The organism is Acinetobacter sp. YH12155, assembly GCF_013418255.1.
GTDB classification, from domain to species: Bacteria; Pseudomonadota; Gammaproteobacteria; order Pseudomonadales; family Moraxellaceae; genus Acinetobacter; species Acinetobacter indicus.
On record NZ_VPCK01000019.1, the window covers coordinates 1 to 48,585 of the forward strand.

Sequence of the window (48,585 nt, forward strand, 5' to 3'; positions counted from 1 at the left end):
ATGGAGAAATCTAATCGGTATGTTATACCTGAGAGAAGAGTGAGGAGTTATCCAAGGGTTGTAAAAGGAAAACCTCAAAAATACCCAAGAAAAAGCCAGTCAATCTCTTAACTGACTGGCATTACTCCATCGGGCGCTTTTTTAATACTCAAACACAAGAGCTGAGTCAAATTCTATTTAAGGTGCATCTGCCTGTGCATCTTCTTCATCTTTGGCGGGTTGCATCGACTCAATCATGTCGTGCTTGTTAAATTTCTTGTACTCTGGTTTTGCTTCATACCCCTTCCAGGCCTCTTTAACCTTGTCGGCGCTAATTTCATCTAAACTAATGCCTTCGCTTGGGGTTGGAGTCGCATCAAACTTTAACGTTGTCATATGTGTGCTCCTATATACTGGTTGATTCTGTTCCTTCACATCAACATAGCACTTTCTAGCAGACTTGCAAGGGCAAAATCACGTCAAATAGTTGAGTTTAATTTTTCTTTTAAGCTGTTCTCATCTAAAATATCGGACAAAGCTTTTTTGATCATGCCCGATCGATTCTTATTCGGAGTTTTCCTATTATGTCTTATCGCACCCTGTCCCAATTTCTACAACAACAAAGCGGAAATTTAACCCCTGAACTTGCACAGGTGATTGAGACCATTGCCAATACCTGCAAAACTATTGATCAGGCTTTACAAAAAGGCGCCTTGGCTGGGGTTCTGGGCAGTGCACAAAATGAGAACGTGCAAGGCGAAGAGCAAAAGAAACTCGATGTCATTTCCAATGATTACCTGATTGATGCTTTACAGAAACATCCTAATGTCGGCGGTTTAGCCTCAGAAGAACTGGATGAATTCACTCCGGCACAGGAAAATGGCCAATATTTAGTGCTGTTCGATCCGCTAGATGGTTCAAGCAACATCGACATCAATATGTGTGTCGGCACCATTTTCTCGATTCTTCCGGCAAAAAATGCAGTGACCCAAGCAGCTGATTTCATGCAGGCCGGTGTTCACCAAGTTGCTGCCGGTTATGTACTGTATGGCCCATCAACCATGATGGCCTTAACCGTCGGTGCAGGTGTAGTATTCTTTACCTTCGACCCGGAAGCTCAGGAATTCCTGCTGACTTCGGAAAATATCCAGGTGGCAGCGGATACCAAAGAATATGCAATTAATGCCTCTAACCAGCGTCATTGGGAAGCACCCGTTCAACGTTATATTGATGAACTGCTAGCAGGTAAAACCGGTCCGCGTGAAAAAGACTTTAACATGCGCTGGGTAGCCTGTATGGTGGGTGATATCCACCGTATTCTATGCCGTAGCGGGATTTTCATGTATCCATATGACCTGAAAGACCCGAAAAAAGCTGGCCGTTTACGTTTAATGTATGAAGCCAACCCGATGAGTATGCTCATGGAACAAGCCGGTGGTGCGTCGACAACAGGTCGTGTACGTATTCTGGAAATTGAACCGACCGATCTGCATCAACGTGTACCAGTGATCATTGGTTCTAAAAACGAAGTTGATCTTGTTACTGGCTACCACGCTTAATTTTTTCTGATTAACACCTGTGGGTCTGTGCTCACAGGTGTGGATGTTCTCCATGCCTATCTTATTTCTCGAATCGAAAGATAATCCTAAAATTAAGCACCTACGTGGCTTGATTGAACAAAACAGCTACCGTAAAAAACAAGGTCAGACTGTGCTTGAAGGTTCGCACCTTTGTCTGGCATGGTTAGAACAAAACCGGAAAATTAACGCGATTTTCACCACCGAAAATGCCCTGAAACATCCTGATCTGAACGATATTCTGGACCAGTATCAGGGTACGGTGTTTGTAATTGGCGAGTCTTTATATAAAGATTTAAGTACCTTGGGCACCACCCTTGCCTGTCTGGCTATTGTCGATTTGCCAAGTTCCAGTCAGGCGCTTGACTATCAGGCCGATACCTTAATCCTGGAAAATGTCCAAGACCCGGGCAATGTCGGCACCCTGCTACGCTCGGCTGCTGCAGCCGGCATCCAGCAAATTGTCTGCACCAAAGGCTCCGCCTCGTTATGGTCACCACGGGTATTACGTGCCGGGATGGGGGCGCATTTTTCTTTGCAGACCTTTGAAAATATCCAGCTCGAGGAGATTCTGGAACAGTTTAAAATTCCGGTCTATGTCACCAGCTCACACCGTTCCACCAGCCTGTATGTCAAAGACTTAAGCCAGCCATGCGTATGGATTCTCGGTAATGAAGGTCAAGGTGTATCGGATTACGCACTAGCACATGCCGAAGCCGTTACCATTCCCCAACCGGGCGGACAGGAATCCTTAAATGTCGCGATTGCCGGTTCAGTCTGTTTTTTTGAAATGGTACGTCAACGACTCTAATACGTTAATTTATATTAAATAGGCTGGCCCTATTAAAAAAATAGATTACACTAGAAAAATAATAACTTGTAATGTCAACCGAACCATTATTTTTAACGTTAATAGTGCCATGAAGTTAAAAATAATGGTGGGTATCCAATGACAGGATTTTCCATCTCTATGGATTTAGCACCCAAAAAGTCTCAACCTGAAAGTTTGAGTACTCTGAAGAGTACGGCTGAACAACGCCTGAAAACTTTTATGCACGAGGTCACCGGGCGCGCCTTAGTGATGATGGAAAGTGCCACTCAGGGACAGCATGGCATCGCGATGGATCTGGTTCAGGAAGCCTTTATTTCCCTGCACAAATCCTATGCCGATAAAAGCACAGATGAGTGGTATCCGCTGTTCTACACCATTTTAAATAACAAATTACAGGACTGGCGACGTAAAGAAGCCCGTCGTGCACAACCCTTTTCATTTTTCCGCAAAGTCAGCCTGGATGACGATGATGTCGAACAAAATGATCTGGTCGATGAACGTGCACTCAATCCTGCTGAGTTTTTGGACCAAGCCATGACTGCTGAAGAAATTCAGGAGGCAATCGCCAAACTTCCAGTGCGTCAGCAACAAGCGTTTATGCTGCGGGCCTGGGAAGGGTTCGATACTCAGACTACTGCCCAGATTATGAATTGTTCTGAAGGCAGTGTAAAAACCCATTATCATCGTGCTATTCAGGCTTTACGCCAGACTCTGGCACATATGAATCCATATCTGGGAGGATCATCCGAATGAAACAAGATGATTTCTTAAAACAAGTGACTTCCAAACTTGATGGACTCGCCCACCACCACAAAGACAAAGCTGTGGTGATGAATCATGTTCTGGATCAGATTCAGGATAAGCAGACATCACGCTATGGCCTGTGGAAAATGTCCGGTTTTGCACTTGCGGCTGCCATTGCAGGATTCGTCATTTTACCAAATTCGGTAGAAATGACCGCGCAACCGCAAAATCAGGTGGTGGCTACGCCAAAACTTTCACCACAAATGATGGAAGATCTAGAAATGTTATTGGTGCTGGGTGAGGATAAAGTTCAACATGGCAGCTAAACGTTTAGCATTCGCCTTCTGTGCGCTGGGCTTTTTGCAAACCAGCTTTGCAGGCTTTGAGCGTTTCTGGATTTTCTCCAAAGATGCAGACACAAAAATTGTTGAAAGCTGGGAAACCCTCTCAGATGAAGAACAATTGGCCTTAATCAAACGTTATCAGAATTTAAAAGAACTGCCGTCCGATAAAAGTGCTTCTTTGCAACAGCGTATGGACTGGTTTATTCAGCTACCCGATGCAGAAAAGCAGAAAATGCGTGAAACCTGGCAAAAAATGAGTACCCAGGAACGCAAGGAACTGGGCCAAAGAATGCAGAAGGCCACGCCTGAAGAACGCGTGCTGATTCGTGAAGAATATATCAATAAATATATCACGCCGACGGAATACTAAGCGGTTAAGCCAAGCATCAACCCAATGCTGGTCCATAAAAAAGCCTCTTGAAAGAGGCTTTTTTACACTCACTGAATTCATGATTTAGGACTTAAACTGACGGCGTACACGATATACCGCCATACCCAATAAACCAAATAATCCAGCAAGCCCTAAACTTCCACCACCGCTTCCTTCAGTATTGCTGTTTTTCGCGGTATTGATCAGGCTGATGGTCGCCTCATTGGACAGCTCCTGTTCAGCATCAAATACCTTGTATTTCAGCTCATAATCAAACGGGCTATAGCTGTTACGCACCTGAATCTGCAGGTTTCCACCATAACAGGTTTCACTCACATAATCCCCTGGACATTGACCACTCCGGTCTGCCGTGACCAGTACACTTTCAGGTACATTGGTTAAAAGGATTGGCAATTCAAGTCCATTGCTATCGGTATAAAAGGCCGGTTTATTTTGTCCAGACAGCAGTGTATTGACAGGTCCATCGCCATCATCACTGTCATTTTCCAGCGGATTGACATTAATTTTCAAATCCGAACCATATTCAATGGTGTAGCGGTCGGCTTTGGCAATCGGTTTGATGTTCATGAATTTTGCCTCAAGCAAACCACTCGACTGAACAGTTGGATCCGTCACCGACGTAATGGTATAGGCACAATAGGCAGAATCAATATTCTGGGTCACCTGATCATCGACCCGATAGAACAGAATCCGTTTTACATCGGCATCCCATTCGCATTTCAGGTTTGGATCATGCAGCAGTTTACTGCGGTCAAAGGCCACATCTTCTAAACCACCGCCAATACCATAGACTTCTGTACTGATATTAAAGTGTTCCGGTTTTAGTTCCAGCAATTGTGCCACGCTACCATCGGCATTTGGTTCATCATGCTTGAGGGCTAGTGCAAATGGATCGATATAAATAGTCCGATACTTCTGTTTTTGCTTGGAAAATTTAAGTAAATTTTCATAGTTTTGCAGATCTGCCTGATGTTGGGCCAACAGCTCTTTATTTTTCTCTGGTGCCTGAACCAGCGCTTTTAAACGGTCAATCTCCTGCTGATAGCTGTCAAACAAGGTCACATGCGACACGTTTTTCAGATTGACAATATCTGCTGCGGTCATACGCATGAGTTCAACCGAACCAATTTCACAGCTGTTTTTCTGTTCTGGATCTAAAATCAGGGTGCCATCAGTCACACGCTGTAAACCACGCTGATCTGACACTTCACAGCCAAATCCTTCGACATTGACCAGGTCCGCATCATTGTCCAGATTTTTTGGATAATATAACGGCAGGAATAAGTTATAGGCTGAAGCCGGCTGCATTGGATAGAGCACATCACTTAACTGCTTGCCACTCAGATTCACCGAGCTCATTGAGTTTTCTTCTGTGCTCGCGAGCGTTTCCGGCAGGTCACATACCCCCTGCTCTACACTTTGTGCATTCGGGAAAATTAGCGCATTGCGTGATGAGCTGATATTCGGTTGCCGCTCGGTTAAATTGCCATTATTCAACGCATAACGGCATGATTTTCCGGTATTAAATGCCAGCACATTAAATCTTAATACTTTGATGCCTGAATCATCATAATAGAAGGTGCTGGCAGCCTCATTTTCGACAATGGTATTGTTATTTAAACTGAAGACCGATTGCGTACTGAGGCGGTGTTCCGGGCCATTGGCCAGGTTAAAAATATGCCCCTGCGTTAAGTTCGCTTTATTTTTAGCCACTGTGGTATTGGTTAAAGTCAGACGCGGCTTGCCACAAAAATCAAAGCTACTCAGGCTGTTGCTGTTGCCATTCTGAATGACACTGCTTTGCTGAATGGTAATATTGGCTTGGGTATCTGCCAGATTTGCCGTACAGTCCATCGCCAGCACACTGCCGACACTGGCGCTGTTCCCCTGAATCAGGCTATTCACCACCGTAATTGGCTGTTCCTGATTATGGGCAGCAATATACAGTGCACCACCCCGCGCTGCCTGCGAGTCCAGAATTGCGGTATTGGTTAAGGTCAACGGTCCGGCAACCAGTAAAGCCCCACCCAGCCCATCGCTATAGCCATTTTTAAGGGTCAGATCGTCAAACATAACATTGGCCTGACTGTCGAGCGTATTAACAATACGATGCAACCCCTGGCCGTTAATAATGGTCTGATGTGGTATCAGCGCCGGATAACGGTGGGTAATAGGATCTTTCTTGCTGTAATCAAGCGGTGTCGCCCCCATAATCCGCACATTGGATTGCGGGCGTAATTCAGCATTTAACTTGTATTCACCCGCTTGCAGACGGATATAGTCCACTGCAATATAGTTGGTATTGCCGACACTACAGCCCCCAAAGGCTTTGTTCTGTTTGGCCGCCACCAAGGCTTCACGTAGCGAACATTTATCCGGGTTTTCACCATTTTCATCGGCAAATGTAGTGACATAAATAGTACGGTCTTCTGCGGCCATTAATGACATGGCACTGACAATCATGACTCCCAAGAGTGCTTTTTTATAATTTTTCATTCCCTTTCCCTGTTTTTATTTTTTACGGCGCCAAGCTGCCAGTAACATCAACATGAGCACGCCATAGCCAGCCACTGCTCCGCCAGATGTTTTAATTTTGTCACTGTCCATGTGGTTTTCAGGTGCCTGAATCACTTGTACACGAATTTCCACATACGGTTTGGTGGTGTTAAAACGTGTACTGCTGGTCACCAGTTTAATTTTAAAAACATCTGCGCCATGCCAAGCAGAATCCGGGGTATAAATAATCTTGCCCTGCTCATCAATTGTCAGTTGGCCTTTGGAACTGGTCTGGGTCTGCTCAATCTGCACACAGCCGGCTTGCCAGGCTTTCCCGGTCGGATTGCTGCTAAACAGGCTATCACAGAACTCGGCTGGTACCAGATCACTATCACCAATTAAATCGCTGACCGACATTTCCGCAATTTCACCGGCCAGAATATCCCGACCAATGAGACCTGAGGCATCAGGTACGGTAATTTCAATTGCACCACGGTCACACAAGGTATTATCCGAAGCTCGGTTCACCCCGCGCTGATCTGCCGAGGCACAAGTAACCTGCTCAGTGGTGCCCACTTGTGCATAGCCTTTGTTGACGATTGGAGAGTCAGCCAGGGTCTGGTAATTCAGTAAAATACGTGGGCGAATATAGCCCAGGAACTGTTCTTCTTTAACCTGATACGGGCAGAATAATGCGTCCTCATCTTCACTCAGCACCTTACAGGCGCCTTCCAGGATATTCCCGCTAAAAATATGGCTACCCTGCCAGATCTGGTTCGGGTAATTGGCATCGCCCGTTCCACATTCTTCAGAGACCAGATTGTTTTGCAGCACGCTTTGATCGGCTGCCTCTTTGCTACAGTTAGCAGACTGCGCCGTCACAGGATGTGGATTGGCCAGCAGAATACTGTTGGCAATATAGCCTTTTCCTGCCGGGGCTTCTAAACGTACCCCAGCGCTATTGCCCATTAAGGTGACATTATTGACCCCGATATTGTCTCTCAGGTTCAGCACATAGCCTTCATTGCGGTTAAAGGTCGTACTGCTGATGGTATTGGCAGCGGCCAGCAGCTTGAGATTTTCGACATCTTCTGTAGGTAACTGGGTGTAGAGGTTGGCAGATGCCAGATCGCTGGTTTTGTTGTCGCTAAACACCGCTGCATAAATCCGGAAGCTTGGCAGTCGGCTATAGATGGCGCCACCCTCGGTGGCATGGTTGTGCTGGATTAAACTGTTTTTAATTTCAATAAAGGCTGGCGCGATATTCTCTCCCTCTTCAGCCAGATTATAGATGGCGCCGCCCTGGTTGGCTCGACCCTGACTCAGCTTGACATAATCCAGCACCAGGTATTCATGGTTCAGAATCAGGCCGCCCTGATTGGGACGGCAACTGTCGCTGCCACAGCCTTGCAGGCTGACTTCGCTCAGGTTGACCTGAATACGTTTATCATCACTACTTTCAATATGAAAAATACGTTCATTACCGGCCATTTCGATAATGGCATTGTTCAGGCCTTTGATATTGTTTTCTTTCAGGCCGGTGTCATAGGTGGTTTTAATGCTTAAGGGTTGGGTGATTTTTAACTGCTGATTAAGTTTATAAACGGCGTGTTTTTCTAACAGAATGACATTGGAGGAATTTTCGCCACCGCAGCCATTATGACCTTCTTCCGGCAACCCCAAATTAATATACTCGACTGCTTCGCGCAGTGAACATTCTTTATCATTGGCTTGAATATCTTCAGTGATGGTGACAACAATATTGCTACTATAAGCATGTCCCGCAATAAACAGCATACCAATGCCGATGCTCCGCTTGAGCATAAGCTTACTCCTTAACCTATTTATTCATTTTTATTTTTAAGTTGCAGCTTCCTTGCAACTAAGACTTATTTTGAGTGTAATTTGTCATAGCTAGAGTAATTACTCAAGTTTTTTTGTATTTTACCGATATTCGTCAATTAATGCGTAGATCTGACGCAAATTCGCACCGCTCAGTTTGGTTTTTTCGCCTTTTAGCAGCTGAATCAGTTGTTGCAGGCTTTGTAACAGCATTGAAGTCTGCTGCGGACCATGTAACAGCAAGTAATCAATAATCTGCTGATCAATCTGAATACCTTTACGTTGCAGCACCGAAGTCACCAACGCCTGACGGTCGGCAAACAGGCTGCCGGTCGGCACTTTCACACTCACAGCCTGAGTTAAACGGGACTGTAAATCGGGCAATTCCAGTTTCAGTTCAATCGGGGCAAAACGTGATGAAAACACCAATTGCCCGCCCATTTCATTGCTGTAATTGATTAAATGAAATACCGCGCGCTGCCAATGCGGCACGCCGCTAATCGCTTCAATATCATCCAGACAGACCAGATCAAAATGATCTAAAGAGGTAATGGCTTCGGTCGGGGCATCCAGAAGTTCCAGCAAAGAGACTTTAATCGCGGATTTGCCAATTTCCAGATAAGAATCGCAAATCGCCGAAAGCAGATGGCTTTTGCCGGTACCCGCACCGCCATAAACATAAAAACGGTTGACCAGCCCCGCATGCAACTGTCGCACTGCGTCAATTACATGGCCCCAGCCCGGACCAGAAAAATCACTGATTCGGGCATCGAGTTGAGGTTCTATATCAAGCTGCAGTTGACGCATATACAGAATAGGCCTTCGTTAAACATCTTTAGGATCAAGAGGATTCATCTTACTCGATTTTTCAGTCTGTTGCAGTGGCTTTGTCTGATCTTTCTCAAGATCAATATCGACATCCACCTGATCAGTTTCTATGCTGAGACTACCTGTTTGCTGGTCATGATGAATGATGGCCGTCGACTGTCCATACCACTGACTGCGTTCATAGCAATCCCGGGCATGACGTAGCAAGACCACAATTACCGCGGCAACCGGCAAGGCAATTAGCATCCCGAGGAAACCGGCCAGTTGCGCACCGGCCAGTACGGCAAACACCACTGCTACCGGTGACAGTCCGATTTTATCGCCCAGTAAAAATGGTTGCAGTACATAGCCTTCTACCGCCTGACCAATCATAAACACCACCAGCACCAAGAACAGTTGCATCCAGTCGATACCAAACTGCAATAAGGTGGCAATGACCGCAGCAATAATCCCGACCGCAAAACCTAAATATGGGATGATACTGGCCAGACCTGCCACCATCCCGATAATCAGGCCAACGTCCAGACCAATCAGTTGCAGACCGGTGGCATAGACCACACCTAGGAGGATCATCACCAGGAACTGACCTTTGACAAACGCGCCTAATACATTATGGCATTCATTCACAATATGCAGGGTGCTGCGCTCATACGGACGTGGAATTAAACGGCGCAGACTGTCCAGCATACGGTCCCAGTCGAGCAGAAAATAGAAGGCAATAATTGGAATTAAAACAATGGTCCCGCCAATCTGGATAAAGTTCAGACCGGACTGCGCCACCCGTAAAATCATGGCCTGAATGCTGTCGGCGCTGTAATTGGTCTGCACATAGTCCATGATAATGGTTGACATATGCGTGGTATCAATTTCCATCTCATCGACATTAAAAGTTTCAGAAATCCAGGGCAAAAAGGTGGTATTGATCCAGTTAATTCCGACCGGAATACTGTCGCGGGCAATCATCAGCTGTTTCCAGACCAGCGGAATGATGTACCAGACTGCCACGGTCAGTAGAATCCCGATTCCGACAAAAACGATGCTGATGGATAACCAGCGCGGCACCCCAACCCGATATAAAGTATCAACCAGTGGACTGAACAGATAAGCCACAAGAAAGGCGACAATAAATGGAATAACGACCGGCTTGAGTAAATATAAAATCCAAAAAATTAAAGCTATCCCGGCAAGGATAAAAATGCGACGTAAAGTACGATCTGCCATAGAATCTCGCCTTTTTGCAGTGTAATCGTTATATAAAGTAAAATATTTTAATAAAGATAGCATTTTAGCGCATAAATAACATAAGAGTTTCGTATATTCGGGTTATAATCCCCCGCGCGAATGCGGAGACTTCATTATGAGCAACTCAACTTCTAACCCTACCCCTGGTTTAAGCTATAAAGATGCTGGTGTCGACATCGAAGCCGGTGACGCGTTAGTCGATCGAATTAAATCTGTTGCGAAACGCACCACTCGTCCTGAAGTGATGGGCGGATTAGGCGGCTTTGGCGCACTTTGTAAAATTCCTAAAGGTTATGAAGAACCTGTTCTCGTATCAGGCACAGACGGTGTTGGTACAAAATTACGTTTAGCCCTTAATTTAAACCGTCATGACACTATTGGTCAGGATCTGGTGGCCATGTGTGTGAACGACCTGCTGGTTTGTGGCGCAGAACCACTGTTCTTCCTCGACTACTATGCAACGGGTCACTTAAACGTTGATGTTGCAGCCAATGTAGTTACCGGGATCGGTCAAGGTTGTGAGCTTGCGGGCTGTGCACTGGTTGGCGGTGAAACTGCTGAAATGCCTGGCATGTATGAAGGCGAAGATTATGACCTTGCAGGTTTCTGCGTAGGCGTGGTTGAGCAAAGCAAAATTATTGATGGCTCTAAAGTCAAAGCGGGTGACGTTCTGATTGGTGTTGCGTCTTCAGGTGCACACTCAAACGGCTATTCTCTGCTTCGTAAAATTCTGGACGTGAAAAACGTTGACCTGACTCAAATCGTAGATGGCCGTCCGCTGGCAGATGCAGCGATGGAACCAACCCGTATTTATGTCAAACCGATTCTTGAATTACTTAAATCTGTTGATGTTCACGCAATGGCGCACATCACCGGTGGCGGTTTACCTGGTAACTTACCACGCGTACTTCCAAATGGCGCGCAAGCGGTGATTAACGAATCATCTTGGGAATGGCCAGAACTGTTCAAACTGCTGCAAAAAGAAGGTGGTGTTGAACAATTCGAAATGTACCGTACCTTTAACTGTGGCGTTGGTATGGTATTGGCAGTGGATGCAGCGGATGCTGACAAAACTGTTGAATTGCTGAACCAGTTGGGCGAAAAAGCTTGGGCAATGGGTCACATTGTTGACAATGCAGAATCTGTTGAAGGTGCTGACGAAAAAATCCGTGTGATTTTTGCGTAATTGTCTATGTTGAAAATTGCTGTACTTGTTTCAGGCAGTGGATCGAACTTACAGGCCCTGATTGATGCCCGTCTTTCGGGACAAATTGTCGGGGTCATTTCCAACAAACCTGGAGCCTATGCGCTGGAACGTGCCCAAAAAGCCGGTATTGCCACTGCGGTAATTGAACACAAGCAATACCCAGACCGTGAAAGTTTTGATGATGTGATGCATCAACAGCTTTTAGACTGGGAGGTTGATCTGGTGGTACTGGCAGGCTTTATGCGCATTTTAAGCGCCAAGTTTGTTAAAGCCTGGGAAGGGAAAATGCTGAACATTCACCCTTCTCTGCTGCCGCATTACAAAGGCATGCATACTCATCAACGGGTGTTAAACACGGGTGATGTCTATCATGGCTGTACGGTACATTATGTGACTGCCGAGCTGGATGCCGGTCAGGCGCTGGCCCAAGGGGTACTTACAGTATCGCATCAGGACAGCGTGGAAAGCTTGGCCAATCGTGTGCATGTGCTGGAACATCTGATTTATCCGCAAGTGGTGGAATGGATTTGTAGTGGTACGCTGCAGCACACACCAAACGCGGTGCTGTATCGTGGTCAGGTGTTAGCGCAACCGCTACAGTTCTGTCAGCGCTAAAATAAAAAGTAATATCTATAAAAAAACGCATCCTCGGATGCGTTTTTTTATGACCTGATTTTTCCCAAAAGTAATCTTAAGGTGCCTGATCCTGTAATAAGGATTTAATCATCTGTGCCACTTGCTCAGGCTGTTCCAGTGGGAACATATGACCGCCCGGCGCAACATGAAAAGGAATCCCGAATTTCTTCTCAATTTGCTGTGGAAACTTTCGGGCCAGAAACGGACCTTTCTCGGCCACCACCAGTTGTGCCGGTACTTTCAATTTGGCCTGTGGCAACCACCATAAAGATGGATTGGTACGGAAAATCTGTACTTCATCCATTTTAGGAATGGTAAGCGTCACCCCACCACGTACAGGATCTTCTGTCAGTGCATGGTCGATATAAGCCTGAAAACAGTCCGGATCAAAATCTTGATAAAAGCCTTTGGGTCTGAGCAGCTCGGCCGCCTGCTGACGTGACTCCCAATGATCACGGCGGCGTTTAGACAATCCCGCCGGTGACATTTTATCGAGGGCTTTCAGCTTCAACAGTTTCGCTACATGCATCACTAGCGCTTCTTTGCCCATGATCATTGGCGGATCCAGCATGATCAGCTGTGAAAACAGTTCCGGGCGTTGCTGCGCAGCCTGAAAGCTTAGCACCGAACCAAGCGAATGACCCAGTGCAATCACCTTGCGGCCTTGTGCCTGCCGCACAATACTGTCAATCACCTGCTGGGTCAGACTGTTCCAGTGATTGTCGATTGGATAGCGTTTATCTGGCCCGAGCAAAGGCACATCAATCACGTCATAATCATCTTGCAGATGCTGAAATAGTTTTTGATAGACCCGTGACGGTACGCCATTGGCGTGAGCAAAATGGATTAATGGTTTCATTGTAATTTGGTACTTTGTTCAGATTGAATCTGCTGCGATACAGCGCTGGCCATCCCCTGACCTACCGCAGTGCCCATACGACCCAGCATCGAATCTAGCGGATTATATTCAATGGTATAGTTGACGGTTTTGTCGACTTTTAATTCACGTTTTAAAGTATTCATACTGCCCAGACGGTCAATAATCCCCAGTTTCAACGCCTGATCGCCGGTCCAGAATAAGCCGGAGAACAAGGTCGGATCATTGGCTTTTAACTTGTTGCCACGGCCCTGTTTGACTGCAGTAATGAAATGCGCATGCACATTATCTAGTACACCCTGAACATGGGCTTTTTGCGCTGGATCCACCGGTTGTGTCATCGACAGCAATGCCTTATTTTCACCGGAGGTCATGGTGCGATCTTCAACACCCAGCTTTTGCATTAAGCCACTGACGCCATAATTCGGCATAATCACTCCAATCGAACCAACCAGACTGGATGGATTGGCAATAATTTCATCGGCAGCTGAAGCAATATAATAAGCGCCTGAAGCACCGGTATCGCCAATCACCGCATACAGTTTTTTATCCTGATGCTGCTGTTTTAAATACTGGATTTCCTGCCAGATTTCATCGGACTGAACCGGTGATCCGCCCGGTGAATTAATATTTAACACCACCGCCTTACTGCCGGTTGCTTCATAGGCTTTACGCAGTGATTTAATGGTATTTTCACTATTGACGCTCTGTTTATCGGCTGCGATGGTACCCACAATATCGACCACGGCAATATGCGAACTGCTGGTCACGGCCGTAGCAGAATTATTGCTACAGCTTTTACCCATAATCACCAGCAGAATAAAAATATAGGCAAAGGTCAGGAACTTAAAGAAAATTCCCCAGCGTCTGGCGCGGCGCTGTTCTTCAACAGAGGCTAAAACCGCTTTTTCCAGTAACTTCCATTCGTTTCCTGTCGGTTGTTGTGCTGTGGGTGGATGGCTATTCTTGATTTCATTTTCTGGTTTAGGCGGCCAATCGGACATAAAAACAATCCAAAACTCGAGTTAATTTTCCTCCATTATATACGCCGAAAAACTGATTGCTGTCTAAATTGAATGTTTTCCCCTATAATATTTTCATTTTTAACCTTTTCTTTAGATTTCACTATACTGAATGACTGATAAACTCGCCCCAACGACTATCTCTCGTTTACTTCATTTTGTCAGTCGACAGCCCCTCAGCCTTTCACGCTGGGCGGCCCGCCTGTTGGCGGCATTTTTGAATGTCTTTCAGCTCAGCAAGACCTCTCAGGTCATTCGCCTCAATTTAAATATTGCCATGCCGCATTTAGATGCGACCCAGCGTGAACAGCTGGCGCGTCAGGCCATTCGCAATGAACTCACCTCTTATTTTGAGTTTTTTAATATCTGGGGTGCAGAAAACCACAAGAATATTTCCCGCATTCATCAGGTGCATGGCGAACAGCTGTTACATGAGGCACTGGCTGCGCAAAAAGGCGTGGTACTGATTGTGCCGCATTTTGGCACCTGGGAAATCATGAATGCCTGGGTGGCGCAGCACACCGAAATGACCATCATGTATAAACCGGTGAAAAATCCATCGGCTGATGAGTTTGTCCGTAACGCACGCAGCCGCGAACAGGCCAATCTGGTGCCGACCAATGACAGTGGTATTCGTCAGATTTTTAAGGCACTGAAACAAGGTGGAACCACAGTAATTCTGCCGGACCACACCCCGCATTTGGGGGGTGAAATGATTCACTATTTTGGCCTGCCACTTGAATCCAGTAACCTGAGCGCCAAGCTGATTCAAAAAACCAAAGCCGCCGCCCTGTTCTTATATGCACTGCGCAATGAACAGCAAGGTTTTGATATTTTCATTGAGGCCATGGACGCACAGCTCTACGACTGTTCTGCCAATGAAGGCACCGCAATGATTCACCAGAAGATTGAACAGCTGATTGCCCAGCATCCGGAACATTATCACTGGAGTTATAAACGCTTTAAGGCACATCCAGCCTTAAGACGGATTTATGATATTCCTACGGATGAAGCCTTGGCGTTAATTCAAAATACCAAAGCTAATTCCGCTTAATCACGCCGCAGCCAAACCCGCATATGCCGATACGGTAGCACCTCATTCTCAGTGGGATAAAACTGGATGCTACCCTGCTGCGCGGTCTGCCATAAGGGAATTTTTAAGGCGTTCAGTCGGGCTTTTACCTGCGTGCTCGGATGGCCATAACGGTTATTCAGCCCCGCCGATGCAATTGCCAGTTTAGGCTCCAGCTGTTTTAAAAACTGGTAAGATGAACTGTGCCGGCTACCATGATGGCCGAGCACCAGCACATCCACTTTTAAATCCGGATAATCCTGTAATAACTGATATTCAGTCGGCCAGCCTGCATCACCCATCAATAAAAAGCGAGAATAAGGCTGAGCCTGTGCAAACTCGACCAGCAGCACACAGGAACTTTCATTTTTCTGCTGTTCTACAGGATTTAACTGCTCCGGTTTCGGAGAGAGTACCTGTATCTGGATGCCCGGCTGCCACTGCCATTGCTGTCCTTGCTGGCAATAGTCAAAATGGCTATGAGGATTTACTTCAAGCTGAGCATTGGCATAGACCTGTTGCACCTGTAACTGTGGCTTTAAGGTCTGATAAGCGCCGCTATGATCCTGATCCAGATGGGTCAACCATAAATAATCTAACTGCTGCACGCCTTTGACACTTAAAAAGGGCTGGATAATCTGCCGGCCGATACTCCATTTCTGTTCATCATAATGACCGCCCATATCAATCATCATGCTGTGTTCATGATAGCGTAAAAAGATTGCCTGCCCCTGCCCGACATCCAGCACAGTAAGTTCCACCTGCCGAGAAAACTGATCCTGAAAAAGTAAAGGCAACAAGCACAGCGCTGACCAGGCTTTAGGCACTAGACCTGCGGGAAGAAATAAAATCATCAGTCCCAGCACCAGACTCAGCAGCATCGGTGGGCTCAGCGCAACCGGAATCAGTTGCGGCACAAACAGCAAATCCAGCAACTGCAAACAACCCAATAACAGACTTAGCGCCAAGTCATTGAGCTGAAACAGCAACTGGCTCAGCGGTTCCGCCAGATAAAAACTTAAACCGGCCAGAATATCCAGCGGTACAGTCACCAGACCGATCCAGGGAATGGCCAATAGATTACTCAGCGGCGCAATCCAGGCAATCTGCTTGAAGAAGATGATCATCAGCGGAAACAGCGCAATAAAAATTTTCCATTGCGATTCAAATAACAGCCGGAAGCCCTGCCACAATTTCTGCATCAACGTCTGCTGCGGATGCACCGGTTGTTGCCGGAGGGTCTGGTAAATCCTTAACAGCACAAAGCAGGCGCCATAAGACAGCCAGAATGCCGCCGACAGCACACTCAACGGATCAAGCAGCAGCAATAACGAAGCACTACCAATCAGCAAAGACAGCGGCTGTATCGGCTGCTTTAGCAACAGGCAGGCGCCTGCCACCAGACAAATCAGTAAAGTCCTGAGCGCAGGAATTTCAAACCCAACATAGGCACAATATACAAATACACAGCCCATAAACGGCAGCAACAGCAGATAACTTCGGGGCAATTGCGCATATAATTCGGGCCAATAGCGAGTGACCAGGCGCTGCAGCACAAAACACAGCATGGCGGCAAAAATCAGCACATGCGGCCCGGAAATCGCCAGCAAATGACTCATCCCGAAACGCTGAAACTGCTGCTCGGTGGCTTCATCGAGTAAACTTTTATCGCCAGTCAGCAGTGCCAGTATTAAGCCGGGATGCTGTAATGCCTGCTGCTGGATAAAGTCACGAATCTGTAAACGCTGTGTTTCGATCCACAATTTAAATTGCGGCCAGAGTTGCTGATGCTGTCTTAAATGTGCCCCAAATCCCAGCCGATACAGTTCCGATTCAGTCAGTTCCACAATCGACTGGACCTGAAAGCCGCTCATGATATTTTGCTGGAGATACCACTGCTCTACATCAAACGCACCCGGAACGGCAAAACTGTGCGCCGGCAAGGTCTGCCCCTGTAAACGATAATAACGCCCCAGCTGTAGTTCCTGTTCAGCCGGCAGCAAGGCCAGCCATTGCACCGGCTGGCTATGCCGGTTCAGCACCTGAACCGGTTGCCGGAGCTGGCTGCTACCCAGCTGATTGATTTGCTGGACATAGACCACCACCTCTGCCGGCTGGCGGGTCAGTTCACGAAATATCAACCGCTCTTGCAACTGGTTTTGGGCAAAATTCAGCCCCAACAAAAATGTAATGACAAATGCCACACAGGTATTAATCAATTGGATGCCCAGATGGGACCAATGTAAAGCAGCTATTTGCTGTAAAAGCAGGATAATCAGTAACAGGCCTGACAACCAGAGCGGGAAATCCAGCATCGGCCATAGCGTTTTGCCCATACAGGCAATACCTACAATCCAGCCGGCACCCATGATTTTGAACATGTCGTTTTCTGTCTTATTTTTATTTTGAGCAAGCATAAAGCCCACCGGAGTGGGCTTCAAGGGTCATTGATCTGATAATCGGGTTTTAGTCGGGTACCCAGATGCCATCCTGCATATGCAAAATGGTATCGGCCGATTTGGCCAGCTCTTCATCATGGGTCACAATTAGCATGGCCATATTAAACTCACGGCGCAGCTCGCGTAACAGCTCAAAAATCTTGATGGCGGTTTTACGGTCCAGGTTCCCGGTCGGTTCATCGGCCAGCATGACTGCCGGCTTGGTGACAATGGCACGCGCCAAGGCCACACGCTGACGTTCACCACCCGACAGTTCACCCGGTTTATGGGTCAATCGATGCGATAAGCCCACCCGATCCAGCAGATATTCGGCCTGCTGTTTGACTTCTTTAAAGTTACTTTCCTTACGCAGCATCAAGGGCATTGCCACATTTTCCAGCGCACTAAATTCAGGTAGCAAATGGTGGAACTGATAAACAAAGCCCAGATATTGGTTACGCAAATAACCACGCTCAGCTTCGCCTAAATTGTCAAAGCGCTGGCCATTTAAATAAACCTCGCCCTGACTTGGACGATCAAGCCCGCCAAGGACGTGCAGCAAGGTACTTTTACCTGAACCACTGGCGCCGACAATCGACACAAATTGTCCCTGTTCGATTTTTAAATCGAGGCCGCGCAGTACATCTACTGTGGTTTTGCCGTCAGTAAAATGTTTAGTGACCTGTTTGGCTTCTAGTACAGTTTTATTCATAACGAAGCGCCTCTGCAGGTTGAATTTTCGCCGCGCGTAACGCCGGATAAATTGTGGCCAGGAAACTTAAAATTAAAGACAGGCTGACAATGACCACGACATCTTGCCATCTTAAATGCGATGGTAAGTAGTTAATGAAATAGGCATCAAACAGATTCAAGCCCAAAACATTGTTCAGCCAGGCAATAAAACCACTGATGCTGGAGGCAAAAATAATTCCAAGAATCGCGCCGGAGACTGTCCCGATCACGCCAATCACGGTCCCTTGCACCATAAAGATTCGGGTAATCGTGCCCGGAGATGCACCTAAGGTCCGTAAAATTGCGATATCGGCTTTTTTGTCAGTCACCACCATCACCAGAGATGAGACAATATTAAAGGCTGCGACCAGAACGATTAAGAACAGTAACAGGCTGACCATGGCCTTTTCCATCTGAATCGCACTGAACAGGTTACCATGAGTATAGGTCCAGTCTGAAGCATAGAAATTGGCTGGCAGTTCACTCACAATGTCGTTGGCAACGGTAGGTGCGGCAAAAATATCGTCCAGCTTCATGCGTACGCCTTGTGCGCCATCCGGCAGACGTAACAGGGTCGAAGCATCATTCAGGGCGATATAGCCCATCATCGAATCAACTTCGGCACCAATGCTGAAAATCCCCACAATGGTAAAACGTTTAAAACGTGGCACCACACCGGCCGGTGATGGCGTTGCTTCAGGCAAGACCAAAGTAATACTGTCATTTAAACTGAGGCCCAAGGCATCGGTCATTTGCTTGCCCAGCACAATCCCAAACTCGCCTTTTTTCAGGTTATCAATGCTGCCTTCCACCATATGCTGATGAATAATCGAAACTTTCTTCTCATATTCCGGTTCGATACCGGTCACCATAATACCGGAAACCTGGCCATGTGCAGTCAACATCCCCTGTAATTGGGTAAACGGTGCAGCACCTGTAACGTGCTCATGTTGCTCAACTTTTTTTGCAAGTTCAGGCCAATCTGTTAAAATCTGGGTAGATGAAACAGTCGCTTGCGGAATCATCCCCAAGACCCGGTTCTTCAATTCACGGTCAAATCCGTTCATCACAGATAACACTGTAATCAGAACAGCAACACCTAAAGTGAGACCGATCATTGAAACCAGAGCAATAAAAGAAATAAAGTGATTACTGCGCCGAGCGCGCGTATATCTCAACCCTATATATATCGAGATTGGTTTAAACATACCATCTAGTCCGAGGTAATACATTATGGAAAATTTACAGCATCAAAACGCTCAAAATGAACGTCGCGTGATGTCACGTATCGATGCTGCGTTGAGAATCAACTATCAGCTTATTTCTGATCAAGTTGCTCTTAATGATCCTTACGATCCTAATTTTATGTTGCCGCGTTATTTTCTACTACTCGCTGAATTAGATCAATTTGATCATGCGCTTAACTACGAATTAGAACAATTATCTGAAAAAGATCAACAAATTGCTCGAATCTTATCCTTATTCAACCAAAAATTAAACCTGATTACCGGTTCTTTATACGATGCAATTGTACAAAGCATGTTACCTGTACCAGAACAGGTCAACTTTTCCGAAAGCGGTTTAAGCTTCTACAGCGAGCGTGAAATTGCCGATGGCAGCTATATTCACGTGACCTTAAGTCATCCGGAAAATTTCTTTCATATTGCTGCAACTGCCCAGGTGGTCTATAGCAATGCCGAAGATAATGGCCGCTATCGTACCGGGGCCTATTTTATTACTTTACACCCGCAAGACCGCAGCAAACTGACCGAAGTCATCCAGCAGTGTCAATCTAAATAAGTTTCAGGATGTGCCTGTTTACGTGCCAACGCCCGGCTTGCACGTAAATCATGGAAGAAATATAAGAACAAGCCAAACAATAAGACCAAAGCTCCGATCAGCACTGTCAAGCTCAGGGCTTCCTGATTCAGAAATGCACCAATTAGCAGGGCCAGCATTGGGGTCATGACAGTGATCAGTGACAATGTGGTCGCCTGAATATTCTGTACCAGCTTAAAATAACAGAACATGGCAATCAGTGAAGCCATCACCACCGTATACAGTAAAGAGAATAAAGCCTTGGTTTCCGGAATTTCAGTCGGTGCATAAGGCCAGATTATTGGCAACATCAAAATTGCCATCAAGGTTGAAATCAGGATTGAACCAGTGGCCTGTGCCACAGGTTCCACCTTGGCATTCACTTTTTTGACCCAGAAAATGGACATGGCATAAATCAGCACGCTCAGCAGCATCAGACCAATCCCGACCGGCTGTACATGCTGGTTTTCTCCGCCCAGACAGATAATACCCAGTCCCAGCACTGCAACCAGCATCCCGAACCATTGCAGTTTTTTCAGACGCTGCTGAAAGGCAAAACGCCCAATCAGGCCGGCAATAATCGGCGCCAGACCAAACATCAGTGCAATCATGCCCGAACTTAAATAGCTGGTGGCCAGATAGGTAAAAATCTGGGAACCAAACAGGCTGCAGGAACCGGCCACATAACTGTGCAATGCCGTCTGATCAACCGGAAAACGCACTTTGAGTAGCAATAAAAAGACAAAGGCCAGCGGCAAGGCAATAAAAAAACGTAAAGCCAGCGCCCACAGCATATGCAAATCCGACACACTCCAGACAATCGCCAGCGGTGTCGAGGCCCAGATAAACACCAGCAGCATATAAGTCAGGGCAATATTATTTTTTGAAGGCATGTAATTCAGCCGGTTTTACGTTTTTGTTTTTGAATGGTCTGATCCAGACTGCTGGAAAATTCACGTTTATCGCGCTCAGAAATTGGCGGTGGCCCACCGGTCTGCACGCCAGCGCCGCGTAGAGTATCCATAAAATCACGTAAATGCAGCCGCGCTTTAACATTGGCAGTGGTATAGATTTCACCACGTGGATGAATCGCAATACCGCCCTTTTCAATCACCTGCGCTGCCAGTGGAATATCTTGGGTCACCACAATATCGTTGGCCTGCATCCGCTCAACAATTTCCTGATCGGCCGCATCTGCGCCGCTCATGACCTGCAGGGATTTAATCCGCACCGATGGAGTAATGCCCACATTCTGATTGGCTACAAAAATTACTTCGAGCTGATAGCGGTCAGAAGCCCGGATAATCACATCTTTTAAAATTCTTGGTAAGGCATCGGCATCCACCCACAGCTTAAATGGCAGCACTTTCAATTCCGGCAATTTTGATGTCCCTAGTGTAGCAAAATTCACTCAACGCCGCGGCGGGAAATACAGGCTTTTTCACCAAGATGCTGCTAGAGTAATAACACGCTGGATCAGCTGATTGTGCTTAAGCAGCTTAAGCTCATCTTTTGACTTTTCTCATCATTTCGGGCATTTTCAAAGGAGAAATCGGTGCCCAGACTTGAAAAATTTAAAACACCCTCGATTAAATAGATTAAGGCCACTCGACATTCTCTTAACGTGCTTATGAAAAATCAGAACAGACCAGACATCATTACCATTGAAGATCAAAGTTTTGGCAGCCATGTAGAGCATTGGACGCTGCTCACCGATCAGCCGAATGTTGATGTTCCCAAATGGTTAGGTCAGGCACTGGATGCACCCATCATGCCAATGGGGCTATGCGCACAAGAATGTGATATGGATGACAGCACCTGGCTGATTCAGGGTCCGGTCAAACAGCCGATTCAACTGGCGCAGGTCATTGCCGTAGAGGCCAATCAGCCGAAAGCGGTTAAAACGGCCTTTCCATGTTTTGAAAGCCCGTATAAAACCCCGGTGACCATTGAACGGATTATTAGCTGCCCTTCCAATACCCAGGCGGTTTTGGGATTAAATCTGGGTGAAAACACCACGGTCTATGCCTTTGACAGTCTGTATAGCGTCAATCACCACCAGTACCAAAAAGACCAGACTTATATCGCGCATCTGAATGGTTGGGCTTACGAGCTGGAAGCCGTGGCAGAAGATGAGCAACTGATTGTTGATGATCCTGCCTCGATTAAACATCACCGTGCCTTAAATGATATTCTGGCGGCCAATAATGGTGTTGCCCCGGCCAATTTGCAGGAACAGATTGACGCCTGGGAGCCAAAATCTGAAGAAGATAAAGCCCCGGTGACCGTGAATTTCTCCAAAATGGTGGCCTATTTATATGGTGAAGTCTTAGGACAGGAAGATGAAGCCTGGTTCCAGGGCAATGTGGTCGGTAAAACCCAAGCACAGTTTATGAATCAGGATTACACCCTGTATGATGTCTGCCTGATTCATGAAGACAACCAGCCAGCCACTTTAATCCGTATTGCGACCAAAGAACCCAAGTTTGCTGATTTTGAAATTGGCCAGTTCATTCGCGGCAATATCTGGATTCAGGTCAGTATTTACGCGAAAAAACAATAATTTATATTTAAAGAAAGACCTGCTTCAATATGAGCTTTCAGCTTGAAGCAGGTCTTTTTTGTATCTTTTGAATTTATTTGATTATATTTTATCCACAGTTTTATTCTAAATAGCACTATTTTAAATTCAAAAATCACTTATTTATCCACAGTTTTAAATTTTAAAGCTTATTATTTAATCTCTATTGATTTTCATAGACTTAGATTAAATCTGTTTAAAAATTGAATATTGAATAAATCCGGTCAACAGAATGAAGAGATGATGTTCTGATTTTAAATCGGCTGAAAAGTTTATTAAGGAAAATGTATTTAGTACTTTATTTAACCAATTTTTTATGTTAATAATATGTGACAAATCGAAAGTATCAACGATAAATAGATCACTGGAATATAATATCTATGAAAATCGTGCAAGAAGAAAACTTACAATCTGTTGAACATCAAATGGGTCAGCGTTATCGTCTGGATAAAATGTCCTGCCTGTTTTTTGTTCTGGGCATGATGATTTCTGCCTACCTGCTGCATCAATTTATTTTTTAATCCGTATTCCATATCCCATAAAAAAAGCCCATCCTGATGATGGGCTTTTTCGTATACGCTGGATTAGCCGTTGCGTTTGGCAAAGTCATCCATAAAGTTAACCAGTGCCTGAACACCTTCAAGTGGCACGGCATTATAAATGCTGGCACGCATACCACCAACTGAACGGTGACCAGCCAGATTCAACAGATGATTGGCTTCCGCTTCTTGCAGGAACTGTTTTTCCAGATCGGCATTGGCCAACGTAAATGGTACGTTCATGATCGAACGGTTGGCTTCAACAATCGGGTTGGCGTAGAAATCGCTTGAATCGATATAACCATAAAGCAGTTTGGCTTTTTCAAGGTTGGTCTGATGCATGGCATCAACCCCACCATTTTCCAGTAACCATTCAAAAACCAGACCAGATAAATACCAGGCATAGGTCGATGGCGTATTCACCATTGAACCATTTTTTGCCTGATCTGAATATTTCAGGATGCTTGGAATTTCCGGCTTGGCCTGATCCAGTAAATCTTCACGGATAATCACCAGGGTTAAACCTGCCGGGCCAATATTTTTCTGTGCACCCGCATAAATTAAACCAAACTTGCTAACATCTAGCGGTGCAGACAGAATGCTAGATGAATAGTCACACACCAACGGCTTGTCGGTTTCAGGAATGCTGGCAAATTGCAGACCACCAATGGTTTCATTGTCGGCATAATGCACATAAGCTGCATCTGCAGATAAATCCCACTCGCTTTGCGCGCTAATCGCATGTTTACCATCAATCTGAATACCTGCGTTCACGACATGAATATCGCCATAACGCTGTGCTTCTTTTAATGCTTTTTCAGACCAGATACCGGTATGGATATAATCGGCCTTGTTATTTTTACCGAGCAGGTTTAATGGAATTGCCGAGAATTGTAAGGATGCCCCACCCTGTAAGAACAATACTTTGTAGTTCTCAGGAATATTCATTAAAGTGCGTAAATCTGCTTCAGCCTTTTCTGCAACAGCCACATAGTCTTTGCTACGATGGCTCATTTCCATAATGGAAAGTCCCTTGCCATGCCAATCCAGCATTTCAGCTTGGGCTTTTTCTAAAACGGCTGTAGGTAATGCAGCAGGACCAGCACAGAAGTTGTACGCGCGCATGATTTTTCCTTGTCAAGGTGAAACACAATAAAATGATGGCATTTAACCATATCTGGACGCCGCTTGCACAAAATTATTTCTATCCAAGAATGAAGATAGAGTCAAAAAACCAATCTAGATTCGAGGGATAATTTGAATATCTTTGATTTTTTTGTTCTAACTCGGTGATTTCATTTATGAGAAATTGTACAGCTAAAAATATTCAATCTCATCCAATGCTTAGAAGATGTTGAATCGGCCGCTAATATAAAATAATTGAAAAATGAATTTAAACTCGGCTCAAGTTTTAGAGTGACATAGAACTATCAGCTTGAAACTTGAGAAGTGAATTGTTTCAAATTACAACAATACTACAACTTAACCCATTCCTGCACTGCAAGCACTTGATTTATAATGCAGCTTAGACTGAATTAATGTGACTTTTACATTACCACTTTATGAATATGAAGAAAAATAAACAATGTGTCTGCTGGGGTCTGACTGTGCTTGCATCTATGATGTATGGCAGTTTTGCTTATGCACAAAGCATCAGCTTTAAGGATGCAGAACAACAATTGTTGCAACGTTCCTATAGTAGCCAGGCTTTTCAAAGTCTGGAGCAAGCGTCAAAACTTGAAGCAGAAGCTGTCAAAGGTATTGGCCTACCTCGTGTTGACCTGAATGTTCGTGCCTATGCCTTTCATAGTGAAGTCGATATTCCATTAAAGCAGTTTAAAAATAATCTAGAAAATTCACTCTCTCAAGGCGTGAATGGCCGGCTTAATGAGTGGGAAGCCAGTAATGGTGTGGATCTACCTGCAGGTATTACTGATCCACTGCGTGAAGGACTTAACAATACTATTCATAGCGGAGTTGGTCTGATTCCGGATACGTCTAATGTAGTCCTTGAAGATCAGGTGATTCGTCCCACTGTTTCCGTGATGATGCCACTATATACCGGAGGCCTCACCCGTAGCGCCAAAGAAATTGCCAATATTCAGTCAGGACGTAGCGAACTTAGCAATCAGCAGCAACAGGACACGCAGCGTTTTGAACTGATTCAGTCTTACTTTAATGTTCAACTACAAAAACAGTTACTGGATGCAGCACTCTTTAATTCAAATGCCATGCAACAACATTATCGTAATGCTCTGAAGCTGGAACAGCAGGGTTTTATCAGTAAAGGTCAACGCATGCAGTTCGAAGTGGCACGCAACAATGCTGAACGCGCACAACAAAATGCCCAAGCCAATCTGAATACTGCCCTATTTCAGCTAAATAATCTGTTGCTGGATAGCAATATCACCGAGCTAAGCACACCTTTATTTGTGAATCGTGCTGAACCACAAAATGTGAATATTCTGCTCAGCAGTTTTAGTCAGAACTCTCCTCTGATCAAAAAAATGCAGATGGATACCGAGCTGGCCAAAGCCAATGTCAAAGCCCAGCAGGCCGCTAAAAAGCCAAATGTTTTTGCGTTTGGTGAATATAGCCTGGATCAACATCAAAACTGGATTGTGGGTGTAGCTGCACGCTATAACCTGTTCTCAGGCATTGATAAAAATAAAAATATTCAGGCTGCTGAGCTGAAACGCTATGCCGCTGAACTCATGACGGCGCGTACCCAGCAGGAGATTGAAAACCTGATTTATAAATCATTTAGTGAAGCAGTCAGCGCCCAGCAAAGTGATGCTCTACTTCAGCAGAATCTGAAAGCAGCTCAGGAAAATCTGCGTATTCAGGAGTTATCCTTTAAGGAAGATGTCGGGACAGCCACTCAGGTCATCGATGCCCAAAACATGCTCAGCAGTTTAAAAGCAGAAATGGCATTAAATGCTTTTAAATATGTGATGTCTCTTGCGACCTTATTACAGAGCCATGGCTCAATTGTTGAATTTCCAAATTACATGCAACATGCCAATACCCACTATATTCGTTAATGGAGCCAGACATGACAGATGAGCAAAAGCCAGAACATCCTGTTGATGAACCGGCTTCAGAAATCAATTACAGTGAATCAGAGCCAGATAATCCTGAAAGCACAGAAAAAAAATCGCGCAAAAAATATCTGCTTTTAGCTTTAATTCCAGTGATTCTTGCTTTGATTGGGTTTGGTCTATGGAAAACCTATCAAACCACAGAAATCGAGCTACAAGGCCGGGTTGAGGCAGAAACCGTTCAAGTGGCCACTAAAGTTCCAAGCCGGATTGAAAAGATTTATGTGCAGGAAGGCGATAACGTCAAGAAAGGTCAGGCGCTGGTAAAATTGCATAGTCCTGAAATTGAGGCGAAAAAGCAGCAGGCTTTAGCTACTTTACAGTCTGCATTAGCACTTCAGTCCACCGCAGAACGTGGTTCTCAGGAAGAAAATATCGCTTCTCTGTATGCCAACTGGCAGTCACTAAAAGCACAGGAGCAACTCGCTAAAACTTCCTATCAACGTGGAGCTAACCTGTTTAAGGAAGGCGTCATTTCCCGCCAGCGCCGAGATGAACTGTTTGCAGCTTCACAATCTGCATCCCAAATGACCGAAGCTGCTTATCAGCAATATGCCCGGGCTAAACGCGGCAGTACACCAGAACAGAAAAGTTCAGCAGATGCTCAGGTCGATATAGCCCGTGCAGCAGTCGCTGAAGCCAATGCACTAGAAGCAGAAACTGAATTATTGGCACCGATTGATGGTACCGTCTCCAAAACCTATGGAAATGCCACTGAGCTGGTGGCAACCGCAGTGCCAGTGGTCAGCCTGATCTCGGCAGAACGCTGGATCAGCCTGAATATTCGTGAAGACCAATATGCCGCTTTAGGTAAACAGCAACAGCTTGAAGGTTTTATTCCGGCACTGAATCAATCAGCCACTTTTAAAGTAAAAAATATTAGTGCTGAAGGTGAATTTGCCACCATTAAAACCACGCGCCAAACCGGTGGTTATGATGTCCGCAGTTTTAAAGTTCATCTTGTGCCAGTCACTGAAATGCCTGAGCTAAAAGTCGGCATGAGCGTGCTGTTTAAATTGAAAGAGCCAAAATAAATGGCTTCTGGATTCTGGGCGGGTATTCAGCGTGAAATACGCTATTTATGCAGAGAGAAATGTGATCTGACTCTGGTTCTGCTCGCCCCAGCCTGTATTCTGATTTTACTTGGCAGCATGTTTGCCAAAGGCAAACCGGATCATCTACCAGTCGCCATTATTGATCAGGATCAAAGTAGCCTGAGCAGCAAGATTTATGATCATTTATCTTTGAATCATACCCTACAAGTGCATACCATTTCTGATCAAACGGTCGAAATCGAAAAGCTATTAAACGAAAATAAAATCTGGGGCTATATTCATATTCCTGCCGGAGCCGAGCAACGACTGGTCAAAGCTCAGGATGCTGAAATTAGTATTGCTTTTAATCAGAGTTATTTTAGTATCGGGAATACCATTTCTTCGGCTATGCTACTTAGCACCTTGCAGGCTCTGGCTGAATTTACCGGCAAGCAGTATCTGGGCAACACGCTCCCCTATCTGGAAGCACCTACACCGAATATTAAAATTTCCCCACTGTATAATCCGCAGCTGAATTATGAATTTTATCTGGAACCTTACATGGTGCCGGCAATTTTGCACTTGCTGTTATGTTGCTGTGTGGCTTTTGCTGTGGGTCAGGAAATTAAACGACATACTGTTAGTCATTGGATTGCCCAACAAAACTTGTGGTCGGCACTGCTGTCTAAAAATCTGGTTTATGTAGCAATATTTTGTTGCTGGACCTGGGCTTGGATGTTTTGGCTGGTCGAAATTCGCGGCTGGTTTATTACCGGGTCATTATGGCCAATTCTTCTGGCGCAAATACTGTTCTATAGTGCCTATGCCTTTATCAGTAGTGCGGTGGTTCTGGCCACTCAAGACCTGACCAAATCTTTTGGTCTACTAGCAGTTTATGGTGGTTCATCGCTCAGTTTTGCTGGGGTGACTTTGCCCCTTAATAATGCCCCACTATTCACCCAGTTCTGGGCCAATATTATTCCCTATACACCCTATGCCAAATTACAGACGGAGCAATGGGTGATTGGCAGTCCGCTCTCTCTTTCACTGCAACCGATGTTCGTGCTCGTCATTTATGTCGTGCTTTATGCTGTGCTGGCCTATGTCTTTCTCAAAAAAACAGCCAAAGGAGTGTCACCATGAAATCACTCTGGAAAGCTTATTGCCAAACTTTTAAAGACATTATTAGCAATACCAGTATTTTTACCACGCTGATTTTATCGGTTCTGTTTTACAGTTTTTTTTATCCGACCGCATATAAGGCAGAACAGGCAGAAGCCTTGCCGATTATTATTGTCGATGAAGAGCAAAGTGCTTTAACCAATACTATTATCAGTCATGTCAGCCAAAGCCCGAATATAGAGATTAAGGCGGTGACTGGAAATTTTGCTGAAGCTAAATATTGGGTGGAAACTCAAAAAGCTGACGGGATTTTATTATTACCAGATAATCTTTCTCAATCTATCCGGCATGGTGAAAATGGCGGGATTGGACTGTACTTAAGTGCTGCTAACTTTTTAATTACCAAACAGATTGGTTTAGGCTTGGTCTCTTCAGTAGAAAATACCTTAAGTGAATATGCTGAACGCTTTAGCGAGATTTCACACTTCTCTCCTGCCCTATCCATTCACCAGATTCCACTATTTAATACGCTTTCTGGCTATGGCAGCTATGTGTTTCCGGCTGTTGCGCCATTGATTATTCATCAGACTATTTTTCTAGGCCTGAGTATGTTAATTGCGTTGTATCGAGAAAGTAGACAGGTGATTAATCTGACCACCTTAAGTGGTATCAGTTTGGCGATTCTGACCATTGGTTGTCTGGGCTGTTATTACCTGTTTGGTTTTACTTTCTGGTATTTTGATTATCCCCGTGGTGGAAATTTCTGGGGCATGCTGCTGGCTGTACCCATCTTTGTATTCTGCATGATTGGTATTACCACACTATTCGCCAGTTTTCTGGACATGCCAGAACGCGCCGGTCATATCATTGTTTTTACTTCGATTCCGCTCTTTATGCTTTCAGGAGTCGCCTGGCCGCATGCTGCCATGCCAGTCTGGGTCCAACTTATTGGGCAAGCCTTACCTTCGACCCAAATCGTGCAGATGTTTATTCAACTCAATCAGATGGGTGTGCCCACTTATATGATTCTAGGAAAGCTTGCTTATCTATTGGTGATCGGCATCATCTGTATGGTCTTAGGCTATTATCGGCTACGCCCACGTTCTTAAATCTGGATTTACTCAGGCTATTCGCATTGAAAATTATTCACCAAATACCTGAATATTAAAGTTGCGGATTTTAGTACTGCCATTCGGCTGGTCAAAACTCACATCATACTGAACCAGATTTTTTGGATAGGCAATTTCATAACTCACTTTGTATTCACTTGGTTTGCCATTATTTTCTTCGAAGTTCTTCCTCATGATAGTCTTGGACTTATATTCACCTTGCGGAATTGAACGTGAAAAACGCTTCATGATTTTTTCGTTATTTTGAAATTCTGCTTGCAACTTCGGTTCAAGCTGAGCTATAAACTCGTCATATTTTCCATCACGCAAATCTTCATAAGCTACTTGCGCAGCCTTTTCCTGCTCAGGGCTTAGATCGGGCATACTGTCCATTGCATTATTACAGCCACTAAGTGCAATAGCTGCGGTCAAAAGCATCAATCTGGTTTTCATTATTTATCTCTCATTTAGCCGATGTGTAAAAAAGGACGCCGAAGCGCCCTTTTTCATCAGTAGCAGAACTTATTCCTCTACTGTATTGTCATCATCTTTTTCAGCTTCTTGTGTATCAGTTACATCATCAGCTGCAGATTCAGTATTTTCAATATCTTCCAATATTTCCAACTCATCTTCCACGGCTTCAATCGCTTCTACACCCACCAGCGTTTCGTTTTCACCTAAACGGATTAAACGTACACCTTGCGCATTACGACCGGTTTCCGCCACTTCCGAAGCACGGGTACGTACCAGCGTACCGCCATCCGAAATCAGCATCAATTCTTTCGAGGCATCAATGGCCACCGCACCGACCAGTTCACCGTTACGTTCAGAGGTCTTGATCGCAATTACACCCTTACCGCCACGTTTTTTGGTCGGGAAGTCATCGACCGGAGTACGTTTACCATAACCATTGGCGGATGCACACAGCACTTCACCGGTTTCTGGCACCACGACCAGCGACACAATCCGGCTAACAAAATTGCTATCGGTTGCATCATCTTCGCTATCGGCTGTATCGTCTTCGGCCTCTTCCGCTTGAGCTGCACCAATGGTGACACGCATACCACGCACACCTTTGGCTGAACGGCCCATGGCACGAACATCAGTTTCAGCAAAACGGATTGCCTTACCTTCATTCGAGAACAGCATGATTTGCTGTTCGCCATCGGTAATCGCCACGCCAATCAGAGTGTCTTCTTCGTTCAGTTCAATGGCACGTAAACCATTAGAACGCACATTGCTGAACTGCTCCAGCTCGACACGTTTAACCGTACCAGACGCTGTTGCCATAAACACATAGAAGTTTTTGCGCAGATTTTCAGCCTGCTCGGCAAATTCTGCAACAATTTCATCATCCAGGTCTGTCGCTGACAGCTCTAGGCCCAACTGTTTTAACTGAACACGCAAGGCATCCGACAGATCATCACCATCTGCCAGTTCTGCAAACGCGGCTTCAAGCTTTGCATAATGGCTGGCAATTACTTGATTTTGCTGTAATTGCGCCGAGTTAGCTTTCACGAAACTACGGAAATCGGCCAGACGCTCTTTGAATTTCTTCGGTGCATCAATCACCGGCAGAATCGCAGTAATGGTTTCATTGGCATCTAATGGCAACAGGTTGACCATTGGACGGCCTTTCGAACCACGTGAAGCTTGCGGCACTTCAAATACTTTCAGGCGATAGACCTTACCGACATCGGTAAAGCACAGTACGGTCGCGTGGTTCGAGGTGACAATCAGATGCTGGATATAATCATCTTCTTTCATGCTTGTGGCAGACTTACCACGACCACCACGGCGCTGAGCCTGATAATCGGACAATGGCTGAGTCTTGGCATAACCGGATTGTGAAACGGTTAACACCACCTGCTCTTCAGGAATTAAATCTTCACGCGAGAAGTCGATGCGGGATTCAACAATTTCAGTGCGACGTGCATCGCCATATTGCTGCAATACCAGCGCCAGCTCTTCACGAATCACCGCCATCAATAAATTAAAGTCATTTAAAATAGCGGTGTATTCAGCGATTTGCGCCAGAATTTCAGAATATTCTGCATGTAACTTGTCTTGTTCCAGACCGGTTAAGCGGTGTAAACGCAGTTCCAGAATCGCACCGACCTGCGCTGGAGAAAGACGATAAACATCTCCATCCAAACCAAATGGACGGCTTAAATCTTCACCTTCAATTTCATCTGGGCGAATAGACACGGAACCGGCTTTTTCCAGCAATGCCACCACACCACCAGCGGCCCATTCGCCAGCCTGTAAACGCTCACGCGCTTCGGCCGGGTTGGCAGAAGTTTTAATGGTTTCGATGATGGCATCAATATTCGCCAAAGCAACGGTCAGACCTTCCAAGATATGACCGCGTTCACGTGCTTTGCGCAGTTCATACATGGTACGGCGAGTCACCACTTCCTGGCGGTGACGGATAAACGCAGCAATGATGTCTTTCAGGTTCATCAGTTTTGGCTGGCCGTTGTCGAGGCAGACCATGTTGATGCTGAACGAGTTTTCCAGCTGCGTATTCAGGAACAGGTTATTGACGATGACTTCGGCATTCTCACCACGTTTCAAGTCAATCGCAATTCGCATACCGTCTTTATCGGACTCGTCACGTAGCTCTGAAATTCCTTCCAGTTTTTTCTCTTTAACCAGTTCAGCAATACGCTCAATGGTTTTGGCCTTGTTAACCTGATACGGAATTTCAGTAAAGACAATGGTGGTACGACCGGATTTCTGGTCTTCTTCAAAATGATATTTACCACGGATATGCAAACGGCCTTTACCGGTACGGTAAGCATCAACAATGCCCGATTTACCGTAAATGATGCCGCCTGTCGGGAAGTCTGGACCACTGATATGTTCCATCAGGCCTTCAATACTGATATTCGGATTATCGGCATAGGCCAGGCAGGCATTAATCACTTCGGTAAGGTTATGCGGTGCCATGTTGGTCGCCATACCGACGGCAATACCGGCAGAACCATTCACCAGCAGGTTTGGAATACGGGTTGGCAGAACGTCAGGAATACGCTCCGAGCCATCGTAGTTATCGACCCAATCTACGGTATCTTTTTCCAGATCGGCCAGGAGTTCATGGGCCAGCTTGGTCATACGTACTTCGGTATAACGCATTGCGGCCGCACTATCGCCATCAATCGAACCAAAGTTACCCTGACCATCCACCAGTTGATAGCGCAGACTGAAGTCTTGCGCCATACGAACGATGGTTTCATAGACTGCGAAATCGCCGTGTGGATGGTATTTACCGATCACATCACCCACAACACGGGCAGACTTTTTGTAGGCTTTGTTGTAGTCATTGCCCAATTCGTGCATTGCATAAAGCACACGACGATGAACAGGTTTTAAACCATCTCGTACATCTGGCAATGCCCGTGACACAATCACGCTCATTGCATAATCGAGATATGAATGCTTGAGTTCATCCTCAATGGCAATCGGTCTAATTTCCGATACGCTCATGCATACTCCTTGTTATACAAGCAGATTTCTGCCCGCATTTTATATCGTAAATTTGGCAAAAAATTTAACTCAAAACTTGAGTTAAAAAACGAAAATTTAGCTGGGAATTATAGCATAAATAGTCCTATTTTTGTGTCATCCTGTTCATCTTAATCTCGTTAATTTTCTAATGTTTAATGATTAAATTTTAACTCATTTTCAAAAAACCGAATTTGTAGAACTTGATTCACTTTTTATCAGAATAAGCCAGCCCCGGATTTTGCATTTCCCATTAAAAAAGCACGTCAATCTGCCCCAGATTGACGTGCTTGATCCCAGCAAAGCGATGTTTTAATTGGGCTGGTGAGTACTTTCCGGTAAGTCATGACCGCAACCACCAGCAAAATAGGCAATAGCATCTCTACGCCTTCTTCAATGGTCATAATAATGACCTCGGTATGCTGCATCAGCTTGATATTAAAGTCTTCATTTAAAGTCGAGCTGGTACGGTCCAACAGCTTGCTCAAACCACCACACAATACCGTCAAGGCAATAAACAGGTAGGCAATATTCGGATTCGACTTAAATTGACGAATGGCCTGCACAAAAATCTTGGCCAGATTGAAAAATACGAAAATAATCGCCAACAGCAAGATAAAACCTAACAGCTTGTCCATAAAAGGAATTTCTGCACTGCGATAAAAATTGGTTTTAATAAAGCTGTCATCGAACAGACGTTTATGAAAATCCATTTCCCTTAAGCCCAACAGCGCAGCGCCCAAAGCAGTAAAAATACGTGTCTTTAACTTCAGCTCCGTATTCAGCACACACAGTACAGCCAGCAAATACCAGAGCCAGGCACTAAAGCTCTCAAACGGTCCCGACTCGCTAAACAGGAATTGAGTCACTTGAACAGGTGCAAATAAGGCGGTATGAACACAGACACCAATATAAATGCCGATCAGCAGAAAACTGATGAATAAGATGTGAGCAGTTTTGGACAGGGACATTACAACGCGGGACAAAAAATGAAAGGCGAATTCTATCACTTTTCATTCAAATGAAACACAAATCTTTTATAAGGCACAGTCATCCTTATTTTCAGGCCTAAAAAACGCCCCTGAACAAAACAGCAAAGTAAAAACTTTTACTGCTTGCGCAAGAGCGTCTTTTTAACCGAAGTTCAGGAATTAGATTTTAGAAACCAATTCTGGAACTACAGTGTTCAAGTCACCTACTAACCAGTAGTCAGCTACTGCATTAATTGGTGCTTCTTCATCTTTGTTGATCGCAACGATCACTTTAGAATCTTTCATACCGGCCAAGTGCTGGATCGCACCTGAGATACCCACAGCGATGTACAGATCAGGGGCAACGATTTTACCTGTTTGACCAACCTGCATATCGTTTGGAACGAAGCCCGCATCAACCGCTGCACGAGATGCACCTTGTGCTGCACCTAGCTTGTCTGCCAGTGGATCAAGTACTTTGTGATAGTTCTCACCTGAACCTACACCACGACCACCTGATACTACAATACGTGCAGCTGTTAATTCAGGACGTTCAGATTTCACGATTTCTTCGTTCACAAACTTAGAAATACCTGCATCGCCTGTAGATGCCGCAGCTTCAACCGCAGCTGAACCACCTTCCGCAGCAACCGCATCAAATGCTGTGCCACGTACAGTACCGACAACAATTGCTTCTGAAGATTCAACAGTTGCAATCGCGTTACCGGCATAAATTGGACGCTTGAATGTATTTGGACTATCTACTGCAATAATGTCAGTAATCATGCTGACATCCAACAATGCTGCAGCGCGAGGTAAAATGTTTTTACCTGTTGTTGTAGATGCTGCAAGGATATGGCTATAGCCTTTACCCAATTCAGCAACCAGTTTTGCGACATTTTCAGCCAGCTGATTTGCATAGGCAGCATCATCAGCCAGTAATACTTTGCTCACGCCCGCAACTTTAGCTGCCTGATCAGCAACTGCTTGCGCGCCAGAACCAGCAACCAATACAGTGATATCACCACCGATTTTTTGAGCTGCAGCCACAACGTTTAACGTTGCACCATTTAGTGCTTTGTTGTCGTGCTCAGCGATAACTAAAATACTCATGATTTATATCCTTCTGTATTAGATCACTTTCGCTTCATTTTTTAATTTTTCAACAAGCTCATCTACAGACTTCACTTGTACGCCCGCTTTACGTTCAGCTGGTGACTCAACTTTTACAGTTTTCAGTTTAGTCCCGGCTGATACACCGTAATCTGCAGGAGACTTGGTATCCAGCGGTTTTTTACGCGCTTTCATAATGTTTGGAAGTGCCGCATAACGTGGCTCATTCAAACGCAAGTCAGTCGTGATGATTGCTGGCAGTGATAATTCAACAGTTTGTAAACCGCCATCGATTTCACGTGTCACTTGTACTTTGTCGCCGTCTACTTTCACTTCAGAAGCGAATGTACCTTGACCTGCGCCCAGTAAAGCACCCAACATCTGACCCACCTGGTTTGAGTCATCATCGATTGCCTGTTTACCTAAAAGGATCAGTTGTGGCTGCTCTTGCTCAACAACACCTTTTAAAATTTTAGCCACTTCAAGTGCGCCAATTTCATCTGCAGTTTCAACTAAAATACCGCGGTCAGCACCAAGCGCCATAGCAGAACGGATTTGTTCCTGCGCTTCTTTAGGACCGATAGAAACAACAACGATTTCTGAAACTGTTCCTTTTTCTTTTAGACGAACCGCTTCTTCCACGGCGATTTCACAGAATGGGTTAATTGACATTTTAACGTTAGTAAGGTCAACTCCACTATTGTCCGGTTTAACGCGAACTTTAACGTTGGCATCAACCACACGTTTTACAGCAACAAGAGCCTTCATGTAATCCTCGGCTGTTTTAGTAAATGTAAAAGATGAGAAAAGTTAAGATAACTCTTCACTTAAATTTTTGTAGGTGTCTTATCTTGCAATGGGTTTGGCATTTCGGTCAAGTCACAATTGCCCAAGAAGCTGTAAAAATGCGTAAAAATAGCTGAACGTTGCGTTCATACTTTTTTCATCCAGCTTAACCCAGCTATATGTCAGCCAGATTAAGCCATATTTTAACCATTGATTTATATTATCTTTTTATCTTATGTATCACATCAGTTGTTCTGATTAACTAGCCAACACAATAAAATGAATTATTATTCATTTTTTAACATAGCAGACCGAAACCTGGCTATTTTGATGTCATTTAGGATAGCAGTTTGTATCCCCTGCCAGACTTTGGTCTAAGATGACCATCGGTTCATTTCTGTTTTTGTAACAATTCTCTTTTTCACGCTCTCCATATAAAAAAGCATGTCGACCTAGGACATGCTTTTTCTAAATTTCACAGCTTAATTGACCATTAACCAGCTGGCCGCCAGCGCCAGTAAACCACCAGATGTACCATCAATCCACTTCTGTTTACGTTCATCCAGCTGGGTTTTCTGGGTGATTTTGGCAAAGATCAGACTTAACGCGCAGTACACAATAAAAATTAGCCCAATAAAAATGCAGGACAATAACAAGCCTTGAGTAACGGTATTTCCAGTTTTATCAATAAACTGCGGCAAAATCGCAAAGTAAATCAGCATGCCTTTCGGATTCAACAGTGCCGTAAAAAATCCTTTGCGCACCGGATGACTGCTGCTGCGACTTTCAATCGCCAGCTTTTTCTTGCTCAATACCGACTTGAATAAACCCACCGCCAAATACAGCAAATATGCAATCCCTAACCAGCGAATCGCTTCAAATAATAGCGGAAAGGACACAATAATCGCGGCAATTCCCAACGCCACCAGAATCGAATGCACCAGATAACCACTACACACGCCGACTGTTGCCATCATGCCTGCTTTTGCATCTTTACCCATCACTTGCGACAAAATGAATAACATATCCGGCCCCGGCGTAAAAATCAGCGGCAACACAGTCAATGCAAAAAGTACCCATACAGACATTTCCTTTTTCCCGTCGTACTTGAGAAAGTGAAAATTAGTATCTGCGAAACGCTATAAAATAGGATTTCAAATATTCTATAATTTAAATAATTTTTCAAATTATCTTCTAATTTATGAAGCAATATCCAAAGTCTGTTCGAATAAAGCTGGATCGCATCGACAAAAATATCATTCGAGCTTTACAGAACAATGGCCGCATTCAGAATAACGATTTGGCCCGTGAAATTGGCCTGTCGCCGTCCTCCTGCTTAAGACGGGTGAAAATTTTAGAAGAAGCCGGAGTAATCCAGAATTACACTACGGTGGTGGACCCGCATAAGATTGGGTTTCAACTGATTTTATTTTCCCGGATCTGGCTGGTCGGGCAGGATGCCGAAACTATTGATACCTTCATTGAGGCGATGAAAGAATTACCGCAGGTGATGGAGTGCTATATTATTTTGGGGGAATGCGATGCGATGCTGAAAGTGGTGGTGCCCGATTTAGAAAGTTATCGTAAATTTCAGTCCACCCATTTAACCAAAAAAAATGGCATCACCAGTGTCAAAACCGATTTGCCAAGTCAAATTATTAAACAGAGTTTTCAGCTGCCGCTGGAAGATTTATAAGCCTAGTTGGCGATTTTGAAGATTGTTAAGTTGCAGCACGCAAGATAACCTTCTCTTGCTATGCTGCACGCAGTACTTATATTTAAGCCTGCTGACCATCCAAAAAGTCGCGGTGCACGTGGCTTAAATCAATCAGGTCATATTCAGCCAGATTAAACACTTTCCAGACCTGCATAAAATCTTCAGTTGCATCGACGGTTTGGGTCAATTGCTGGCTTTCCTGCCACTGACGATCGGAAATCCATAAATAGCCTTGACCTGTTTCCGTATGAACTGCCTGCACCTTACCTTGTGCGTTAATGCCTTGAATCACGGCCTGTTCAGGTAAAATGGCCTGCATGGCTGGCAGGTTAATTTCCACAAAGTGTTTCACCTGTCTTAAACCATAACCGGCAAAAATTTCTTTTTGCGCCGGACTCAGCTGTTCATATTTTTGTTGAATATCCGAAATCATATCTATGCCTTTACATTTTTCCCAAATCATCAATCAGGTTGGGTCCTCGGAATTTTTGTGCTCGTTCTGAATATTACTCGAGTCAAAAATTAACCCTCTTTATACGCCATCTCCACCTTTATTTTTATTCTACAATGGTGGCACATGCTCATGCCTGACACCTCTATTCTAGTCTTTCACCCGTGAATTGAAAGTCCTTTTCACTTGCCTCAATTCAGCCCTGCTCTTTGCGCTGCGCCCTTGGATGAGCCTGATCATAAACCTGCGCCAAATGATCAAAATCGACATGAGTATAAATTTGCGTGGTGGTCAAATTACTGTGCCCCAACATCTCCTGCACCGCACGCAAATCACGGCTATTAGATAACATGTGGCTGGCAAAACAATGTCGCAATAAGTGCGGATGCAAATCGACATTGACACCAGCACGCTGGGCCTGCAACTTGACCCGGTTTTCAATTTGCCGCGCACCGAGTGGCTGACCTTTTTCCGTAATAAACAGCTGCGCATCCGGGACAAAATCACCCTGCCACAGCGGATAAATCTGTAGCCAGCGCATCACACTGTCTTTGGCTTTAGAACCAAACGGTACCACCCGGGTTTTATTGCCCTTACCGGTAATCCTCAATAACTGCCGGTTAAAATCCAGATCTTTAATTCTTAAGCCCTGTACTTCCGCCAGGCGCAATCCACTGGAATACAGCAGCTCTAAAATCGCTTTATCACGGACCCAGAGCTGTTTTTGCCGCTCTGACTCCGGCTCTGGCTGATCTAAAATCTGCTGTACCGTTTCAATATCGACCATGCCCGGCAAAGGACGTGGCTGACGTTTTAACTGAAAATCATCAGCCGGATTAAACGCCAAATAACTCCCCTGTTCAGCCCATTTCATAAACTGGCGAATAGAAGACAACATGCGCTGCAAACTGCTGGAACTCAGCTGCTGCGCTTCGACCTTATACGCCAGAAACTCACGTAAGTCAGCGGTTTCCACATCGGCCAGCGGCATGTTTTTCTGCTGACAAAAATGAAGGAAATCACCAACATCACGTGCATAAGCATGCAAAGTATGTGCCGACTGATGCTGGATTTCGCGTTGTTTCAGCCACATCTCCAGTAACTGTTCAGCACTTAACTTCATCACACCATCCTATGTTCTGGTAAAAAATTGTCTTTTAAAAAGTAGCTTTGCAAAAATAGTCGTGTAAAAAACGGTTGATCTCCCCGGCGACACGTTCAGCCTGCGAGGATGCAAACCAGTGATCAGCATCGGGCATAATCACCAATCGGGCATTCGGCAACTGCCGGGCCAGAAACTCACCAACGGCAACCGGACTCAATTCATCCTGATCGGCCCAAAGCAATAACACCGGCAGATCAATACTGGCCAATTGTTCCGGATGATAATAGGTCTGATCTTCCACAAACCACTGCGGCAGCTTGGCCCATTGCAGGGGCTCAATCTCACGCCAGTCTTTGGCCTGAAACGGAGTTAAATCCAGCCCGCCCGAAGTAGCCATTAACACCAAGGCCCGAAGTCTATTCGGCTGCTGCAATGCAGCGGCTATGGCCAACACTCCGCCCATTGACTGGGCAATCAGAATGCTGTCCTCTTCAATCTGACTGATCACCCGCGTTTTCAGATCGGCCAGACTCTGAATGCTGGCATCGGCTTCTACCCCATCAAAACCGGGATAAGCAATCACGGTTTTCCGGGCCGATGCTGGCAACCGGGCCATTAACGGCTGCCAGAATTGCTGACTACCTGAGGCACCCGGCAGAAAAACAAGTTTATGCATCATCATGGCTCTGCAGGCAAAACTCAAATCATCCTAACATAAAAAAGCACCGTGAATAGAACGGTGCTTTTGTATAGGAGATAGTCAGATTAGCCCTGGAAATAACGTAAATCCAGACGGCCTTCATAGACATTGGCAGTTGGACCGGTCATCCAGACCACATCGCCTTCTTTCCATTCGATCTGTAACTTGCCACCCGCCAGCTCAATTTCAACTTTGCTGGCCAGTAAGCCACGGCGCATCCCGGAAACCGCTGCCGCACACGCGCCCGTACCGCAGGCCAACGTTTCACCGACACCACGCTCAAACACACGTAAACGGGCATGCTGCTCATCCAGAATTTGCATAAAGCCGGCATTCACGCGCTGCGGGAAACGCTCATGCGATTCAATTTGTGGACCTAAACGTGCGACATCAGCCGTCAGAATATCCTGCACAATGGTCACAGCATGTGGATTACCCATATTGACCACATCAATGCTCAGCTTCTCTTCATTGGCCAGCATCAGGTCATATAAGTTATCCGGTTCATCGGCAATAAACGGAATTTCTTGCGGCAGGAATTTCGGCTGCCCCATATTTACCCGCACCCAGCCATTTTGACCCAGTTCCGGCTCGACAATCCCGGCTTTGGTTTGCACCTTGATTTTGGTTTTGCTGGTCAGCTGGCGCTCATGCACAAAACGCGCAAAACAGCGTACGCCATTACCACACTGCTCGACTTCTGAGCCATCGGCATTAAAAATACGGTATTTAAAATCGGCATTCGGAACATCAGGTGGCTCAACCACCAGCAACTGGTCAAACCCGACACCAAAGTGACGGTCGGCCAGACGCTGAATGATCAGACTATCGAAATAGGCGCGCTGGCTGATTAAATCAACCACCATAAAGTCATTGCCCAGACCATGCATCTTGGTAAATTCTAAAAACATCCTGATTTACTCCTTAAGGCAATAAACGCTCACGTTCCCAGAGTGATTCAATGGTTTCACGTTCACGAATCAGATGTGCCTGATCACCATCGACCATCACTTCTGCAGCACGGCCACGGCTGTTGTAGTTGGAGCTCATCACAAAACCATAAGCGCCGGCACCCAGCACTGCCAGTACATCGTTTTCCTGAATGGCAAGATCACGCTCTTTACCAAGGAAATCACCTGTTTCACAGATGGCACCGACTACATCCCACTGTTGGGTTTCGACATCGGTACGTGGCGTCACCGGCTGAATGTCCATCCACGCTTCATATAAAGCAGGACGAATCAGGTCATTCATTGCCGCATCAATAATTGCAAAATTACGGTGATTGGTCGGTTTGAGTAAATCGACTTTGGTCAGCAGCACACCGGCATTGGCGGAAATACTCCGGCCCGGTTCCATATACACTTTCAGGCCCAGTTTTTCTAAAGCCGGGCGCAGTGCATTGGCATATTCTTCAACCGATGGCGGGGTTTCATCTTTATAGGTCACGCCCAAACCACCACCAATATCAATATGTTTGAGTGTGATGCCCATCTGTTTCAGCTGCTCAATCATCAGCATGACCCGATCCAGCGCATCGACAAAAGGCTGGGTTTCGGTCAGCTGTGAACCGATATGGCAGTCAATCCCGACAATGTCCAGATTAGGTAACGACGCTGCATATTGATAGGTATCAAATACACTATCTGATGGAATACCGAATTTGTTTTCTTTTAAACCGGTTGAAATATAAGGATGGGTTTTGGCATCGACATCCGGATTCACACGTAAAGAAATTGGCGCTTTAACCTTCAGTTCAGCCGCCACTTTCTGAATCCGATCCAGCTCTGCATAGGATTCAACGTTAAAGCAGGCAATGCCCACTTCCAGTGCTTTTTTAATGTCAGCTTCGGTTTTGCCCAAACCAGAAAAAACAATTTTCGAAGCATCACCACCGGCTTTCAATACGCGTGCCAGCTCGCCGCCGGTCACGATATCAAAACCCGCACCGAGCTTGGCCAATACATTCAGCACCGCAATATTGGAGTTTGACTTGACCGCAAAACAGATTTGATGGTCGATAAAGCCAAAAGCACGATCCATATCTAAATAATGCTTTTCAAAGGTTGCTTTTGAATAAACATAAAGTGGTGTGCCAAATTGCTGCGCCAGCTGTTGTAAAGAACATTGTTCGGCGTGCAAAACCCCATTGATGCGGGTGAAACTCATGAATGTATCCTTTCTATGAACGTTAAGGTGTCGTCGTGGAATTCGAAGCTACAGGTGCAGCAAACTGTTGCTGTACCGGTGCAGGTGTCGGCTCTTCAGGATGTTGCTCTGAATCGACATTGGGATATAACAGATATTTGGCACGTTTGTCGTAATTTGGATCACTCGGCAACTGTAAAGCTCCCGATTGACCACAACCGACCAGTACAAAACTGGCTGTCAATAAACTGATGCAGCAAATGACAGAACGCATCTGACCACCTATTTAAAATTTTCCATGAAGTATAACGCGATCACTGCTGTGACCAAAGTGTTAAACGCTAGAGATTAGCTTGTGCCATAAAAAAACGCCAGTTGGACACTGACGTTTTTTGTTGTGCAATGGCTTATTTCTGTTTTGGCTTATAGAAACCGAAATAGCCAATCAGCAGAATCACAAACCAGATCGGACTGATCATTAAGGCTTGCAAGGTATCTGGCTCCAGGGACAGCACATAGATCATGCTAATAAAGAAGATGATCACCATCCAGCAGGTAAACAGGCCACCCGGCAATTTAAAAGTCGACTGGGCATGCAGTTCCGGACGGGTTTTGTAATAGACAATATAGCTCCAGATAATAATCAGCCAGACGCAAATAAACAGAATGGTCGAAAGCGTGGTCGCCAACGTAAAGGCTTTCACGGTATCGGGTACAAAGTATTGTAACGCTGCACCCAACAGCAGACACACCGCCGAGAAATACAACGCATTGGCCGGGACTGCACGTTTATTTAAACGGCCAAAGGCTTTAGGACCCTGCTGCTCACGTGACAGGCCAAACAGCATCCGGCTGGTCGAGAATACACCACTGTTCATGGACGACATCACTGAAGACAGCACCACCAGGTTCATGATAATCGCCGCGGCCGCAATGCCCGCCTGACTGAACAGGTTTACAAAAGGCGAGATATTCGGATCAATCTGGTTCCATGGCGTCACCGACATCACAATTAATAAGGCCAATACATAGAAAATAATGATACGTACCGGAATCGAGTTCACTGCTTTCGGCAGGTTTTTCTCTGGATCTTTGGTTTCAGCCGCTGTGGTACCGACCAGCTCTACCCCGACAAAGGCGAAAATCGCAATCTGGAAACCGGCCAAGAAGCCCATGGTACCTGTCGGGAACAAGCCGCCATGACTCCAGATATGCGTAAAGGATGCGACTGTACCGGCATCTGAGGTAAAACCGGTAAAAATCATCCATAAACCGACTGCAATCAGCACAATAATGGCAATAATTTTAATCAGCGCAAACCAGAACTCCATTTCACCAAACAGCTTCACGGTCACCAGGTTTAAGCCCATAATGAAGACAATAGCTGCAATACTGATCATCACCCCTTCTTCAGGCGTAAACGGCATCCCGCCATTAAAGAATTGCAGGTAATAAATAATCGCCGACAGGTCTGCAATCCCGATGGTGATCCAGCACAGCCAGTAGGTCCAGCCAACAAAATAGCCGGCCCACGGGCCAATCAGGTCGGTGCTGAAATCAATAAAGGATTTATATTGCAGATTGGACAGCAACAGTTCGCCCAGCGCCCGCATCACGCAGAACACCATAAAACCAATAATCATATAAATAATCAGGATCGATGGCCCGGCCAGGCTGATGGTTTTGCCTGAGCCCATGAACAGTCCTGTTCCAATGGCGCCACCAATGGCAATCAGCTGTAAATGCCGGTTGGATAAGCTTCGCTGCAGATTGCCTTTTTCTTGTGACGAACTTGTATTTTGATACGACATTATTGAATTCAACTTCAGTGTTAACCACGACAAACTAACGTAAAAGAAATCAGAAAACAAAAAGAAATGCCGCTTCATCTATATTTTCTACGGAATAATTAAATTTAATTTATTTTTCTCATAACAAAAAGTTATCAATTTATCCAAAGGGAGGATTGACAAGGTTTATATCAATTTTCTTGTCAAAACATAAATTCTGTGTAACAAATAAAAATGCAGCACGCAACTATATCTCTTGCTCAGGATGAGCATGGCATATCAATTGCTTATATAGAAAACAAAATATCTATTTTGAGACATAAGAAGAAACAATGATGCAAGATTTACAAACACTCATGGAAACCCTTAGTGGCTGGGTCTGGGGCCCATATATGCTGGTGCTGATTGTCGGTACCGGGATATTCCTGACCTTCCGCCTGCTGTTCTGGCAATTCCGGATGCTGCCGTTGGCCTTTAAACAGGTTTTTGGCAAACACCCGGACAAACATTCCGGCGATATTTCCCAATTCGCCTCCCTCATGACCGCACTTTCTGCCACCATTGGTACCGGTAATATTGCCGGTGTGGCCACAGCCTGCGTACTCGGTGGTCCGGGCGCCGTATTCTGGATGTGGATGACCGCCCTGTTCGGGATGGCGACCAAATATGGCGAAGGTGTTTTGGCGGTCAAATACCGGGTAAAAAACGAGAAAGGTGAAATGTCCGGTGGTCCAATGTATTACATTGAACGTGGCCTGAAATGGAAATGGCTGGCGCTGATTTTCGCCTTTTTCGGTGCAGTGGCCTCCTTCGGGATTGGTAGCTCGGTGCAATCCAACACGGTAGCACTGGCCGTTGAAAATGGCTTTGGCCTGGAAACTTGGATTACCGGCATCATCATTACCGTATTTTCAGCCCTGGTAATTCTGGGCGGGATTAAATCCATCGCCAAAGCCTCTTCGGTTATTGTGCCGATTATGGCGGTTGGTTATATGGCCGGTGGTTTGGTCATCATCCTGAATAACCTTGAACTGGTGGTGCCAGCACTCAAAATGATTGTCACCTATGCCTTTACCGGTGAAGCTGCCGCAGGTGGTGCGATTGGTGCCGCGATCCGTTATGGTGTTGCGCGCGGGGTCTTCTCCAATGAAGCCGGTATGGGTTCTGCGCCAATTGCTGCCGCTGCGGCCAAAACCGACCATCCGGCACGTCAGGGTCTGGTTTCAATGACTGGTACCTTTATTGACACCATTATTGTCTGTTCAATTACCGGTATTGTGCTGGTCATGGGCTTTATTATGGCCGGCCAGTCTTTTGGTGATCAGAACGGTGCAGTACTGACCATTAGCGTATTCGACAAACTGCTGCCGGGAATCGGGGGCTGGGTGGTGACTTTCGGGGTGATCTTCTTTGCCTATTCGACTATTTTAGGCTGGAGCTATTACGGTGAAAAATGTGCGACCTATCTGCTTGGTGAGAAATTTGTACTGCCGTATCGCCTGATTTACATTGCGTCGGTGTTTATTGGCTGTGTCGCAACTCTAGATCTGGTCTGGCTGTTTGCCGATACCTTTAATGGTTTAATGGCAGTACCGAACTTGATTGCCTTATTGCTGCTGTCGGGTGTAATTGCCAAAGAATCGAAAGATTTTATTGCACGACGCAAATCCGGCGAACTCTACTAAAGCGTTCAAATCAAACTACAAGATCAACCACCTGCGGGTGGTTTTTCTTTGCCGGCGTATCAACAATTTGAAAATCGGCATTTCCTCTGTATGCTGTGGGGCAAGATTTAAAAAACACATTCCAGACGTTTATTTATGGCAAAAGCAAAAAGTGTCTATCGCTGTGAACAATGCGGCGCAGATCATCCTAAATGGGCTGGTCAATGTTCAGACTGTGGTGAATGGAACTGTTTAACCGAAGTCAGCATTGCCCCTGCGGTGACCCATCGTGCCCAGCCACGTATGGGCGGCGGCTATGCCGGTCAGGCCTCAACTGTAACTACTTTAAACCAGATTTCAGTCTCTACCGAAACCCGCCTTGCCACCGGTATTGGCGAATTTGACCGGGTACTTGGTGGTGGTTTGGTCACTGGTTCAGTGGTGCTGATTGGTGGTGATCCCGGGATTGGGAAATCGACCATTTTACTGCAAACCGCGACCCATATGGCCGCCAGCAACAGCGCTGCCTTATATGTCACTGGTGAAGAATCCTTATCACAGGTGGCCTTACGCGCGCAGCGTCTGGATTTACCGACCGATCAGCTCAAAGTGATGGCTGAAACCTGTGTGGAACGGATTTGTGAGGTACTGGCCCAGCAACGTCCTGCGGTGGCGATTCTGGACTCCATCCAGACCTTATATACTGAAACCTTGCAGTCTGCTCCGGGCGGCGTATCGCAAATCCGTGAATCGGCGGCGCTCCTGACCCGTTTTGCCAAAAATAGTGGCACAGCCTTGTTTATTGTCGGTCATGTGACCAAAGAAGGTGCATTGGCCGGGCCACGTGTGCTGGAACATATGGTGGACTGTGTGCTGTATTTTGAAGGTCAGTCCGATTCCCGCTACCGGATGATTCGTGCGGTCAAAAACCGTTTTGGCGCGGTCAATGAACTGGGCGTGTTTGGCATGACCGATAAAGGCTTGCGTGAAGTGGCCAATCCGTCAGCGATTTTCCTGAGCCGTTATGATGAAGCCATTCCCGGCTCAATTGTGATGATTAGCCGCGAAGGTACACGACCGCTGTTGGTGGAAGTACAGGCACTGGTCGATGATGCACATGGTCAGCCGCGCCGGGTCGCACTTGGCTTAGAACAAAACCGGCTGAATATGCTACTGGCGGTGATGCATCGCCATGGCGGCGTGCAGACGTCCGGTCAGGATGTCTATGTCAATATTGTCGGCGGGCTGAAAATTACCGAAACCGGCTCCGATCTGGCGGTGCTGCTGGCCTGTGCTTCGAGTATTCGCGGCAAAGCCCTGCCCCAGCAACTGGCGGTGTTTGGTGAAGTCGGTTTATCCGGTGAAATCCGTCCGGTGCCGAATGGTCAGGAACGTCTAAAAGAAGCGATTAAACATGGCTTTAAATATATTATTTTGCCACGTGCCAATGCACCGCAAAAAGCGATTCCAGGGGTGCAGGTGATTGCGGTGGCCCGTTTGCATGAAGCCCTGAGCGAGGCCATGAGTTTAAGTGAAGAACTGCACTAGAGCCTTTGCCCTATTTTTTGAGCTTTTCATGTGAAAAAAGCTGAATTCTGTATTGAAATTCGGGACAAATGCCTGCATAAATACAGGGCGATAAATTTCTTTTTTTAAATAGGAAAAATTGATGGAAGTTCGACAGCGTGGTTTGATGGCTGGTATTTTAACAGCTGCCCTCTTGGTTGCCCCTTTAGCAGCCGAAGCAAAACGTGCCGGTGGTGGTAAAAGCCATGGCATGAGCCGTTCAGCAACACCAACTCAATCTTACCAACAGCCTCGTCAAGCTACTCCTGCACAACAGCCCGCTCCAGCTACTGCGCCTGCGCAGCAAAAATCTGGTCCGGGTGTCGGTGGTATGGTCGCTGCGGGTGTTGCAGGTGCTGCGATTGGTGCAGTGGCTGCCAATGCCTTAGCAGATGATCAGCCAGCCAGCCAGGCACAGGCTCAACAGGAGGAAGAAGGTGGAATCCCAGGCTGGATCTGGATTCTCCTCGCTGCAGCAGTCGCCTTCTTCATTTTCCGCAAGATGGGCGCAAAAAAAAAATTAGCAGCCAATAACCCGTATGCGCCAAATAACGGTGCCAATAACGCACCGTTTGGTCAATCTGCTGCTGCACCACGTGCCGGTGGCGATAACACCAATATCTTTGGCCAGAACGTCGGTGGTTCAGCCCCAACCAACAATGCGCCATTTGGTGCAGCACCAGTGAATAACGCTGCCTTTGGTACCGCGTACACCAACAGTGGTAACCAGTTACCAGATGGTACGGAGCCAGCAGCCTTTCTGCGTGTTGCACGTCAGCGTTTTAACCATATTCAGTCTATGAATACGGCCAGCAATATTGCTGAAATTCAGCGTTATTTAACCCCTGATCTGTACCAGTCGATGTATCAGGACATCATGGCCAATCAGGATCAGGATGTGGCTGAGTTTTCTAACCTGAATGCGATGGTGGTCGATTCTGCTACTGAAAATGGTCAGTATGTAGTGAGTGTGCGCTTTACCGGTACGGTGAGTGAAGATTTAAACAGCTTGCCACAGCCATTCACTGAAATCTGGCATTTTGTTAAGCCAGCAGGTTCTAGCCAGGACTGGTTGGTTGCGGGTATCCAGCAAGAACACTAATTAAACCTAAGATCAAAAACAGCGGCTTCGGCCGCTGTTTTTGTTTTTGCACCGCCTGCGGAATGTTATTCATTTAGTTGCTTTATTTTGTCCCCAACCGATTATCTCGAGGGATGGAAAGACCTAGAGATGTGATACAGCGATCATCTCTATAAGACGGTATGTCTGCTCTGCGCCATTCAGTACGTTCCTACGTATTTTCGCTTGATCTTACAATATCGCTCTTCACTAACAGACTGCTTAAAATTCACCCATTAAAAAAAGCCCCGACCTGCGGTAATGCCAGTCAGTTAAGCAAATTTTAGTAAAATGTAGTAAAAATGAGTGTATGTAAATACGCTCATTTTTTTATGTCTTTATCTGAACATTTAGAATCCACTCTTGAACATGCTCTCCCATCAC

The 48,585-nt window shown here is 45.7% G+C and carries 45 protein-coding genes; 19 read left to right on the forward strand and 26 right to left on the reverse strand.

The genetic code is table 11. From position 1 onward, the window contains the following. Nucleotides 1–177: 177 nt before the first annotated feature. On the reverse strand, nucleotides 178–375 hold the full coding sequence (locus FTU86_RS11270) for an NF038105 family protein (RefSeq protein WP_005176594.1): 198 nt from the start codon (nucleotides 373–375) through the stop codon (nucleotides 178–180). A 188-nt stretch (nucleotides 376–563) separates the two neighbouring features. Here FTU86_RS11270 and FTU86_RS11275 point away from each other — a divergent pair, with 188 nt between their 5' ends. The 5 genes from FTU86_RS11275 (at nucleotide 564) to FTU86_RS11295 (ending at nucleotide 3,846) form a co-directional block, all read left to right on the forward strand. Continuing rightward, nucleotides 564–1,538: a class 1 fructose-bisphosphatase gene (locus tag FTU86_RS11275; protein ID WP_005176592.1), complete on the forward strand. Its 975-nt coding sequence runs from the start codon at nucleotides 564–566 to the stop codon at nucleotides 1,536–1,538. Nucleotides 1,539–1,590: 52 nt separating this feature from the next. Then, complete coding sequence (locus tag FTU86_RS11280; RefSeq protein WP_127800507.1) at nucleotides 1,591–2,367, forward strand: RNA methyltransferase; 777 nt, start codon at nucleotides 1,591–1,593, stop codon at nucleotides 2,365–2,367. Nucleotides 2,368–2,526: 159 nt separating this feature from the next. Next, a complete protein-coding gene (locus FTU86_RS11285; RefSeq protein WP_005176588.1) occupies nucleotides 2,527–3,141 on the forward strand; it encodes an RNA polymerase sigma factor in 615 nt (204 codons plus the stop codon). Next, nucleotides 3,138–3,458 carry a hypothetical protein gene (locus tag FTU86_RS11290; RefSeq protein WP_005176587.1) on the forward strand — a complete coding sequence of 107 codons (321 nt, stop codon included), beginning with the start codon at nucleotides 3,138–3,140 and terminating at the stop codon, nucleotides 3,456–3,458. Before FTU86_RS11285 ends, FTU86_RS11290 begins: the two co-directional genes overlap by 4 nt. Further along, entirely contained in the window at nucleotides 3,448–3,846 is a 399-nt protein-coding gene (locus FTU86_RS11295) for a DUF3106 domain-containing protein (RefSeq protein WP_005176585.1), read from the forward strand. The genes FTU86_RS11290 and FTU86_RS11295 overlap by 11 nt, the downstream gene beginning before the upstream one ends. Nucleotides 3,847–3,930: 84 nt before the next feature. Here the strand turns inward: FTU86_RS11295 and FTU86_RS11300 are convergent, their stop codons facing one another. The 4 genes from FTU86_RS11300 to cxpE form a co-directional block, all read right to left on the reverse strand. Further along, nucleotides 3,931–6,363, reverse strand: a complete 2,433-nt coding sequence (locus FTU86_RS11300; protein WP_180048514.1) for a CSLREA domain-containing protein — start codon at nucleotides 6,361–6,363, stop codon at nucleotides 3,931–3,933. A 15-nt stretch (nucleotides 6,364–6,378) separates the two neighbouring features. Then, a complete protein-coding gene (gene rbtA, locus FTU86_RS11305; protein WP_168395033.1) occupies nucleotides 6,379–8,187 on the reverse strand; it encodes a rhombotarget A in 1,809 nt (602 codons plus the stop codon). Between the two features lie 120 nt (nucleotides 8,188–8,307). Then, nucleotides 8,308–9,012 (reverse strand): DnaA regulatory inactivator Hda, encoded by a 705-nt coding sequence (gene hda, locus FTU86_RS11310; RefSeq protein WP_005176580.1) that lies wholly within the window; start codon nucleotides 9,010–9,012, stop codon nucleotides 8,308–8,310. An 18-nt stretch (nucleotides 9,013–9,030) separates the two neighbouring features. Further along, entirely contained in the window at nucleotides 9,031–10,254 is a 1,224-nt protein-coding gene (gene cxpE / locus FTU86_RS11315) for a chloramphenicol efflux transporter CxpE (RefSeq protein WP_104484465.1), read from the reverse strand. A gap of 136 nt (nucleotides 10,255–10,390) precedes the next feature. On the opposite strand from cxpE, the gene purM reads away from it, so the two are divergent. Together purM and purN are read left to right on the forward strand one after the other, a co-directional pair. Then, nucleotides 10,391–11,461 (forward strand): phosphoribosylformylglycinamidine cyclo-ligase, encoded by a 1,071-nt coding sequence (gene purM / locus FTU86_RS11320; RefSeq protein ID WP_005176576.1) that lies wholly within the window; start codon nucleotides 10,391–10,393, stop codon nucleotides 11,459–11,461. 6 nt (nucleotides 11,462–11,467) lie between these two features. Then, a complete protein-coding gene (purN, locus tag FTU86_RS11325; RefSeq protein WP_016660003.1) occupies nucleotides 11,468–12,097 on the forward strand; it encodes a phosphoribosylglycinamide formyltransferase in 630 nt (209 codons plus the stop codon). Nucleotides 12,098–12,173: 76 nt separating this feature from the next. Here the strand turns inward: purN and FTU86_RS11330 are convergent, their stop codons facing one another. Continuing rightward, nucleotides 12,174–12,977, reverse strand: a complete 804-nt coding sequence (locus tag FTU86_RS11330) for an alpha/beta fold hydrolase (RefSeq protein ID WP_005176572.1) — start codon at nucleotides 12,975–12,977, stop codon at nucleotides 12,174–12,176. Then, nucleotides 12,974–13,999: a signal peptide peptidase SppA gene (gene sppA, locus FTU86_RS11335; protein ID WP_168383997.1), complete on the reverse strand. Its 1,026-nt coding sequence runs from the start codon at nucleotides 13,997–13,999 to the stop codon at nucleotides 12,974–12,976. Before sppA ends, FTU86_RS11330 begins: the two co-directional genes overlap by 4 nt. Nucleotides 14,000–14,129: 130 nt before the next feature. On the opposite strand from sppA, the gene FTU86_RS11340 reads away from it, so the two are divergent. Then, complete coding sequence (locus FTU86_RS11340; RefSeq protein ID WP_180048515.1) at nucleotides 14,130–15,071, forward strand: lysophospholipid acyltransferase family protein; 942 nt, start codon at nucleotides 14,130–14,132, stop codon at nucleotides 15,069–15,071. On the opposite strand, the gene FTU86_RS11345 is transcribed toward FTU86_RS11340, so the two are convergent. The 3 genes from FTU86_RS11345 to FTU86_RS11355 form a co-directional block, all read right to left on the reverse strand. Then, nucleotides 15,068–17,470 carry a DNA internalization-related competence protein ComEC/Rec2 gene (locus FTU86_RS11345; RefSeq protein ID WP_180048516.1) on the reverse strand — a complete coding sequence of 801 codons (2,403 nt, stop codon included), beginning with the start codon at nucleotides 17,468–17,470 and terminating at the stop codon, nucleotides 15,068–15,070. The two genes, FTU86_RS11340 and FTU86_RS11345, sit on opposite strands and share 4 nt — an antisense overlap. 85 nt (nucleotides 17,471–17,555) lie before the next feature. Then, entirely contained in the window at nucleotides 17,556–18,239 is a 684-nt protein-coding gene (lolD, locus tag FTU86_RS11350; protein ID WP_005176563.1) for a lipoprotein-releasing ABC transporter ATP-binding protein LolD, read from the reverse strand. Continuing rightward, the gene (locus FTU86_RS11355; protein ID WP_180048517.1) at nucleotides 18,232–19,467 is read right to left on the reverse strand and encodes a lipoprotein-releasing ABC transporter permease subunit; all 1,236 of its coding nucleotides are present in this window, start codon (nucleotides 19,465–19,467) and stop codon (nucleotides 18,232–18,234) included. The genes lolD and FTU86_RS11355 overlap by 8 nt, the downstream gene beginning before the upstream one ends. 25 nt (nucleotides 19,468–19,492) lie before the next feature. Between FTU86_RS11355 and FTU86_RS11360 the strand changes: the two genes are divergently transcribed. Further along, nucleotides 19,493–20,059: a PilZ domain-containing protein gene (locus FTU86_RS11360; protein ID WP_180048518.1), complete on the forward strand. Its 567-nt coding sequence runs from the start codon at nucleotides 19,493–19,495 to the stop codon at nucleotides 20,057–20,059. Here FTU86_RS11360 and FTU86_RS11365 read toward each other — a convergent pair. Next, entirely contained in the window at nucleotides 20,047–20,970 is a 924-nt protein-coding gene (locus FTU86_RS11365; RefSeq protein WP_180048519.1) for a DMT family transporter, read from the reverse strand. The genes FTU86_RS11360 and FTU86_RS11365 overlap by 13 nt on opposite strands. Nucleotides 20,971–20,975: 5 nt before the next feature. Continuing rightward, nucleotides 20,976–21,443: a YaiI/YqxD family protein gene (locus FTU86_RS11370; protein ID WP_005176559.1), complete on the reverse strand. Its 468-nt coding sequence runs from the start codon at nucleotides 21,441–21,443 to the stop codon at nucleotides 20,976–20,978. 264 nt (nucleotides 21,444–21,707) lie between these two features. Here FTU86_RS11370 and FTU86_RS11375 point away from each other — a divergent pair, with 264 nt between their 5' ends. Together FTU86_RS11375 and FTU86_RS11380 are read left to right on the forward strand one after the other, a co-directional pair. Beyond that, on the forward strand, nucleotides 21,708–22,640 hold the full coding sequence (locus FTU86_RS11375; protein ID WP_075168247.1) for a hypothetical protein: 933 nt from the start codon (nucleotides 21,708–21,710) through the stop codon (nucleotides 22,638–22,640). Nucleotides 22,641–23,038: 398 nt separating this feature from the next. After that, entirely contained in the window at nucleotides 23,039–23,179 is a 141-nt protein-coding gene (locus FTU86_RS11380; RefSeq protein ID WP_005176552.1) for a hypothetical protein, read from the forward strand. A 63-nt stretch (nucleotides 23,180–23,242) separates the two neighbouring features. Here the strand turns inward: FTU86_RS11380 and serC are convergent, their stop codons facing one another. Then, on the reverse strand, nucleotides 23,243–24,322 hold the full coding sequence (serC, locus tag FTU86_RS11385; RefSeq protein ID WP_168382329.1) for a 3-phosphoserine/phosphohydroxythreonine transaminase: 1,080 nt from the start codon (nucleotides 24,320–24,322) through the stop codon (nucleotides 23,243–23,245). A gap of 437 nt (nucleotides 24,323–24,759) precedes the next feature. Here serC and FTU86_RS11390 point away from each other — a divergent pair, with 437 nt between their 5' ends. From FTU86_RS11390 to FTU86_RS11405, 4 genes are read left to right on the forward strand one after another with little or no spacing between them, the layout of a single operon-like run. Next, nucleotides 24,760–26,241 carry a TolC family protein gene (locus tag FTU86_RS11390; RefSeq protein ID WP_168395027.1) on the forward strand — a complete coding sequence of 494 codons (1,482 nt, stop codon included), beginning with the start codon at nucleotides 24,760–24,762 and terminating at the stop codon, nucleotides 26,239–26,241. Nucleotides 26,242–26,252: 11 nt separating this feature from the next. Beyond that, the gene (locus FTU86_RS11395; RefSeq protein ID WP_125278444.1) at nucleotides 26,253–27,332 is read left to right on the forward strand and encodes an HlyD family secretion protein; all 1,080 of its coding nucleotides are present in this window, start codon (nucleotides 26,253–26,255) and stop codon (nucleotides 27,330–27,332) included. Next, nucleotides 27,333–28,475, forward strand: a complete 1,143-nt coding sequence (locus FTU86_RS11400) for an ABC transporter permease (RefSeq protein ID WP_180036432.1) — start codon at nucleotides 27,333–27,335, stop codon at nucleotides 28,473–28,475. Then, on the forward strand, nucleotides 28,472–29,563 hold the full coding sequence (locus FTU86_RS11405) for an ABC transporter permease (RefSeq protein WP_168395025.1): 1,092 nt from the start codon (nucleotides 28,472–28,474) through the stop codon (nucleotides 29,561–29,563). The genes FTU86_RS11400 and FTU86_RS11405 overlap by 4 nt, the downstream gene beginning before the upstream one ends. 33 nt (nucleotides 29,564–29,596) lie before the next feature. Here FTU86_RS11405 and FTU86_RS11410 read toward each other — a convergent pair whose 3' ends face one another. The 6 genes from FTU86_RS11410 to FTU86_RS11435 form a co-directional block, all read right to left on the reverse strand. Continuing rightward, entirely contained in the window at nucleotides 29,597–30,016 is a 420-nt protein-coding gene (locus FTU86_RS11410) for a DUF3887 domain-containing protein (RefSeq protein WP_180048520.1), read from the reverse strand. A 69-nt stretch (nucleotides 30,017–30,085) separates the two neighbouring features. Beyond that, a complete protein-coding gene (gyrA, locus tag FTU86_RS11415) occupies nucleotides 30,086–33,052 on the reverse strand; it encodes a DNA gyrase subunit A (protein ID WP_180036430.1) in 2,967 nt (988 codons plus the stop codon). A 284-nt stretch (nucleotides 33,053–33,336) separates the two neighbouring features. After that, the gene (locus FTU86_RS11420; RefSeq protein ID WP_180048521.1) at nucleotides 33,337–34,041 is read right to left on the reverse strand and encodes a hypothetical protein; all 705 of its coding nucleotides are present in this window, start codon (nucleotides 34,039–34,041) and stop codon (nucleotides 33,337–33,339) included. 180 nt (nucleotides 34,042–34,221) lie between these two features. Beyond that, entirely contained in the window at nucleotides 34,222–35,154 is a 933-nt protein-coding gene (locus FTU86_RS11425) for an FAD-binding protein (RefSeq protein WP_005176532.1), read from the reverse strand. Nucleotides 35,155–35,172: 18 nt separating this feature from the next. Further along, the gene (locus FTU86_RS11430; RefSeq protein ID WP_005176529.1) at nucleotides 35,173–35,922 is read right to left on the reverse strand and encodes an electron transfer flavoprotein subunit beta/FixA family protein; all 750 of its coding nucleotides are present in this window, start codon (nucleotides 35,920–35,922) and stop codon (nucleotides 35,173–35,175) included. Nucleotides 35,923–36,422: 500 nt separating this feature from the next. Continuing rightward, the gene (locus FTU86_RS11435) at nucleotides 36,423–37,028 is read right to left on the reverse strand and encodes a LysE family translocator (RefSeq protein WP_016659994.1); all 606 of its coding nucleotides are present in this window, start codon (nucleotides 37,026–37,028) and stop codon (nucleotides 36,423–36,425) included. 113 nt (nucleotides 37,029–37,141) lie between these two features. Here FTU86_RS11435 and FTU86_RS11440 point away from each other — a divergent pair, with 113 nt between their 5' ends. Beyond that, complete coding sequence (locus FTU86_RS11440) at nucleotides 37,142–37,636, forward strand: Lrp/AsnC family transcriptional regulator (RefSeq protein ID WP_045795165.1); 495 nt, start codon at nucleotides 37,142–37,144, stop codon at nucleotides 37,634–37,636. A gap of 82 nt (nucleotides 37,637–37,718) precedes the next feature. Here the strand turns inward: FTU86_RS11440 and FTU86_RS11445 are convergent, their stop codons facing one another. From FTU86_RS11445 to FTU86_RS11475, 7 genes are all read right to left on the reverse strand, one after another. Then, nucleotides 37,719–38,090, reverse strand: a complete 372-nt coding sequence (locus tag FTU86_RS11445; RefSeq protein WP_034597425.1) for a hypothetical protein — start codon at nucleotides 38,088–38,090, stop codon at nucleotides 37,719–37,721. 214 nt (nucleotides 38,091–38,304) lie between these two features. Beyond that, entirely contained in the window at nucleotides 38,305–39,231 is a 927-nt protein-coding gene (locus FTU86_RS11450) for a tyrosine recombinase XerC (RefSeq protein WP_075167151.1), read from the reverse strand. Nucleotides 39,232–39,265: 34 nt separating this feature from the next. After that, nucleotides 39,266–39,889: an alpha/beta fold hydrolase gene (locus FTU86_RS11455; RefSeq protein ID WP_164844958.1), complete on the reverse strand. Its 624-nt coding sequence runs from the start codon at nucleotides 39,887–39,889 to the stop codon at nucleotides 39,266–39,268. An 89-nt stretch (nucleotides 39,890–39,978) separates the two neighbouring features. Further along, nucleotides 39,979–40,824, reverse strand: coding sequence for a diaminopimelate epimerase (gene dapF, locus FTU86_RS11460; RefSeq protein WP_180006706.1), 846 nt, complete (start codon nucleotides 40,822–40,824; stop codon nucleotides 39,979–39,981). Between the two features lie 13 nt (nucleotides 40,825–40,837). Beyond that, nucleotides 40,838–42,082 carry a diaminopimelate decarboxylase gene (gene lysA / locus FTU86_RS11465; RefSeq protein WP_016659989.1) on the reverse strand — a complete coding sequence of 415 codons (1,245 nt, stop codon included), beginning with the start codon at nucleotides 42,080–42,082 and terminating at the stop codon, nucleotides 40,838–40,840. A gap of 22 nt (nucleotides 42,083–42,104) precedes the next feature. Continuing rightward, the gene (locus FTU86_RS11470) at nucleotides 42,105–42,335 is read right to left on the reverse strand and encodes a lipoprotein (protein WP_016659988.1); all 231 of its coding nucleotides are present in this window, start codon (nucleotides 42,333–42,335) and stop codon (nucleotides 42,105–42,107) included. Nucleotides 42,336–42,468: 133 nt separating this feature from the next. Continuing rightward, nucleotides 42,469–43,872, reverse strand: coding sequence for an amino acid permease (locus tag FTU86_RS11475; protein ID WP_104488820.1), 1,404 nt, complete (start codon nucleotides 43,870–43,872; stop codon nucleotides 42,469–42,471). 314 nt (nucleotides 43,873–44,186) lie between these two features. On the opposite strand from FTU86_RS11475, the gene FTU86_RS11480 reads away from it, so the two are divergent. The 3 genes from FTU86_RS11480 to FTU86_RS11490 all read left to right on the forward strand — a co-directional run bounded on the left by FTU86_RS11480 (nucleotide 44,187) and on the right by FTU86_RS11490 (nucleotide 48,183). Next, nucleotides 44,187–45,536: a sodium:alanine symporter family protein gene (locus FTU86_RS11480; protein ID WP_034597619.1), complete on the forward strand. Its 1,350-nt coding sequence runs from the start codon at nucleotides 44,187–44,189 to the stop codon at nucleotides 45,534–45,536. Nucleotides 45,537–45,671: 135 nt separating this feature from the next. Next, the gene (gene radA / locus FTU86_RS11485; RefSeq protein ID WP_016659986.1) at nucleotides 45,672–47,063 is read left to right on the forward strand and encodes a DNA repair protein RadA; all 1,392 of its coding nucleotides are present in this window, start codon (nucleotides 45,672–45,674) and stop codon (nucleotides 47,061–47,063) included. Nucleotides 47,064–47,184: 121 nt separating this feature from the next. Then, entirely contained in the window at nucleotides 47,185–48,183 is a 999-nt protein-coding gene (locus FTU86_RS11490; protein ID WP_005176505.1) for a Tim44 domain-containing protein, read from the forward strand. Nucleotides 48,184–48,585: the final 402 nt, after the last annotated feature.

Bases quoted from the DNA above. Each gene is read 5' to 3' on its own strand.
- gyrA (WP_180036430.1), bottom strand. From the start codon at position 33,052: ATGAGCGTATCGGAAATTAGACCGATTGCCATTGAGGATGAACTCAAG.
- FTU86_RS11300 (WP_180048514.1), bottom strand. From the start codon at position 6,363: ATGAAAAATTATAAAAAAGCACTCTTGGGAGTCATGATTGTCAGTGCC.
- FTU86_RS11450 (WP_075167151.1), bottom strand. From the start codon at position 39,231: ATGAAGTTAAGTGCTGAACAGTTACTGGAGATGTGGCTGAAACAACGC.
- FTU86_RS11365 (WP_180048519.1), bottom strand. From the start codon at position 20,970: ATGCCTTCAAAAAATAATATTGCCCTGACTTATATGCTGCTGGTGTTT.
- dapF (WP_180006706.1), bottom strand. From the start codon at position 40,824: ATGTTTTTAGAATTTACCAAGATGCATGGTCTGGGCAATGACTTTATG.
- FTU86_RS11490 (WP_005176505.1), top strand. From the start codon at position 47,185: ATGGAAGTTCGACAGCGTGGTTTGATGGCTGGTATTTTAACAGCTGCC.
- FTU86_RS11285 (WP_005176588.1), top strand. From the start codon at position 2,527: ATGGATTTAGCACCCAAAAAGTCTCAACCTGAAAGTTTGAGTACTCTG.
- FTU86_RS11395 (WP_125278444.1), top strand. From the start codon at position 26,253: ATGACAGATGAGCAAAAGCCAGAACATCCTGTTGATGAACCGGCTTCA.
- FTU86_RS11475 (WP_104488820.1), bottom strand. From the start codon at position 43,872: ATGTCGTATCAAAATACAAGTTCGTCACAAGAAAAAGGCAATCTGCAG.
- FTU86_RS11410 (WP_180048520.1), bottom strand. From the start codon at position 30,016: ATGAAAACCAGATTGATGCTTTTGACCGCAGCTATTGCACTTAGTGGC.
- purM (WP_005176576.1), top strand. From the start codon at position 10,391: ATGAGCAACTCAACTTCTAACCCTACCCCTGGTTTAAGCTATAAAGAT.
- serC (WP_168382329.1), bottom strand. From the start codon at position 24,322: ATGCGCGCGTACAACTTCTGTGCTGGTCCTGCTGCATTACCTACAGCC.
- FTU86_RS11295 (WP_005176585.1), top strand. From the start codon at position 3,448: ATGGCAGCTAAACGTTTAGCATTCGCCTTCTGTGCGCTGGGCTTTTTG.
- sppA (WP_168383997.1), bottom strand. From the start codon at position 13,999: ATGTCCGATTGGCCGCCTAAACCAGAAAATGAAATCAAGAATAGCCAT.
- FTU86_RS11420 (WP_180048521.1), bottom strand. From the start codon at position 34,041: ATGTCCCTGTCCAAAACTGCTCACATCTTATTCATCAGTTTTCTGCTG.
- FTU86_RS11400 (WP_180036432.1), top strand. From the start codon at position 27,333: ATGGCTTCTGGATTCTGGGCGGGTATTCAGCGTGAAATACGCTATTTA.
- FTU86_RS11405 (WP_168395025.1), top strand. From the start codon at position 28,472: ATGAAATCACTCTGGAAAGCTTATTGCCAAACTTTTAAAGACATTATT.
- FTU86_RS11275 (WP_005176592.1), top strand. From the start codon at position 564: ATGTCTTATCGCACCCTGTCCCAATTTCTACAACAACAAAGCGGAAAT.
- hda (WP_005176580.1), bottom strand. From the start codon at position 9,012: ATGCGTCAACTGCAGCTTGATATAGAACCTCAACTCGATGCCCGAATC.
- FTU86_RS11435 (WP_016659994.1), bottom strand. From the start codon at position 37,028: ATGTCTGTATGGGTACTTTTTGCATTGACTGTGTTGCCGCTGATTTTT.
- FTU86_RS11480 (WP_034597619.1), top strand. From the start codon at position 44,187: ATGCAAGATTTACAAACACTCATGGAAACCCTTAGTGGCTGGGTCTGG.
- FTU86_RS11360 (WP_180048518.1), top strand. From the start codon at position 19,493: ATGGAAAATTTACAGCATCAAAACGCTCAAAATGAACGTCGCGTGATG.
- FTU86_RS11390 (WP_168395027.1), top strand. From the start codon at position 24,760: ATGAATATGAAGAAAAATAAACAATGTGTCTGCTGGGGTCTGACTGTG.
- FTU86_RS11345 (WP_180048516.1), bottom strand. From the start codon at position 17,470: ATGTTCAAAATCATGGGTGCCGGCTGGATTGTAGGTATTGCCTGTATG.
- FTU86_RS11355 (WP_180048517.1), bottom strand. From the start codon at position 19,467: ATGTTTAAACCAATCTCGATATATATAGGGTTGAGATATACGCGCGCT.
- FTU86_RS11380 (WP_005176552.1), top strand. From the start codon at position 23,039: ATGAAAATCGTGCAAGAAGAAAACTTACAATCTGTTGAACATCAAATG.
- FTU86_RS11430 (WP_005176529.1), bottom strand. From the start codon at position 35,922: ATGAAGGCTCTTGTTGCTGTAAAACGTGTGGTTGATGCCAACGTTAAA.
- FTU86_RS11340 (WP_180048515.1), top strand. From the start codon at position 14,130: ATGACTGATAAACTCGCCCCAACGACTATCTCTCGTTTACTTCATTTT.
- lysA (WP_016659989.1), bottom strand. From the start codon at position 42,082: ATGAGTTTCACCCGCATCAATGGGGTTTTGCACGCCGAACAATGTTCT.
- FTU86_RS11440 (WP_045795165.1), top strand. From the start codon at position 37,142: ATGAAGCAATATCCAAAGTCTGTTCGAATAAAGCTGGATCGCATCGAC.
- purN (WP_016660003.1), top strand. From the start codon at position 11,468: ATGTTGAAAATTGCTGTACTTGTTTCAGGCAGTGGATCGAACTTACAG.
- FTU86_RS11425 (WP_005176532.1), bottom strand. From the start codon at position 35,154: ATGAGTATTTTAGTTATCGCTGAGCACGACAACAAAGCACTAAATGGT.
- FTU86_RS11290 (WP_005176587.1), top strand. From the start codon at position 3,138: ATGAAACAAGATGATTTCTTAAAACAAGTGACTTCCAAACTTGATGGA.
- rbtA (WP_168395033.1), bottom strand. From the start codon at position 8,187: ATGCTCAAGCGGAGCATCGGCATTGGTATGCTGTTTATTGCGGGACAT.
- FTU86_RS11280 (WP_127800507.1), top strand. From the start codon at position 1,591: ATGCCTATCTTATTTCTCGAATCGAAAGATAATCCTAAAATTAAGCAC.
- FTU86_RS11445 (WP_034597425.1), bottom strand. From the start codon at position 38,090: ATGATTTCGGATATTCAACAAAAATATGAACAGCTGAGTCCGGCGCAA.
- FTU86_RS11470 (WP_016659988.1), bottom strand. From the start codon at position 42,335: ATGCGTTCTGTCATTTGCTGCATCAGTTTATTGACAGCCAGTTTTGTA.
- FTU86_RS11455 (WP_164844958.1), bottom strand. From the start codon at position 39,889: ATGCATAAACTTGTTTTTCTGCCGGGTGCCTCAGGTAGTCAGCAATTC.
- radA (WP_016659986.1), top strand. From the start codon at position 45,672: ATGGCAAAAGCAAAAAGTGTCTATCGCTGTGAACAATGCGGCGCAGAT.
- FTU86_RS11330 (WP_005176572.1), bottom strand. From the start codon at position 12,977: ATGAAACCATTAATCCATTTTGCTCACGCCAATGGCGTACCGTCACGG.
- lolD (WP_005176563.1), bottom strand. From the start codon at position 18,239: ATGAATAAAACTGTACTAGAAGCCAAACAGGTCACTAAACATTTTACT.
- FTU86_RS11375 (WP_075168247.1), top strand. From the start codon at position 21,708: ATGAAAAATCAGAACAGACCAGACATCATTACCATTGAAGATCAAAGT.
- FTU86_RS11270 (WP_005176594.1), bottom strand. From the start codon at position 375: ATGACAACGTTAAAGTTTGATGCGACTCCAACCCCAAGCGAAGGCATT.
- cxpE (WP_104484465.1), bottom strand. From the start codon at position 10,254: ATGGCAGATCGTACTTTACGTCGCATTTTTATCCTTGCCGGGATAGCT.